This window comes from Flavobacterium granuli (genome assembly GCF_031456055.1).
In the GTDB taxonomy this organism is placed as follows: domain Bacteria; phylum Bacteroidota; class Bacteroidia; order Flavobacteriales; family Flavobacteriaceae; genus Flavobacterium; species Flavobacterium granuli_A.
In genome coordinates this window covers 173,015-230,685 of the sequence record NZ_JAVDTX010000005.1, presented here as the reverse complement: position 1 = coordinate 230,685, position 57,671 = coordinate 173,015, and the positions used below count along the sequence as shown (strand labels likewise).

Genomic DNA, 57,671 nt, shown 5'->3' with positions numbered 1-57,671 from the left:
TTTTTTTTTCAACCTTGTCGATAAGATTACGATGATAGAAATGCTTAAATGATATCAAAAAATACCTTGCAGGAAAATTTATATTTTACAGATAAGTTTTGTATTAATCGAAATCAGATTTTCACATAAAAATTGGTTGTTTTTGTGATTAAAAAAAAGCGCCGTTCGTATTTGTTAAGATACTTACTGCGCTTTTTCAATCAAAAATAACCCCTAACCCCTCCTAAAAAAATTATTGTTTAACGAATTGTAATTCAAAATTTAATTTGATTTCTTCACCAACTAAAACTCCTCCAGTTTCTAGAGCAGAGTTCCAGTTTAATCCCCAATCTTTTCGATTGATTTTTCCAGTGATGGAAAGTCCCGCTTTGGTATTTCCCCAAGGATCTTTTGCCAAACCACCAAATTCAGTGCTCAATTGAACAGGTTTTGTAATTCCGTGAAGTGTTAAATCTCCAGTTAATTCATATTCTCCTTCATTGATTTTTGAAAAACCGGTTGATGCGAAAGTGATTTCAGGAAAAGTAGCTGCGTCAAAGAAATCAGGGCTCAATAAATGGGCATCGCGATCTTTGTTTCCAGTAGTAATCGAATCTGTTACTCCTTTAAAACTGAATTTAGCATTGTCAAAACTGTCTGAATCTGTTTCTACTGCTGCATCAAATTGTGTAAAATTTCCGGATACATTAGTAAACATCATGTGTTTTACTTTGAATCCAATTTCTGAATGTGATGGGTCTAAAGCCCAAGTTGTTTTTGTTGACATTTTATTTGTTTTTTTATTGTTATTATTTGTTTTTATTATTCGTGATATTACATTGACATCGGTACTTCCATCAGTAATATTTCGGTATTATCCTCAGTGGAAGTAATGGTTATTTCTTTGGTATCCCAAACCCCTAAACCATCACGGGGATTTAATTTTTGTCCTGCTATTGTAACCGACCCTTTTATGATGAAGATATAAACTCCGTTGTTCGGTTTTTTTACAGTGTATTCAGTGCTTATATTTTGATCAAATGTTCCTAAATGAAACCAAGCATCCTGATGAATCCAAACACCTTCATCGTTTGGACTTGGAGAAAGAATTTGTTGAAATTTGTTTTTTCTTTCTTCTGTGTTTAATGTGATTTGGTCGTATCGTGGTGTTACATTTTTTTTATTCGGGTACACCCAGATCTGTAAAAATTTCACCAACTGATCATCATTTTTATTGAATTCACTATGGAAAATTCCAGTTCCGGCACTCATCGTTTGGATATCACCTTTTTTGATCACAGTGGTATTTCCCATACTGTCTTTGTGTTCCAAATCGCCTTCTAATGGAATACTGATAATTTCCATATTGTCATGAGGATGTGTTCCAAAACCCTTGCTAGCATCCACGCGATCATCATTTAAAACTCTTAAGACGCCAAAATGCATTCGCTCTGGATTATAATAATTAGCAAAACTAAACGTCTGATGACTTTCTAACCAACCATGATTTGCCAATCCTCTTGTCTCAGCTTTATGCAAAATGGTGTTTTCCATTAGCAGTGACTCAGAATTTGGTAAATGATTGAATCCTAATATTTCAAGAGGCTGAATTTCATCAATATCATTTTGCATAATATTTCCAAATGCTGCAGTTGCTGCAAACATTCCTGTTCCAAATATTCCTTTCTTAATAAAGTCTTTTCTATCCATGGCTGTTAGTATTTAGTTTTATGGTACAAATTTCGGTCGGTTTCAATTCCTATGCATTGAACTAGGACAAGAAATGATTGTTTTGATTTTTCTAAATAAAAAAATGCTTTACAATAATTCCGATACAAAATTAGATCGGAAAGTATTGTAAAGCATTGAACTAGGACAAGAAATGAAACTTACTGCTTGGCGAGTTTCGTTCGGACTTTGCTTAAAAATTCTGCTGAAATGCCAAGGTAGGAAGCGATGTAATGCTGTGCTACGCGTTGAGGTATTGTTGGGTAAAGTTTTATAAATTCTAGATATTTTTCCTGTGCCGATTTGGCAATGGTATCAATCAGCCTATTCTGCATTGCCGAAAGGTTTCGTTGTATCAATAACCTGAAAATGCGTTCAAATTTTGGAACAGTACTCAAAAGCATCTCTTTGGTTTCAGGAGTCAAGATCAATAGTTGGCAATCTTCGAGTGTTTCTATGAATAATTTGCTTGGTTTTTTTTCATGAAAACTTGCGATATCGCTTATCCACCAATCTTCTACTGCAAATTGCACAATTACTTCGAACCCATTTTCATTGATGTAATATTTGCGAATGCAGCCTTTTAGAATATAAGCTTCAAAGTTACAAATATCGCCTTCCTGTAGTAACAAAGTTTTTTTTGGTACTTCTTTATACTGTAATATCGTATTGAAATACTCAATTTCCTCGGATGTAAATTCATTTTTTTTGCAAACATTCGTATTGATTGATTCGAACATATCGGGGGAATTAAAGGATTAAAACTTAAGCTTGTTTTTCAGATAATTTTCTTTTTCTTCGGCGTTCCAAAGCTTCCAAAATTTCACATTTCAGCAATCCGCTTCCACCACCGTAATGTTCTATAATTTCAATTTCGGGTTGCTCCGCCTTAAAAAAGTATTGTATATCTTTTTCAGATTCTGCTTCAATGCCAGAACTTAATAGAACAATATCTAGAAGGTTTTGTTTAAAATAATCTTTAGCAGTTTCTTCGTCACTAAAACCAACTGCATGCCAATCTTCGTCTGCATTCACAAGACGAAGTAGAATCTCAAGAATGGGTTCATTTTTGCCGAGTATTAAAAATTCTAGTTTTTTCATGATTTCTTAGTTTTAATGCAAATTTAAAACACAAATATTTAGCGAATCATAATCTAGGACAAGAAAGGTTTTGTTAAACTATTGTTTTAGAATTGATTATGTTTTTTTTGTTTTTCTTGTGTAAAATAATTTTTTCAAAAGATAATTGTAACAACGTACCATTATTGTTTTCGATGGAAAAAGTTCCTTCTAAATCATCACTTAATCCTTTGATTAAACTCATCCCAAATGAATTTGTTTTCTCTTTAAATTTAGATGGAATTCCAATTCCATTGTCTTGAATACTTAGTAAATGTTTGTTCGTATCAGTGGCAATTAATGTAATGGAAATGATTCCGTCTTGATCATTTGGGAATGCATATTTTATAGAGTTGGTAACGGCTTCGTTTATAATTAATCCCAATGGAACGGCCTGTACAACATCTAATTCCAGTTGTTCTATTTCTATTTCGAAACGGATGCGTTGTTTTAGATTAAAAGAATCTTTTAAATATTCAACCAATTCCTTGACGTAAACAGGCATATTAATAGTTGAAATATTCTCGGACATGTACAGCTTTTGATGAATCAGTGACATAGAATGAATTCGGTGCTGACTGCTTTTTATGGTAGAAAGCGCCATATCATTGTCAACATAAGCAGATTGGGAGTTAAGTAGACTAATTACCGTTTGCAGATTGTTTTTCACCCTATGATGGATTTCTTTCATCAGCCATTCTTTTTCATCAAGTAGATGCTGCAGATTAGTGTTTTTCAGGATGATTTCTTTTTCTTTTATCTCCAGCTTTTTATTGTTTCTTTGTTTCACTCGATACAGATTGTACAGTAATCCAATGATTATAAGCAATGACAACACTGAAGCGATAGATAATTTGATTAAGAGATTGGATTCATCCAGTTTACTTTGTTGTAGTTTTGCTTGTGTTTGTAATGATTTGATGTTTTGCTCTTTTTGTGACGTTTCATATTCAAATCGCAGTCTTTCAATTTCTTTGCGCTTGGAATAGTTTGTTACCGAATCACTACTCTTTTTAAATTTTTGATAATGTGCAATTGCTGATAAATATTTTCCTGAAAGCGAATCAATTTTAAATAAAGTAAGGTCTAAAAGGTCGAAATTATATTTAATTTTATATTTGCTTTTAATAGACAATACTTGATCTAAACAATATTTTGCTTTAGCTGTCTGACCCATTTTGGCATAAAATAAAGACATTTCGGTGTAAATTATATAACTATCAAAAGCTGTTTGCGGACTAAGTATTTGAGGTATGTATTTTTCAATAAGAACATAATTTTTTTCGGCAAGTTTATCATTACCTATTTTATTATAGGATATAGCCGCAGTACGAGCAATAAGTAATTTGTCAAATGTATTGTCGGGAGGATATTGTTCTGTTGTTTTTTTTAAATAATCAATTGCTTCTTTGTCTCTGCCTAAATGGGATAAAGCTCCTATGTAGCTAATGAAATTTTTATACCAGCTTCGGCTGTTTAGATTTTTTTGTCCAATTTCTATGCTTTTTTTAAACAATTGCGCTGCCTCTTGAATATTCCCCATTTGATGGTAAATACTTCCTAACCGCATATAAAAGTTATCGGCGACAACCAAATCCTGTGTAGCTTCCATCGTTTTTACTCCATCAATTGCATAATAAAGCGCTTCTTGCTGGTCTTTTAGAGCAAAGTCAATATACGCAATGGTTGCGGCGTTGTAATGAGTATATGGAAAGCCTATCTTTTTTAGAAAATTATGTGCTTGAATGGATTCTTTTTTGGCAAGAGGCAGATTGCCAGTCCAGAAATGTACTGAAACAAGTTTCATTAATGTTTCTGCTTCCTTTATTTTGTTTCCAGTTTCTTTGTATAAAAGCATTGCCTCGTTCAATATTTTTTCTTTATCAGGATTGTTGTCCAAAAGAAAAGTTCCTTGGTTTTCCAATGCATCGGCCAAAGCTTTTTTGTCATTCAGTTCTCGACATTTTTTTGTAACTGCCGAAAAAAGGGATTGACTTTCTGCCATATTTCCTGCTTGAAAATAGTACTTGCCTAAGAGTATATTGCTCTGCTGTATCCATTTTTGTATTTTCAGTTGATTGCTCAGATTGACTGCTTGTTTTATATAAAGAAATGCATTTTGAAGATCTTCTTTTTTGTTTCCTGGTTTAAAAAGATAATGGCTCCCTAATTGCAATAATAACTTGATGCGGTCGGTCTTTTGTGATTTGGCAAGTATTTTTGATGCAGCCGTTATATTATTGTCATCCACCATTTCACTTCCAGGTAAATAGTTTCCATCGTTATACCCCTCGTCATAGGATAATGAAACAGGTACTTTATTTGCATTACAGGCAATAACCATAGCGCTGTCAAGATCTATATTTCCTTGATTAATGGAGTATATGTAGACGCCTGTTATTTTGACTAACAAACGTTTTTTTTTGATATCATAGCTTTTGAATTGGGGAGCTTGACAAAAACTACCAATGGATATGCTCAAAAACAAATAAAGAAGTAATGATTTTATCATAAAAAAGTCTTTAGTTATTATGTAATTATCTGTATAGTAAATATATACATAAAATTAAGTTTTTATTTTAAATTTTTATCAGTAAAATGGCTTCATTTTTAAATTGCTTAAAAAAATAATATAATTATTACTTATTTCTGGATTTAGTGTATTTAGTTTGATTTTAAATAACTAATTTTATATCAAGTATTTATGTTTATATATTTGATTTTTAAGTGATTAATTGATTCTATTAAACCAATTTCAGATGAGAATAATGTCCAATGACGAAAATCCAACACAAAAAAAGAAAATACTAATAGTGGAGGATCAATTTATCGAAGCGCATGATTTGCAATTGATTCTTGAGAAGGCTGATTATGAAGTGATGGGACTAATGCGTTCGGTTGCCCAAGCATTGGAATTTATTGAAAAACAAACCCCAGATTTAGTTTTTGTTGATATTTTTCTCAAAGGAAAAGAAACGGGGATTGATTTGGCCAAAATACTGAAAGAAAAAAATATTGGATTCATATATCTGTCGGCAAATTCAAGTAAAAGCATATTGGATGAAGCCAAAAAAACTCAGCCTTATGGATTTATTGTTAAGCCATTTCGAGAGCAGGATATATTGATAACTTTAGACATTGCCTGTTATCGCCATAAACATGGTGTTGAAACACAATTGCTGCAAGAGGAAATTTTAGAGAAAAATATTAATGAAATTACCTTTTCTTCCCTAAAATGGGAGCAGGCTTTATTACAATTGGGAAAAGCGATTCAAACCTATATTCCCTTTGATTATATGGGAGCTAGTTTTATTAATGAGTTTTCTAATGCTGTTGGCTTGTTTAGAAGAAATTTTGATGTTTACGAAATAATTAACATTGATAAATTTTCTAAAATAACAAATTTCAAAAAAGAAGAGTTAATCGATCTATATTCCAAATCTTTAAAATTGGAAAGTCCTCGAATATATCAGGATGCGGATTTTGCAAAAGTGAGTCAGGATTTCCCAGTTAAGAGATTGGTGTTGGATACTTTTGGAATCAAATCTTTTATCGTGATTCCTTTGATTATTGATGGCAGGACTTTTAATTTTTCATTCTACAGTAGACATTTTGAAATGTATTTAGAAGAGCATTTAAGTTTGTTAACGAATCTCCAAAACGTATTGACCAAGTTTGTCAGTGAAATGTATATTACGGAAAAAAAACTAAATGGTAAGGAAAAAGTAATTTTGAACATTTCAAGAAATTCCCGCCAAGGCTTTGAATCCATGATAGGAAACAGCAAAAAAATGATAACCGTTTTTGATGCTATAAAGAAAGTGGCTCCTTTTGAAACCTCAGTATTAGTGTTGGGAGAAAGCGGAACCGGAAAAGAAAAAGTGGCGCAAAGCATTCACAATCTTTCCAATAGAAAAGATAAACCACTGATTATTATCAATTGCGGGGCTATCCCAGATAATTTAGCAGAATCCTTGTTTTTTGGCCATGAAAAAGGAGCTTTTACCGGAGCTGCGGACAAACGCATAGGAAAATTTGAAATGGCTGACGGAGGTACTATTTTTCTGGATGAAATAGGGGAAATGCCCATAGATCTTCAAGTGAAATTATTGAGAGTGTTGCAAGAAAAAGAAATTGAAAGGGTAGGAGGTCGTTCACCAATAAAAATTGATGTTCGGATTATTGCCGCAACAAATCGGAATTTGGAGGAAGAAGTAGCAGCGGGACGATTCCGTTTAGATCTATATTACAGGCTTTATGTTTTTCCAATACTCGTGCCTACCTTGAGAGAAAGAGCGGAGGATATTCCTATTTTAGCAGCTCATTTTATTACTTTATTCAGCGAAAAAACGGGGTTGAAAGCACCTTTGCTCCAGGAAAATGTGCTTCAGCAATTACTCTCGTATGAGTGGCCTGGGAATATTCGGGAATTGGAACATGTCATTGAACGCAGTATTTTGATGAGCGATGGAAATACAATTAAAGAAATACAGCTTCCTTTTGCAAAAAAACATGACGAGGAAAAACAACAGGAGTTCTCAATCAAAACCATTCATGACAATGAGCGTGATTATATTATTTATATCCTAAAAAGATGCAAGGGAAAAGTTTCGGGTCTAGGCGGAGCTGCCGAAATTTTAAATATTCCATCTTCAACACTCAATTCTAAAATTAAAAAACTGGGTATAAAACACAGCCATTTTTCGTAAAGAAAATCATCGTGTTAGTTCAGAGTGACAAAAATTGAAGACCTAACGGCCTCTTTCAAGTTTCGGGTACGGTGTCCTTTTCCAAAAGTATCTTCCACTAGCAAAACATTTCCGGCTTCAAAAGTTCTTTTTTCACCCAAAGAGGTTTCAATTTCAATAGCGCCATCCTGCAAAATGATGTATTGCCGAGCTGGAGCGTGATGAAAATCATAGTCATACTGTGGTTTTACTTTCCTGAAAATGATTCCTGAAACCCCTTGTATTTCGGAAAGAAACCCAATTTCGCCACTTTCTTTAAGTGGAATTTTAATATCTTCAAAATGGCTTTCTCCAGCATCATCAGAAAATATTCGTGTTATTGCATAGTATTCCATCTTATCGAATTGTTTGGATTTATTATTTATGATTTTGAGAGTTTTTTTTAACCGCAAAGTTCGCAAGAGTAAGCGCTATACACGCAAAGCTTTGCGAACTTTTCGGTTAACTTTCAAAACTTTTAAAAGTTCTTTTTGAACCAATCAACAGACAGTTTTAAATCTTCTTGAGTTAAATTATGTCCCGTATTTATTTCATAAAAAGTAACATCCAAGTTGTTGTCGTTTAATGTTTTGAGATATTTATTGGTGTCTTCAATATTTACGGTTGGGTCATTTTTTCCTGAAGAAAAAAACAAGGGTGTATGGCTATTACTTTTGCCATCCAAAATGTTTTTGAAAGGTTGCATCGGGCGGTATAATATTGCTCCGGCCAAAAAATCAGGATGAAGAAATATAGTGGCACCAGCAATATTTGCCCCGTTTGAATAGCCCAAAGCAATTATTTTTGTACTGTCAAAACCTTCTTTTTTAGCAATTTCTTTTAGGAAATGAACCATTTCATGGGTTCTAAATTCTAAATCTTTTTCATCAAAAATGCCCATTCCCAGTCTTCTGAAAAATCGTGGCATTCCGTTTTCATTTACGTTTCCGCGAAGGCTCAAAATATTGATGTCATTACCAAAGTTTTTTGCCAATGGTACTAAATCATTTTCATCTCCGCCAGTTCCATGCAAGAGCAAAAGTGTTTTTGCGCTTGTATTTCCTGTGCCTTTAAAAATATAGTGCAAGGGTTGAAAATCCATAATGTAAATTAATTAATTTTTGCTAAATGGTTTTCTATTTCTCCTCTGCGGCTTTCGTATTGAGGAGGCAATTTTAAACCTTTTCCTAAATCTTCCAGAGTTTCATCGATTGTAAATCCAGGATTATCTGTGGCTATTTCAAAAAGAACACCTCCTGGTTCTCTGAAGTAAAGTGAATGAAAATATTGTCGGTCAATTTGAGGTGTAATTCCTATTCCCAATGCCTCAATTTTTTCACGAAAGTGCATTAGAATTTCATCATTTTTTACGCGGAAAGCCACGTGATGTACGGAACCGTTGGCTACATGACCTTTCTTTTCTTCTGGTAATTCTACTAAATCTACTATGGCAGCATTTTCAACAGCTGTAGTAGCATAACGATAACGATTCACATTTTGGTCGATTAATTCGTATCCAAATACATTGGTCAAAATTGCTGCTGTAGCTTTGATATCTGTAAGAGTTAAAGTAATGTTATGAAAGCCTTTTAGAGCGTTTTCTGATTTTATTTCATCAGTTTCCCAAGGTTTTCGATTGTCCTCTGTTTTGGATTCTATCAGTTCCAGTTTCAATCCGTCTGGATCCAAAAAGGAAACATATCTCTCTCCAAATTTTTCTGAAGGTTTGTTGTAAATTACATTGTTTTGATCCAAACGGTTTACCCAGAAATCCAAACTTCCTTTTGGTACAGAATAACCAATTTCTGTAGCCATTCCAGATCCTTTTCTTCCTTGTTGTATTCCTTCACCCCAAGGAAAAAAAGTTAATATGGTTCCGGCGCTTCCAACTTCATCTCCAAAATAAAAATGATAAGTTCCAGGATCGTCAAAATTCACTGTTTTTTTTATAAATCGTAATCCTAAAATTTTTGAATAAAAATTGAAATTGCGTTGGGCATCCCCTGCGATTGCTGTGATATGATGAATGCCTAAAATTTTATTTTCCATGATATAAGTTTTAAATATTTATATAGCAAATTTATGTCGTTTAAAAAGCCAAGTCATTGAACTAGAACAAGAAATGAATGCTACAAATCACTTCAAAGTAATTCATGATTTAAAAATTGGAAATGGGTGGGCTGGATGGGTTATTAGATTTTTAATAAACAATTTTATAAGAAACAGATGAAACCCTTTGTTAGGAAACAGGTTCCTGATTAATCTGATATCTTCTTTTTTTCGGCCTTTAGGCACTAAACCCAAAGTGAGGTCAATTAAATCGGCCTCCCTGAAAATTTCTGCTAATGTGGATGATTCAACAGTACTTAATTTGTGATGGTTGTTTATCATCATTTCAACTTCATTTGTATCAGAATAACTTATATTTTGTTTTCTGCAATATTTTCTTGCTAACTCAGCAGAGGGTTCTAAATAGTTGAATGTTTTATGAGTCCAAATGCCAATGTCGTGAAAAGCGGTTGCTATGGATAGTTTTTCCAATTCTTCATATGGTCCCAGTTGTGTTAGTGCAAAATTATAGACTCTATAAACATGATTTCTGTAAGGGGCATAGTTTTCCCCCAATTCGGATCGATAGGTATTTAGTATGCTGTCAATCGTATCGTTTGTGATAATTGGTACCATGTGAAAAAGATTTACACTTCTCTACTATATTATTCAAAGGCGAATAGCGTGCCAATTTGTAATTTCTAAGTTTATATGGGTTTTTGAAATTTTTGAAAAACATAATTTGCGATATATGGTAAATCTTCAAACTCCATTTACGAAATATAGTATATGAGAAGTTGTTGATTGTAATTCTTGAAATTAGATTTATATATAGAACTATAATCGGGGAATTTATTACTGTATTGGTTATCAATGTGTAGACTGGAAAAAATATAAGATGCAAACTTAGTGTTGACATGAAAAAGCCTAACTTTATAGGTGAAAAAAAATCAAGAAAATCTGATTGATAAAGAGCTTTATTGTAAAACTTGTCAACCTATTTCAGGGCGATTCATTTAAAAATTCAATAGTATGATAACGAAAAGACTTTTAATTATTTTATTCAGTGGGGTAACAGTGTTGTCTTGCTGTTCCAAGAATAATTCAAACGGTAATAATGATCCCAATCCTTCTGTTGCAGGTAACCCGGTAGAAACTAATCAACCTAATGCTAAATACAAACCTGCATTTGCAGGACAAACCCGTATCAATGGTGTAAAAACGGTCACTCCATATAAGGCAACTGTTATAACGGATGCTTTATCGAGACCTTGGGGAATTACCAATCTTCCTGATGGGCGTTTACTGATAACAGAAAAAGAAGGAAATATGCGCATTGTTACCAATACAGGTGCCACAAGAAAACCCATTACGGGTATTCCTTCTGTCAATTCAGATGGACAAGGAGGTTTGTTGGGCTTATGCATTGATCCTCAATTTTTATCTAACCGGATGGTGTATTGGGTTTTCTCTGAAAATGTAACTGGAGGCACTTTAACGGCAGTTGCTAAAGGAAGGCTTTCTGATAACGAGACAAGTATAGAAAATGCAATTGTAATTTACAGAGCTAATCCTGCAGCCAATAGTACTTTGCATTATGGAGGACGCATACTTTTTGACTCTTCAGGAAATTTATTAGTAAGTACAGGCGAACGGTCAGATGAATCTACACGACCATTTGCCCAATCGGTAACGGCAGCTATCGGTAAAATAGTAAGAATCACTACAGGTGGTTTACCGGCAACAGGTAATCCAGCATTTACAGGTACAGGTGCATTGCCAGAATTATATAGTATTGGACACAGAAATCCTCAAGGTTTGGCTTTGCATCCAACAACAGGTGATTTATGGCAAAGCGAACATGGACCTCGCGGAGGTGATGAAATCAACCGGGTTCAGCCAGGTGCCAATTATGGCTGGCCAACTATTACTTATGGTATTGAATATAGCGGAGAAGCTGTAAGTGACATTCAGCAGCAAAACGGAATGGAGCAACCAGTGTATTATTGGGATCCTGTTGTATCTCCAAGTGGGATGACATTCTATAAAGGCAATCAAATTCCTGAATGGCAAAACAATTTGTTTATAGGCACTTTAAGTGGCATGCATATTTTGAGATTGGTAATTGAAAACAACCGTGTTGTTGGTGAAGAAAGATTGCTTTCCAGCGAAAATCAACGTTTCAGGGATATTACCCAAGGAGTGGATAATGCCTTGTATGCAATTACTGATGGCGGCAGACTGTATCGCATCAGCAGAAAATAAGATTAATACATTAGCTTTATTCTTTCGATAGCTATATTCGGTTACTGTAAATTTCTTGTTTTAGTTTACTCACGTTGCAAACGCTATAATTTACTTTCTAAGTTTAAGTAGGTACTCGGATGCAGACGGGCATCAGAGAGTATGGACAAACGCGAGCCAGAAGGCGATGACTACGGACTTGTAGTGAAAAGCCTGTTTTGGCATCCTAATTTTGGTCTTCATTTTTTGACTGTATTATTAATAAATTAGGATCTCCACTAAATAATTAGTTAAAATATTAATCAATTAGTTTTGCTACTAATTAATTAGTAGTTATATTTGTCGAAATATTTCTGACTATGATAAAACTAGCTAAGCGAGAAGAACAGATTATGCAGGTCTTTTGGGATTTGAACAAAGCCTTTATTAGGGATATAATTCCATTGCTGCCAGATCCAAAACCCCATTATAACAGTGTGGCGACGATTGTAAAAATTCTTGAGGAAAAAGGGTTTCTGAATCATGAAACGACTGGGAACATGCATTGCTTTTTTCCGGTTATCAGTAGGGAAGAGTATCAGCAATTTGCACTGAAGGATATCGTTAGCCAGTATTTTGATAATTCGTACCCTAGAATGCTTGCTTTTTTTGCAAAAGAGCAAAAGCTTACCGAAAATGAACTTGACGAAATAGTGAACATCATTAAAAATGATAAAGTATGATACCTTATATTTTGTACACAGCCCTTATTCTTTCTGCTTGTCTGGCGTTTTATAAATTGCTTTTGCAGAAAGAAACTTTCTTTCGATTGAACAGGTTTGTCTTGCTTGGTTGCATGGTTTTGGCTTTTATTTTGCCATTGCTTCCGGTTCCACAACAATTATCATTGAGGAAAGACACTGCTGAAAAGCATATTGTTGTAGCGAAAGCAACTGCCGACAAAAGTCAGGTGATGGAGGTGAAATCACCGCCAGTTCAGGAAGTTTTTGTTGAGCAAACGAAACAAACATTTGATGTTGACTTGTTGTTGCAATGGATGGTTTATTTGTATTGGTTTGGCGTATTTATATTTGCGCTTAACTTTTTGATGCAGGCTTGTGTGCTGTTGTATAGAGCGTATTCGTTGTCGGCAATTCAGGATGGGAAATTCCGCATTGTAGAAATAACAGGTGACAAAGCTCCTTGTTCTTTTGCCAACAATATTTTTATCAATCCAGAGAAATACGAATGGGAAACGTATACTCAAATTTTGCAGCATGAAAAAATTCATATTGAGCAAAAACATACCATTGATCTTTTACTTTCGGAGGTTGTTCTTATTTTTCAATGGTTTAATCCTTTTGCATGGCAATGGCGAAAAGCATTGGAGAGCAATCTTGAATTTTTGACTGATAATGAAATGCTGCAGCAGGACACTGTTGAAAAAGAGAGTTATCAGTTCAGTCTGCTCAAAGTGGCGGCACCCCATTTTCCGTTGAGTCTTACAACTAATTATAATCAATCATTAATCAAAAAACGAATCATTATGATGAATTCAAAAAAATCAAGCGTTCACACAACTTGGAAATATTTTTTCTTGTTGCCTTTATTGGTTTTGTTTGCCTGCCTTTTTAATCAACCGGTGGCACAAGGTCAAAACTTAAATTTAAAAGACGAGTCCAAAGAGGCTAATGAACATTCAACCATACAAAATGGGTTGGAAACAGAAGGCAGCTGGTTTGCTGTTATCAAAGGGAATACAGTAAATATTCAATTTAGAAATGGTGAGGAAAATAATTCGTCAAGTACTTTTCAGTTGAGTGAATTGAAAGGACTGACAAAGGACATGAAAGGTGAGTTTACATTGACACGTGAAGCGGGAACTATGAACTTTCAAGGAAAATTTGAAGGAAACAACGGAATGGGAACTTATAAATTTATTGCTGACAAAAACTTCACTAAAGAAATGGCTCAAGAAGGTGTTACTGTTGCCAATGACAGTGATATCATGGTTTTCTTTATGGTAAATGTGAAAGTTTCGTATGTAAAAATGCTAAAGAAAAACGGTTACAAGAATATTGATAAGGATCAATTGATTCCGTTGGCGGCTTTAGATGCTAATGAAGAGTATATTAATTCTATCAAGCAGGCTAATATTCCTGATTTTGATTTGGATGATTTGATTCCTTTTAGATCTTTGGGAATAGACAAAGCCTACATTGATGAGATACGCCAAGCTGGCTATAAAAATATTACTGCGGATAATATTATTGCATTAAAATCTCAAAACGTTAATGGTAAATTTATTACTGATTTTCATAATTCTACTAAAGGCAAAGACGATGATGAATCTGGGGACAATATTATAGCATTTAAATCGATGAATATCGATGCGGCATTTATTGATTCTTTTAAAAAATTGGGGTATAATGATCTTTCAAACGATGATCTTTTGGCTTTGAAATCTTTAAATATTACTCCAGCATATATCCATGAGTTTGAAAAGGTAGGTTATAAAAATCTCAAACCTGATGATTTGTTTGCTTTAAAATCTTTAAATATTACTCCAAAATATATAGGTGAATTTGAAAAGATAGGTTATAAAGACCTCAAACCAGATGATTTGTTTGCTCTGAAATCACAGAATATAACTCCAGATTTAATAAGTGAATACAAAACTTTAGGTTTTAATGACTTGAATGTGGATAATATTGTGGGCGCTAAAACAATGGGAGTTTCACCTGATTTTATTAAATCCATGAAAGATAAGGGACATAATTTTAAAACTCTTGAAAAGTATGTTGAATTGAAAGCTGTTGTTGGCGTTAATTAAAAGAATAAAAAAAAAAAGAGCTGTAAGACTAAAATTGAAGCAAGAAGCCCAAACCGAAAGGAATGGGCTTTGTTTTTTAAAAATATCACTGATACAAAAAATGATAAGATATTATAAGTTATTTTTGTGCCTATTCAAGATATCTATGAAAAATTCTATTTCTATTGTAATCGCTTTCATTTTATTAGCTTGTCAAAATAGTTCCGAGACACTAACAAAACTTTATGGCTTACCAAAAAAGTTAAAAGAAGTTTCGGGGATTGTTTATGCCGATAAGAGTAATTTATTTTGGGCTTTAGAAGACAGTGGTAATGATAATAAAATCTATGGATTGAATGCCAAAAACGGTGTAATTGAGAAGTCGATAACCATAGAAAATGCCTCAAATATAGATTGGGAAGACATCACAAAAGATCAGGCTGGAAATCTGTACATAGGTGATTTTGGCAACAATGATAATGATCGAAAAGATTTATGCATTTATAAAATAGATAAAAATTCATTGAATAAAGAAAATGCTGACCCATCGTACAAAATTTCATTTTCCTATCCCGAACAAAAAGAGTTTCCACCCAAAAAAACAAAATTATTCTTTGATGTAGAAGGTTTTTTTGAACACAAAAATAACTTTTACCTTTTTACCAAAAACCGAAGTAAAGGATTTGATGGAACCGTTTTAGTTTATAAAATTCCAAATAAAGCGGGTTTTCATCAAGCAGTTTTAATTGGAAAATTAAATAGTGGCGATAACTATAATCATTGTGCGATTACCAGTGCCACGATTAGCCCAGATGCTTCGAAAGTAGTTCTTTTAACCCACGATAAAATCATATTGTTGGACAATTTTAAAAGAGATAATTTTCTGAAAGGAAAACAGTCGCTATTGAAATTAAATCATTTTTCCCAAAAAGAAGCGGTTTGTTTTACAAACAGTGAAACTCTCATTATTGCTGACGAAAAGACCAATAAAATTGGCGGAAATGTTTACGAAGTGAGTCTTTCAAAACTAAAATCCGTACCCTAAACCAAAAGCGACTCTGGCTTTATCGTCACCGCTTTTAAAATAAGTAATTCGTCCAGTAATCACATTGAGGCCGTTTATCCATATTCCTCCACCAATGGATTGATGCCATTTATGGGACTCCTCACCATCCAGCCAAACTCTTCCGTAGTCGTAACCGCCTAAAATTCCGTAGGACATTGGTATGACACTTTTTTTGATTTTGCCAATATTCCAGCGTAGATCTGTGCTTTGGTAGAAAGAGGATTTTCCTAAGAATCGTTCGTTTCTGAAACCTCTCAAATCATAATCACCGCCTAACGTAGCTCCTTGATAAAATTCGAAATTGTTATTGAACAGTACTTTTGATTTCAAAATAGTGGCTAAAACTAGCTGACCTTTTGGATCAATTTTATGATTGAAATTAATTTTTGCATCTAATGCTGGAAAATTAGTCTGTGTCTGGTCAATATTCATTTTCCAACTGCCTGCCACCGAAAATCCAAATCCCATTGTAGGCAACGATGGAACATCATAGTTCTCAAAACTATATTTGATTGAGGCTCCCACATACTGTTGGTTATCAAAAACATTTGGGTTTACGGCACCAGGAATGTTGATGTAACGACCGGTAGTTTCTTCTACTCTTAATTTTTCGAACGTTGTGGCAAACTTAATTTCGCTTCCATAACGTCCCACTTTTTTAATGGAAGGCGCAGCTTTTAGCGTTCTCAATCGAACTCGATTGTAATCCATTCCATAAATATCATCATCATTTACGGTTTCATTTCCATAACCAAAATAATTAATGGTAAAGTTTGGACTTGTAAATTTTGCTTCTATATCGAAATCCCATTTACCAAAAGTTCTTGGCAAAGTGCCATTATAAATAAATTCATAACCGCTAGTGGCAAATAAATAATTGGCAACTAATGTGTGTCTTTGAGTGTATGGATATTGATGAAATTTGTTTACCGTGTAGCTTGCCACGAAGCCAAATTTTACTCCATCATCTGGATTGTACCCTCCAAAAGGGAATCCTGCAATAGCATTGTATTTTACTTTTTCGTAGTTATAGAAATTTGGTTCGTAATCATCCGTCAAGAAGGTTTTGGCTTTTGAGTCCAAAGTGTAGGTGTTTGGTTTGGATTTAAAATCGTATATCTTTATTTTTTCTCCGTTTTCAACAATATAGCTGTCATTATTTTGCCCACCAATCAACCGAATTTTTATACCCGATTTAAAGTCTCCTTTTACTTCAAATACATCATCGTCATCCAAACCATAAACCCAAATATTTTTGGTTTTATCAGTATTGAAACTCTTGGTATAAAGTAATTCATCACCATCTTTTTTGAGTCTGTAAACTGATATTTCAGTAATGTTTTTTGAGGTGTGTGTAACGGTAAATTTGTCTTTTTTGTCTGTTCCGACAATCAGAACCGTTTTTTGTAAAATGCTGTAATATTCTTTGGCGTACTGCTGTAGTTTGGTTTTTCTTATTTTTAATTTGTGTTTGATATCTTCAATTGTTTCGTCCTGAACTTCTTTGGGTAAATTAAAAAAAGCATTGTCAATGTCAGCATCAGAAAGATTTTCTTGAATGTATATAGCCTGAGCGATCCATTCTTTTTCAGTAGCTGTTTTTAGGAACTTAATATCTTGCGGATAGGGTTCACGATTTTGCCATTTTACGTTGCGAATATCTTCCTTAAAGCTTTGCATATGGCGCAATGCCGGCATCTTCATTAAAAACCATAAGAGCGCCCCGTCATATTTTGTAAAGGCTTGATCACGATCTCTGGGAATGGGTTTGTACACTATTTTTCCATCTTCATTGTATTCGCCCCAGCGCCATTGATCGCTGTGTCTGTCCCAATCACCAATAAGCATATCAAATAATCGGGCTTTGATGTAGGCAGGTTCATCGATGGTGTATTTTTCATCTTTATGCAAATTTTTCATCAAATCATCAGTGCTGATAATGTCCAATGGTTTGCCTAAACTTTTAGCATCTTTTTGATTGTCTGTTAAATGCTCTTCTACCAAGTACAGTTCATCTCCAAAATTATAATTGAAGCCTTTCAAGATTGGTTCTTTCGGGATATAATATAAATGAGGATTGGTATGGGCAACACCAATTTTGTCAGCAAGATTTCCAACGGCCAATGGTGTGTAAGGGTGGGAGGTAGTGTAAAAATCAAATAAAAAACCTTCGGCATAAGTGTCATCAAACTGATTCGAAACAAACTGATCTTTAAATACTGCTGATTGTAAAAAACGGGAGGTACTTTTTTTAAGGGCACGCATCACATATTCTTTTCCATTTGCATCAGCCAGTCGCAATGATCTTGATTGGTGTCCTCCACCTTCTCTTGTGGGTTTGACTCCACCAAAAAGCGTGTCCAAAGTTGCCGTTTTTGCTTCAATCGGCAGACTGTAATACTTCCGGTAATGTAGGCCAAAAAGGAATTTATGAAAGATAGTTTTTTGGGTCATTTCCTTAGAATAAATCGATGTTGTGGTTGTTGATGCAAATTTTGTAGGCAGATTAGTTGGAGCAACCGTATCCCGAACTTTTATAATAGTTTGTTCGAAAAGTAGTTTTTCTTGTTGGTTTTCATTGCCATAAAAAGACACTTTAGTTTCTCCATTTTTATAAAGTGTTAATGCTGTATAACCGTTGTCGCCGTATGAAAAATCATTCGGATTGACCGCTTTTGCCGCCTCTGATTTTGAACCGGCACCACTAATGATTTGTCGAATATTGCTTTTGTTTATGTATTGTAAATTATGATCGTGACCCGAAACGACAATGACATTTCTTTGATTTTGCAGCAGTGTTTTTACCCGTTTTGTAAAATTGAGATATACTTTATTTTGGATATCCTCTGGGTTGATTCCCGATGTTTTTCGAGTTAAATTGATAGCTGAACCAATAATAGGCAGCGGAATTTTTTGTTCCAAAGGGAAAAGTTCTTTTTCTGGAGAAAATTGTCCACCGTGTGTGCCATTGCTCATCAGCGGGTGGTGAAGCGCAAGAATTACTGTTTTGTCTTGGTTTTTATTTAAAATACTTGCCAGCTCGTCAAAAAAATCTTCACGGGTTTTGATGGTACAATCGTCGTTTATAGTTGGATATTTATCCCAATCTTGTAAAAACCATTGGCTGTCAATGGTGATTAAAGTGATGTTTTTGTCAATTTTCAATTCTTCGATACCACAGTTATTTTGAGGTAGAAAAGCTTTTTTATCATTTAAATAATTGGTTATAAATTTCGATTGACGTTCTAAGCCCGAAGTACCGCTATACCAATCATGATTTCCGGGTATAAAAATGGTTTTTCCTTTGAAGTTCTTGGATAATTCTAACTGTTTTGTGAGTTTGTTTTGAGCTAAAGCATGTTCTTCTGGGAATTTTCCGCTTGGGAATCCTTTGGGATAAATATTGTCGCCAAGAAATAATAGTGTACTTTTTTTATTGGAGTTTTCTAATCTTTTTTCAAGTAATGAAAGTGTTTTTTGGGCTTTGTCTTCATTGGCATTTCCAGCATCTCCAACCAAGAAAAACGTATGGGAAATTTTTGAGGAATCTGTTTCATTTTGAATCGTATGATTTTCTATGTTTTTGCCATATTGGGCGTGGTGTGTAGCGCAAGATTGTAGTATCAAGACCAAAACAATGAAGGCAAAATTGATTAGACTCCCTTTTATGAAACATTTTTTTGAAAATAATCTCATGTTTTGCACTTTAAATTGGTTAGTTTTTAGATTGGCTATTGGTCAAAGATAAGCCCTCTTTTTTATATAAATACAACAATCATACCTTTGATGGATTATGCCTATTAGCAACTGATTGAAGATTTAGTCATTCTGATTTTAGCGAAATGACGAGTTTCGCAATAATTTTTCAACGATATTAAGTAAAGGTAAGTGATTAATCGATTTTACTTTTAAATATTTTAAAATATTGATATACAGAAAGATATTAATGTTTATTTATTCTTCAGTATAAAATGATTTTAAAAAACAATTTCATAATTTAGACGGATAAAATTTTTATATGAGTCTCGTAAATCAAGTTCAGGATTTTGTTTCCAATTTAATGGAAAGTAAACTCTCCCGTGTATATACGTATCATAATTTGGATCATACGACTGGTGTTGTCATTGCCGTGAACAAATTATGTGATGAGGAGAAAGTATCTTCTTCTGATAAAGAAATTTTGCTTGTTGCTGCTTGGTTTCACGATATTGGATATACAAATGGCTGTAAAAATCACGAAGATTCTAGTGTTGAAATCGCAGCTCAATTTTTAAAAGAAAAAGGAAAATCTGAGGAATATATTGATAAAGTTTCCAGTTTAATTAAAACTACAGCTAAGGAATACGTACCTCAAACACTTTTGGAGAAAATAATAAAAGATGCAGATTATTATCACATTCTAGATGATGATTATGTTTCCAATTGTGAAGGCTTGCGGAAAGAATGGGAAAATGTTGAAGGCAAGTTGTTCACAGAACTAGAATGGGCCAAAGAAAATGAATTCTTTTTGTCAAAAATTCACCAGTTTTATACTTCGTATGCGATTGAACATTGGAATTCTTTGAAAGAAAAAAACATAAAACGACTTCAAAAAAAAATAAAGAAAATGAATGAAGAATTGCCTAAAGGGAAAAAAGGAAAAGAGAAAGAAGAAAAACCGGAACGCGGTATAGACACTTTATTCAGAGTTACTTTAGGTAATCATACCCGTTTGAGTGGTATTGCCGACAGTAAAGCAAATATTTTACTTTCCGTAAATGCGATTATTATTTCCATAGCGCTTTCTACATTGATTCCGAAATTAGACAGCCCAAGCAATGCACATTTGATTATTCCAACTTTTATTATGCTGATGTCCAGTGTAATTACCATTATTTTTGCCATTCTTTCGACACGACCAAAAGTGACCAAAGGAATTTTTACAAAAAAAGACATTGAAGACAAGAAAGTGAACCTTCTTTTCTTTGGTAATTTTTACAAAATGCCTTTGGAGGATTATAAGTGGGCGATGAATGAAATGATGAAAGACAGGGAATATCTATACAATTCAATGATTAAGGATTTGTATTATTTGGGAATCGTTTTGGAGAAAAAGTATCGATTACTGCGAATTGCCTACAATGTTTTTATGATTGGAATCGTATTGTCGGTAATCGCTTTTGTATTGGCTTTTAAAGCGCTTGGAGGTTAATTTTGTTCGTTTAATATATCTTGATAGGTAATGTTTTGAGCATAATTTTCAAGATTATTGTTGATTACTTTTACCCTAAAAGCTCTTAATCCTGACACGCCTTGAAGTTCTTCAACTTCAAATTGTTCGATGTTGGGTTCCAGTAATTTTTTGAATTGCAGGTATTTGATGTATTTCAAATATTCGTTTTCTTCAGAATTGTGAGAGTAAACAATAGTGATTTTCTCTTTTTGAGTAATTCGCTCTTTGGTTCCTTTAATATTGGCTTTATCGATGCGTTTTTTGACCACTTCGTAGCGGGCATTGTAGGTTCCATCTACATCAAATCGTTTTTCGTCCATTCTAAAACGGATGGAAATAGGGGAGCTGAACACCAAAATCAACGAAGTAACATCTAATTCATAGGGTAAAGTAGCTTTGAGCAGGTGGTGTTCCATCTCCATTTCGCATAAAGTTTGAAGTTGCCACAATCTTAAATTTTGCAAATAAAGTATGTTGAATGGTTTTGTGGGAGCAATTGATGCGCCAATATAGAGATTGTGTTCTACGCCATCAGTTTTAAATCGTTCGTAATAATGGGGATAAATCAGTTGGGCTTCCACTTGTTTTTTATCCAATACTGCCGCTAGTTTTTTATTGATTACAGACATAGCATTATCAAACTGCTTTCGGGCTTCATAGAACATTCCTGTTTTTTCGTCCAAACTTTCAAAATAATTTTTCGTTGCCGTTTCACTATCAACATCCATTTTGGTGTTTCTCAGGATAGGATGAATTTCAGTTTCAATATAATTCTGGATTTGTTGCTCGGTATCTGCTTTTAATGACGAATCAAGCTCTTTGTCAAAAGACTGCAATTCAAATATTCGTTGTTCCAATAAAACAAGGCTTTCATTTGATTTTTGCTTTTCAAGGAGTTGTATAAGCGTTGTTAATTGGTTTTTTAAATCCTCTTTTACCGTTTCATTTCGATGTTCGGAGGAGCCTTTAATGTCGATTTGACCATAAAGTGGATAGACTTCCTTGAATATGATTTCTTTAAAAATATAGTCTTTATTGGGGCTGTTCGTTTGGTAATATTTGAGTGCTTCTCGTTTAAATTTCCAATACACACTGGAGTGAATGGCGGTATATTCTCTTTGAATAATAGCTTCAATCTGGTGTTGCATATCGATTTTATAGCGTTCCAATGTATCAACGAGATAGGGTAAAACCAAATCCAAATTTGTTGCATTGATGCTGTTGAGTTCCTTTGGCTTTGCCGAAACCAATTCTATGATTCCGAGGATGGTGTCATTTTTTATAACAGGTGCAAAAATACAGCTCTGAATGTCTTGGTTGGTTAAATAAGCTGCTAGTTTTTCATTTCCTGGAATTTTAGAAAATTCCTTTATATCTGAGATTATGATTGATTTTTTGTCTTGTAAAATTGCATCAAGTGAACAACCGTAAATGGTGTTTTTACAATCAGTTTCCTCTAAGTTGTTTAAGATAAAACTATTCATTTCTTTCTCATCGTGAGATGGATTTATGAATTTTTGTTCTTCTTCATTGTAAATGGTAAAACCAATTTTTAAATCGGAAATTTTAAAAATTGATCTAAAAATTGACTCAAAACTTAAACTAGATTTTGTTTTTGATGATTCTGGTTTTAAAAGATTGCTCTTTAAGTTTGATATGGCATTTTCTCTGGTAACATCAATAAGGTTTATTATTCCAAAACCTTTTAAAATCCAACTTTCAATTGGAAATTTTTCTTTCCAAAGGTTAATGTTGTCGTAGTTATTCATCAAAAGATCGATGTCGTCTTGAGAAAGTTTAGGTGCATCTTGAGTTGGAATAATTTCTATAAAATCTGCATTATACAAAATGCGGTAATGGTTCATGATGCCATTTTTGTTGGGAATATCATAGAATAATGGTTTATTAAAGTCAAAATGCTGACCATAATGAGCGTTTAAAATTAAGATACTATTAAAGATGTAAAATTGATCATCCTCAAAATCGCGTATCTCCATATCAAAAGTCATTCCTGCATTTTGAAGAATTTCTTTGAATCTTTCCGTATAATTAAAAGTTATATTCTGAAATGGGATGCTAATAGCTTTAATCTCATTGTGTGTTAATGCGGTAGGGAATAGGTCTGCAAGTAAATTATGGATTAGTTTTTCATGCTGTTTAATGAAGTTTAAATCTTCAATCCCATCCCTAAATTCTGGGAAAGGAGCGATTTCTTTCAGTAGTGCTTTCGCATAATTAGAGCGATAATCTACATTGGTTGCAGCAATTTCCTCTAAATTTTCGATCAATTTATGAAAGGAAATTAGGGTTTTGAATGGGCTTTCTGTAAATGTAGTTTTACTCATAATCGATTGGTAATAATGAATGTAAAATTACGAATAAAGTGATTTGTTTTATTAGATGAATAGATAAAAACTGCAAATTAAGTTAACCAGTATTTTAATTATCTAATAAGTTTACTTCTTCGAAAATAGTTGTCTCTTTTATATTGCTTTATTCTTTTGTTTTTTGTCTCATTGAGGCTTTCTGATTATGAGATATTTTTAATTTTGTTCAACTAACTAAGTGTAATTGATTGATTTTAGAATCCGATGACTTGATTATTAATCATTCAGAAAAAGGTACTCAGAAATGGGGGCTTTTTTAAAATATGGAGATATGACTCAAACAAATCTTTGGATTGTAAATAATTAAAGACATATTAAAGGAAGTTTGTTTTTTATTACAATATAATTATTAAGATAATTATTGCAGTTTTGCGTGTTTTTTATTATATTGGTATTCTCTAAGAGATCATTTTTGTATAAAGTTTTTATTTTCCACAGAGTCTTTTTTTAATGAAACTATTGTGATGGTATGATTTGTGATTGGTTTTAATAGTTTTTAATTCAGTTTTTAGTTATGATAAAAAAAATTCTTATAGTTGATGATCATTTTATTGTAAGATCAGGTATGTCACTTTTATTAGAAAATGAAATTGACGAAGTTCAGATTTTTGGTGCCAATGATTTTCAGGAAGCACTTGCTGAATGTGGGAAGGCTAGCTTTGACTTAGTGATATTAGATATCAATTTGCCTGGCGGAAAAAAATGCTATATGGTAGACGATCTGCGAGAGTTGCAAAAGGATGTGAAAATATTAATATTTTCTGCCCATGACGAGGAAATTTATGCTTTTCGATATATCCAAGCAGGAGCTAATGGGTATTTAAACAAGTTGAGCGATAGTGATACCATTGTAAAAGCTGTAAAAACAGTTTTAGAAGGTGGAAAATATATTTCAACTGATATTTTGGATAAATTTATTGCATTTTCTCAAAACAAAAGAGAAAGTAATAATCCGTTGAACGATCTTACTCATCGCGAATTTGAAATTGCTGAATTTCTTGTAAAAGGATATGGTAATCTTGAGATTGCCAACGAATTGGATATAAAAATGACGACGGTAAGCACCCACAAATTAAATATTTTTAAAAAAACACATATCACCAATATTATTGAATTATCTGAATTGTTTAAAAAATTCAAGGTTGATTAGTTTAAATCTGTTATTATTTCAATTTTAGAGCCTTTACCGTCTTCGCTATAAAATTTTAGATCGCCGTTGAGTATATGAATTAATTCAATAATCATATGTATCCCGATTCCACTGTTTCTCAGCATTAATTTCTCGGTTGACTGTTGATTGCTCAATTGGTTGTAATATAGTAAGTCTTCTTCTTTAAACCCTTTTCCTGTGTCTTCCACAATCAGATATAGTTTTTTGTTTTTAATGTGGCTATATACTTTAATTACTCCATTTTCAGTATTTTTTATAGCATTGTCAAGGATGTTATGAAGAATAACGGATAATATGTCCTTATTTATTTTTGTGGTAACATTATTATCGATTTCATTTATTAAAATGTTATTCGAAGCTTCGGCAATTTCATGGAATAAATTGCATTTTGTTTGCACCAGTTCTTTTAGAAAATAGCTGGAATTTTCAGAAGAGTTTCCTTCAAAGAAAATTTTGGAATAAGTTAATAGGCTATCGATAAAATTGAATAATTGAAGAGTTGAAGAATAGACAGATTTTGTCATTTTTTTAAACTTTTCATCATCATAGACTTTAGATTCTTCATAGATATATTTATTGGTCATTGCCAAATATTTAAGAGGGCTTTTTATATCATGGCTTATGGTTCCTATCAGTTTTTTATGTTGAACAATTTCTGTGGATAATTCGATTTTAGTTTTTTCTAAATCAGTTATAATGTTGTGTAATTGCTCTTTTTTTGTTTTTAGGTCTTTTTCTGAAGCAATTATTTTTTTCAAAGTGATAACATAATAAACGCTTACACTACTAATTATTATTAATATGAAGAAAATATTGATGATGATTAAATTGTCTTTGATTTCTCGGGTTCCATCACCAACAATATTAGAGAATCTATCTGCAGCTGCACCTAGCCTTTCACATATCAAACTAATTTCGGATGAAAGTTTAAGTTTAGTTTGTTTATCTAATTTACCTGTTTTTATTTTTTTATGAACTTCAATGCCTATTTCATGAAGCTGATTTACTGATTGATCAGCATTAGACCACTCTAAGATTGCTTTTTTAAGAAATGGTACAGAATTGAAGTTTTTAAAAACCCAGATTAAATCATCAAAATCTTCTTCTTTGTTTCTCCCGGCCCTAAATCCTCTTTCAGCGATACTATCGTTAAGGTTTTGAGTCAAAGCTTCTCTTGCTATTTGGTCTCCTAGAGGAACACTTATTTCTTCATTAAATGATTTCCAACTTTTATCATTCTCTGTAAATAAATAGGTGATCAAATGGCGAGATGCCTTATTTTGACCTTTAGAGTAATGGGATTCCCCATTTACATATGCTCTTGATGCCGATAAAATTCTAATTGTGATATAATTTATAACAATTAATGAGTTGCATGAAAGAAACAGTATTACATAAAGGATGATTATGTTGTGATTTTTTGATTTTGGAATATTTGTTCTTTCGGCCATTTTTTTGTGTTGTTTGGAGTGTAATTTAGGAAATTTAGTTAATGTTTTTGGTTTTAATTAGCAAGAATTTGCTGTTTTTTATTTTATATTAATTCTTACAAAAAAGCTTAGTACTAATTTGATTTTTCTCTAGAATTAATTCTATACGATTCTAGGTTTTTGTTTGTTTAAATTTTGCTTTTGTCTTTTTGTAAAAGGATAGATTTACATAAGTGTTAGTTTTTTTACATCATTTTAAACTTTGGATAATGTTTTTTAATGGATATTGTGTTAATTTTTAATGTATAGTATTGATTTTTAACTATTAACTCTTTTTTATTGGTTTTTCGAAAATAATAAATAAAACCTTGAATCCTGTTTTGTTTCTAATGTTTAATACATAAGGTCTATGAGAAAAAATTACCCTAATTTTTCGATTAATCAATTTAATCAGATTGCTATACTAGAAACATTGATTCAAGGAATCTTCAGAAGAAAATTGTTTTTTTTTATATTTTATTTGAGAGCGTCAATAGCAATTTTAACACAATTCAATGCGGGAATTTTGCTTGAAATCAGAATTTATCTGAATGGTGTCAATAGAATCTACAAGCCCTCTTTTGTGAAAAGTATAATTTTTTAGACTTAAAATAAAAAAATATGTCCCAACTCATTTTTTTTAGAAAACTACGGTCTTCCAATCTTTTCATTCTTTTGATAGTTGTATTTCTATCCTGTGCATTGTTGATTATAATTAATTTTTTTACAATTAAAACTTTATCAGCAAGCAGAGCGTATGTTAATGGAGAATCTCATTATTCAAAAGCACAGAAAGATGCTGTTCGGCACCTTATAGTCTATATATACACACGAGATAATAGAGAATTGGAATTATATAAAGAAGAATTGAAAGTTCCTCAAGGTGACGGTATTGCCAGGGTTGGACTTTTGAATCATAAATCTGATGCAGTTATTAGAAATGGATTTTTGGATGGTCGAAATAAAGAAGAAGATTTGGATGACCTAATTTGGATGTTCAGAAATTTTAAAAACGTTTCTTTTATGGCAAAAGCCATTAAGGAATGGGAGCAAGCTGATATATACATTAATCAGTTATCAGTGATTGGTATTGATGCCGAAAGGAAGATTAAAACCTCGAAGTTCGATTCTGTAACTAAACAAAAAATGCTTTCTGAGATTGGTCTTCTCAGTAATGAATTAACAATAAATGAACGCAATTTTTCCAATACACTCGGAGACGGAACACTTATCATAAAAGGCTTATTAATCAATATAAACATCTTTTTTATTCTGATTATCATAAGTAGCGTGAGTTTTTATTATTCCATAATGATTAAAAGGCTTATTGCTTCAAAAAAAGAAATTGAGGTTAAAAACGAAAATTTGATTATCCTTAATGGCGAGCTCGATAATTTTGTTTACAGTGTTTCCCATGATTTGAGATCTCCTATTACTTCACTCAAAGGCTTAATTGAAGTAGCGAAACTAGAAGATGATTTAGAACAAATTAATTACTATTTGATGCTAATGAGTCAAAGTCTTAATAAGCAAGACCAGTTTATAAGAGATATTGTTGATTATTCAAAAAACAAAAGAATAGGAATAATTGTAAAGACAGTAAGTTTAAACAAACTAATAGAGGACGCTATCATTCTTCATAACCACAATTTGAATGAGGATAAAATTATTATCACTAAAAATTTGTTTGTTGATGAAGTTCGAAGTGATAGTTTAAGGTTGAAAATTATTTTAAACAATTTACTTTCTAATGCTATAAAATATCTTGATGAGAGCAAAAAAGAAATGACAATATCCATCAGAACGTATAATTCAGGAGTGTTTCATAAAATCGAAATTGAAGATAACGGGATTGGAATTCAAGACGAATATAAGGATCATATTTTTGATATGTTTTTTGCGATTAATAAGAATAAAGGTTCTGGTTTAGGTCTTTATATAGTTAAAGAAACTTTAGAAAAACTTAATGGAACGATTGCTGTGTTTTCTGAAAGTAATGTAGGAAGTAAGTTTACAATAACAATACCTAATTTATATCTATATGGAAACTAATTATGCCTTTTTGGTAATAGAAGACAATCAAATTGATCAGTTTATTACAAAACAATTATTTAAGAAAATACTAGATATCTCCGAAATAAATATTGTAAACAATGGTAAAGAAGGAATCAAATGGGTGTGTGAAAATAGGAAAATAATTAACGAGTCACTAATTATTCTATTGGACATTCAGATGCCAATTATGAATGGATCTCAATTTTTGCTTGAGTATGAGAAATTAGAAGATGAACTAAAAAGAAGAACTCAAATTTTTATGCTTTCCTCTTCATTAGATACTGATGAAATTGAAAATCTCAAAAGTAATGTTTATGTCACGGATTTTTTAAATAAACCAATTTGCGTTAAGGAATTTGGTAAAAGGATATATTCTAATTTATAGAAATAGCTTTTTACTTTTTATAGGTTAGAATGTTTGTGTAGTTATAGATTTTGAATTGGCTTAAGAGGTCGTTTGTGGAGGCATTCTTTTCTCAGGGATAATACAGGAGATGAAGATGCTGTATGAATGGAAAATGCTTGAATCCTTGCCTTGTATTATGATATATAAATATAAGTTATAGAGGGCGGTGTAATGTGGGAGTTGTTGATTATTAGTTAATTAATGAGTTGTTTAAATTTTTGATTTTGAAGAAAATGAAAAGAAACAAGTTTTGTCGTTAATTTTTCAGCATATTTTATCTGTTTTATTTGCTGTATGTTGATTTTGATTTATAAATGTTAATTTTTTTAATTTTTCAACCAAAAACCAATCAAATTATGAAAAGAAAATTATTTCTTGGCTTGTGGCTTTCATTACTATTCGTTGCAATTTCAGCTTTATTTTGGAAGAATGAATACAAATACAGCTTGCCAACACCCATTCCTAAAAATCACCATGATGTTGCTATGGGGACACATATTGATTTAGGAAAAAGGGATGTTAAAAAGGACAAACCTGTTTTTATTCATTTTTTTAATCCTGATTGCCCATGTTCGAGATTCAATGTGCCACACGTAAGTGAATTAATTAAAAAATATGGTGACAAAATAGATTTTAAAATTGTAGTTCTTAATAAAGAAAAGGACTTTACTGTGGCTGAAATCCAAAATAAATTTGGTGCCACCGTACCTGTGTTTTTTGATGAAGAAATTGCTAAAAAATGCGGTGTTTTCTCTACTCCGCAAGCCGTTCTTATTGATGCCACCCAAAATTTATATTATCGTGGGAACTACAACAAAACAAGATATTGTACTGATGCAAAAAGTAATTATGCACAAATGGCAATAGATTCTTTACTAAGCCAAAATATTACTCCTTCGTTTGATGCTTTAGCATTAAGATCTTACGGATGTTCTTTACCCAAATGTATCAAATAAACCTTAACCTTAACCATTAATTAGTTACTATGAAAACAAAAGCAAGTTTGAATGAACAAGATTACCTCCACAGTTTTATGTCAACAATGACACGAAAATCAGATACTATTATTAATTATGTTCTTGTAATCTATTTTCTTCTCGGAATAGTATTGTCTTATAAATATGATACCTGGGAAATTGGTATTGGCGTTGGAAGTCTAAATTTAATCGCTTATTATTCTGCAAAATGGATTCTAAAAAAATCAAAACTATATCAATATGTACTATCTATAATCTTAGCGGTATTTATGGCACAGTATATTTATCAAATGCACGGTATGTTTGAAATGCACTTCACAGTGTTTATTGCCAGTACAATTTTGATTATTTATCAAAATTGGAAATTGCAAATTCCGCTAACGCTTTTGGTGGTTCTGCATCATGGTGGAATGGCTTATTTACAGAATTTTGTTTACACTGATAGGAATGGGCCACAAATATATTTTTCTCAAGTTAATTTTGATGTTGAAACATTTCTTGTCCATGTTGTGTTGGCAGCTGTTGTTTTCTTTATGAATGGATACTGGTCTTATTATTTTAAAGAGCATAGTGAAGTTCATATTTCTAAGATTTCTGATGAATATGAATTGGAGAATATCAAGTTGGCATCAGAGAAATATAGTTCTTTAGCAGCTACAAATGAGTTTAATACTTTTATTCATAAAACAGCGCAGGACTTGAAATCACCATTAAACTCCGTATTGGACCTTATTGATGTATCAAAAGAACATACTGACAATGAAGTGCTTTTGAGTTATTTTGATTTGATTAAAGAAAATACCCAAAAAATTGATGTTTTAGTAAATGATATTCGCGGTAAATCAGTTAGTAGGGTCGTTGGGTTTCGTGATTAATCATTCTATGATTTATTGAAGAAATACTCGGAATCACATTCAAAGGAAAACAGTTATTAGGTCTTTTTCGGCCAACATGCTTTATAAAAAGCAATTCATTTTATATACAAAAAACAATATTTATGGAAATAAGAACTACACGCCCAACTCCATCTGACAGGGAAGTCGATTGGAACAAAAGTAAAGTACTGTTAAGTAAAACAGATCCCAAAGGAACAATTTTATATGCCAATGAAGATTTTATTGACGTGTCAGGTTATGATGAGTTTGAACTGATTGGTCAACCGCATAATATTATTAGACACCCTGATATGCCAAAAGTGATTTTTAAATTTCTGTGGGATAGTATTCAAGCCAATAAAAACATTCATGCCATTATCAAAAACATGTCAAAAACAGGCAGATATTATTGGGTGATTACCGATTTTAAAATTATTACAGATTCTGATGGTTCCATTGCTGGATTCTTTGGAACTAGAAAATCAGTTTCTGAAGATATTATAGTGAAGTTTATTGAACCTCTATATAAAAAGCTGATACATATAGAAGAAGCTAGTGGACTTAAAGCTTCTGAGGAATATTTGATTGGTTTTTTAGAAGAACGAAAAAAGACTTATATGGAATATATAGATCATCTTATAGCAACTGGAAAAGATGATAAGGATAAAATCAAAAAAGGAATTTTTACAGGAGTTTTTTCTAAAAAGAAATAGATAGAATAAATTTTGAGTTTTAAGTCTTTCCAATTTGATTTAACTAATTATAATAAATCTATTTCGAGACATTTATTAAGGCGACAAACAATCAGACGTTTGTCGCTTTTTTTGTTAATGTTGGAATTTGAGAGTTTGGACAGTATTTCGTCAAAGTCTAATTCTAAAATCAGGTATACACTAGTTCGCTGAACTCTTAATCATGAAGTTTTGTCTAAAATTATTGTAGCCTGAACCAAGTTTTGGTAGGTGTAACGTCACTTTTCGTATCCTAACTGGGAAACAACAGATTCCTTCTTTTCGGCAGTAGTACTGAGCATTATCATGAGTTTATATTTCCTGTATTGCCTTTTTTGGAGCCACTTTCATAAGGATGTTTTTTGCGTATTACTATTTCAAGATCAAGTAAGTAAGGGTGGTCTGTATTTGTAATATTAATCAATTCTCTTAAAAATATAGTACTAATTTAATTTTCCTCTAGTATTAATTCTATGCAGCTATCGGTTTTTGTTTGCAGTAATTTTTCAGCTACTCTTTTATAATACAATAAATTTACTTTGCTAATAAGTTCTTTGAGTCACTATTCAACGTTATTTATAAAAATTACTTCTGTAATAAATATTTCGTTAAATGTTTTTTTTATGACCTAATGTCGATTTGTTGTTAAAATGAAAAGAGTTAGGAATCAGGTCTTGTCTAAAAAGTTTAATCCTTTATTTTATGAGAAAAAAATACCCAAACCTTTCGATTAATCAATTAGATCAATCTACTGTATTAGAAATATTGATTAAAGGAGTGTTCAAAAGAATATTGTTTTCTATGATATTTTGTGTGTTTGCTACGACGACTATTTCGGCTCAATGCAATACTGAAACTCCACTTCCTTTTATTAACTCCACTTTTGGGAATTTGTCGGCAACAAGTAGTCTTGGTGGTGTGTGTTTACTTTGCTCAGCTTTTAATGAATCTAGACTTATTGATGCAGATTTAAATAATTTTGCAACTGCTACTGTTACTATTGGCGTTGCTGGTTCTGCAAATTATAGAGTCACAGATAACGATACAGATTATCTCGCTGGTACTTATGCGGGTTATAGGATTGATACTGGTGGTTTATTGAGTGTGAATTTGTTGAGTTCTATTATAATCAGAACTTATCTGAATGGTGTCCTGAGAGAAACATCTACGGGTTCTTCGCTTTTGGGTGTGGGATTACTCAATGGTTCTGGCAATAATTATGTAGTAGGTTTCAATACGAAAAAAAGTTTTGATGCTATTGAAATTTCAGTAGGAAGCTTAGTTGGTTTGTTGAATATGGTTAATGTTTATTATCCAGTAATAAGAAATTATTGTACAGGTCCAGCTTTGAGCTGTAATACGGCAACCGCAATGAATCTCCCAATATATCCTGTTAGTTTAGAAGCATCTCACACAGGCGTTTCGGGAATTACTGTTGGGAATATTTATAATGCTGAAAATGTGATTAGCTCCAATACAGGGGATTATGCTACAATATCTTTAACTGCAGGTATTGCAAGTTCAGGAAGTATTTCAGTAAAAGACCAACTTACAGATTACCCATCAGGAACTTATGCTGGTTTTGAAATAGAAAATTCTAATTTGCTAAGTGTTTCCGCTTTGGGGAATGTACGTATAACAACCTATTTAAATGGTGCACCACAAGATCAGTTTTTTGGAAATAATTTAGTTGTAAATGGTACTTTGTTAAATAATTCAGGTCGATATAAACTAGGTTTTGTGTCAACAAAATCCTTTGATGAAGTTCAAATTTCGATTAATCAAACGGTGGCATTGAATTTGGGTTCAACAAGAGTTTACAGTGCTGTTTTCGAAAATTTCTGTGCTGGACCTGATTTAGTTTGTAACACACAAACAGGAATGATTGCTCCAACTTATCCGGTTTATATTAATGGTGTAAATACAGGTATTGACGGTTTGGTTTGTGCACTTTGTTCTATAAATAATTCGGAGAATTTAATTGACCAAAACACATCCAATTTTGCTCAAATCAATTTAACAGCAAGTGTTGGAAACAGTGGTAGTATTTCGGTAAAAGATCAGATAACGGATTATCCGATAGGTTCTTTTGTTGGTTTTACGGTTGAAAATCCTTCATTGTTGAATGTGAATGCCCTTGATGCTATTACTATAAGAACGTATCTTAATGGAGTACTTCAGGAAATTAAATTTGGAAATTCTGCATTGGCTACAGTTGGCACTAATCTTTTGGTAGGAAGCAGTAAACATACAATTGGTTTTGTATCAACTAAAGCTTTTGATGAAGCTCGAATTACTATAACAAATACAGCAACGGTAAGTTTGGGTGTAGTGAATGTATATAATGCAGTTTTTCAAAAATTATGTCCGGTAACTTTAGAATGTAACAAAACGTACGCGTTGACAAATCCAACATTTCCTGTAGTCATTGATAGTGGTAAAACAGGTGTTGATGGATTGGCCTGTGTAGCTTGTGCTGTGAATAACACAAATAATGTTATAACAGCAAGCACTACCGATTTTGCCACAATTTTGGTGACAGCAGGCGTGATTTCACCAGCTTCTATAGCTGTTTTGGATCAATTATCTACATATCCTGTAGGTACTTATGCCGGATTTACCATAAAGGATTTAAATAGCTTAATTCAGTTGGATCTATTCAGCTCTTTAACAATTTCTACTTATTTGGATGGAGTATTAAGAGAGTCAAAAAGTGCTTCGCAGTTACTAAATCTATCTTTATTGACACCTTTTGGTTCTGGTTCTGGTGTCTATAATGTAGGTTTCAAGTCCACTCAAACTTTTGACGAAATCAGAATTAGTGTTGGTGCACTTGCAAGTGTAATAAATGACATTAATGTATATGGAGCATTTGTTAACACAGCAAATACAAGTGGAGGGACATTATATTGTGCCGTCATTGATGCTGTTGATGATGTTCTTTCTCCTACTGTTGGTGCTGTTGGCAACACTAATGCAGGTAATGTATTGGCTAATGATACTTTAAACGGAAATCCAGCCACCGTTAATGAAATTAACTTGTCAGTAATTACTCCAGCAACACCAATGGCAGTTGGGGCATCTGTACCTTTTATAGATCCTTTGACAGGAGTTATAAATATTCCTCCAGGAACTCCAAGTGGTAATTATTCAATTACTTACCAAATTTGCTACAAATTGAATTCATTGACTTGTGATTCGGCGACAGTGACGGTTTTGGTTACGTCAGCGGTTATCGATGCAACAAATGACAGTAATAGCACAACAATTTATGGAGCGACTGGAGGTAATACAGGAATTAATGTTTATGCCAATGATACTTTAAATGGTATTCCTGTAGTTCCATCAGATGTTATCTTGACTTCTTTACCTAACGGACCACTTACTGTAAATACAGATGGCAGCGTATTAGTAGCTCCAAATACTCCAGGTGGGACTTATACAATAGATTATACTATTTGCGAAAAATTAAATTCTTCAAATTGTGATACTGCTACGGTTACAGTTTTTGTCTCTTCTCCAAGCATAGCCTTGGTGAAAGTTGGAGCTGTAGGGGGCACTGGAGCAGTAACCGATTTGGTTAGTTATACTTTCACAGTTACTAATACAGGAAATACTACCTTGACCAATATCATTATCAATGACCCATTAACTGGCAGTACAAACTTAGCGGTAACTCCAAGTACATTGGCACCAAACGAAATTGGCACTGCGACCGCAACTTATACAATTCAGCAAGCTGATGTGAATGCTGGACAGGTAACAAACAGTGCAACAGTGACAGGAACTACGCCAACGAACGGAACAGTGACAGATACTTCAGGAACAACAATTACTACTGATGACCCCACAGTTACTACTTTGACCTCAACTCCAAGCATTGCTTTGGTAAAAACTGGAGCGGTTGGTGGAACTGGGACAGTAGGAAATATGGTTACCTATACTTTCACTGTAACAAACACTGGGAATACCACTTTAACTAATGTCATTATCAATGATGCTTTGACCAATAGTGTGAATTTAACTGTAACTCCAAATACACTGGCACCAAATGCAGTAGGAACCGCAACTGCAACTTATACAATCCAACAAGTTAATGTAAATGCAGGGCAAGTAACCAACAGCGCTACAGTGACTGGAACTACACCAACGAACGGAACAGTGACTGATACTTCAGGAACAACAATTACTACTGATGACCCCACAGTTACTACTTTGACCCCAAGTCCAAGCATTGCTGTGGTGAAAACGGGAGTAATAGGTGGAACTGGTGAAGTAGGGTATATGATTACTTACACTTTTACAGTTACGAATACTGGAAATACTACTTTGAACAATATTGTTATAAATGATGCCTTAACCAACAGTGTGAATTTAGCAGTAAGTCCAAGTACATTGGCTCCAAATGCCACAGGAACGGCAACGGCCAGTTATACTATTCAACAATCGGATATGGATGCAGGGCAAGTAACCAATAGTGCTACTGTAACGGGAACTACACCAACGGGCGGAACAGTTACTGATATTTCAGGTACAACGATTACTACCGATGACGACACTGTAAATATTTTGATTCAAAAACCTAGTATTGCTTTGGTAAAAACAGGAGCGGTAGGCGGAACAGGAGCGGTGGGTGATTTGATTACTTATACTTTCGCCATAACTAATACAGGAAATACCACTTTGAGCAATATTATAATCGATGATGCTTTAACTAATAGTGTGGATTTAGTGATAACTAACTCATTAGCTCCAAATGCAACAGAAACTACGACTGTAACTTATACAATTCAGCAATCAGATATTGATGCTGGAAAAGTGACCAATACTGCTACCGTAACAGGAACTACACCATTAGGCGGAACTGTAACTGACATTTCAGGAACAACAATTACTACTGACGACCCTACAGAAACTGTGCTTGCTCCAAGTTCGAGTGTTGCTTTGGTAAAAGTAGGTGTAGTAGGAGGAACGGTTGCAGTAGGTGATGTAATCACTTATGGTTTCACGGTGACTAACACAGGAAATACCACATTGAATAATATCATCATAAATGATGCCTTGACTAATAGCGTGAATCTAGTCGTAACTCCAAGTATATTGGTACCAAACGGAATAGGAACTGCGACTACAACTTATACGATTACCCAATCAGATATTGATGCTGGAAAAGTGACCAATACTGCTACCGTAACAGCCATAACCCCAACTAACGGAACAGTGACTGATACTTCAGGAACAACAATTATTACTGATGACCCCACTGTTACTACTTTGACTCCAAGTCCAAGCATTGCTGTGGTGAAAACGGGAGTAATAGGTGGAACTGGTGAAGTAGGGTATATGATTACTTACACTTTTACAGTTACGAATACTGGAAATATGACTTTAAATAATATTGTTATCAATGATGCTTTGACTAATAGCGTGAATTTAGCAGTAAGTCCAAGCACATTGGCTCCAAATGCCACAGGAACGGCAACGGCCAGTTACACTATTCAACAATCGGACATGGATGCAGGGCAAGTAACCAATAGTGCCACTGTAACGGGAACTACACCAACGGGCGGAACAGTTACTGATATTTCAGGTACAACTATTACTACCGATGACGATACTGTAAAAATTTTGATTCAAAAACCTAGTATTGCTTTGGTAAAAACAGGAGCGGTAGGCGGAACAGGAGCGGTGGGTGATTTGATAACTTATACTTTCGCTATAACTAATACAGGAAATACCACTTTGAGCAATATTATAATCGATGATGTTTTAACTAATAGTGTGGATTTGTTGATAACTAATATATTAGCTCCAAATGCAACAGAAACTGTGACTGTAACTTATACAATTCAGCAAGCTGATGTGAATGCTGGGCAGGTAACAAACAGTGCTACAGTGACTGGAACTACGCCAACGAACGGAACAGTGACAGATACTTCAGGAACAACAATTACTACTGATGACCCCACAGTTACTACTTTGACCTCAACTCCAAGCATTGCTTTGGTAAAAACTGGAGCGGTTGGTGGAACTGGGACAGTAGGAAATATGGTTACCTATACTTTCACTGTAACCAATACAGGGAATACCACTTTAACTAATGTCATTATCAATGATGCTTTGACCAATAGTGTGAATTTAACTGTAACTCCAAATACACTGGCACCAAATGCAGTAGGAACCGCAACCGCAACTTATACAATCCAACAAGTTAATGTAAATGCAGGGCAAGTAACCAACAGCGCTACAGTGACTGGAACTACACCAACGAACGGAACAGTGACTGATACTTCAGGAACAACAATTACTACTGATGACCCCACAGTTACTACTTTGACCCCAAGTCCAAGCATTGCTGTGGTGAAAACGGGAGTAATAGGTGGAACTGGTGAAGTAGGGTATATGATTACTTACACTTTTACAGTTACGAATACTGGAAATACTACTTTGAACAATATTGTTATAAATGATGCCTTAACCAACAGTGTGAATTTAGCAGTAAGTCCAAGTACATTGGCTCCAAATGCCACAGGAACGGCAACAGCCAGTTATACTATTCAACAATCGGATATGGATGCAGGGCAAGTAACCAATAGTGCCACTGCGACGGGAACAACTCCAACGGGCGGAACAGTTACCGATATTTCAGGTACAACGATTACTACCGATGACGACACTGTAAATATTTTGATTCAAAAACCTAGTATTGCTTTGGTAAAAACAGGAGCGGTAGGCGGAACAGGAGCGGTGGGTGATTTGATTACTTATACTTTCGCTATAACTAATACAGGAAATACCACTTTGAGCAATATTATAATCGATGATGCTTTAACTAATAGTGTGGATTTGTTGATAACTAACATATTAGCTCCAAATGCAACAGAAACTGCGACTGTAACTTATACAATTCAGCAATCAGATATTGATGCTGGAAAAGTGACAAATACTGCTACAGTGACTGGAACTACGCCAACTAACGGAACAGTGACTGATACTTCAGGAACAACAATTACTACTGATGACCCTACAGAAACTGTGCTTACTCCAAGTTCGAGTGTTGCTTTGGTAAAAGTAGGTGTAGTAGGAGGAACGGTTGCAGTAGGTGATGTAATCACTTATGGTTTCACGGTGACCAACACAGGAAATACGACTTTAAGTAATATCATCATAAATGATGCTTTGACTAATAGCGTGAATTTGGCGATAAACCCAAGTTCATTGTCACCAAATGAAATAGGAACTGCAACAGTAACCTATACAATTTCGCAATCAGATATTGACAAAGGGTTTGTGACCAATAGTGCCACGGTATCAGCAACAACTCCAACGAACGGAACTGTGACTGATACATCAGGAACAACAATTACTACTGATGACCCTACGGAAACTGTGCTTACTCCAAGTTCGAGTGTTGCTTTGGTAAAAGTAGGTGTAGTAGGAGGAACGGTTGCAGTAGGTGATGTAATCACTTATGGTTTCACGGTGACCAACACAGGAAATACCACATTAAAGGATATTGTCATCAATGATGCTTTGACTAATAGCGTGAATTTGGCGATAAGCCCAAGTTCATTGTCACCAAATGAAATAGGAACTGCAACAGTAACCTATACAATTTCGCAATCAGATATTGACAAAGGGTTTGTGACCAATAGTGCCACCGTAACAGCAATAACTCCAACGAATGGAACGGTGACTGATACATCAGGGACAACAATTACGAACGACAACGATACAGTAACGATACTGACTCAAAGCCCAAGTATTGCAGTTGTGAAAACTGGAATAGTGAGTGGAATTGGAAAGCAAGGAGATTTAATCACCTATACTTTCACGGTGACAAACACAGGGAATACCACCTTGAGTAATATCGTTGTCAATGATGCTTTGACTAATAGTGTGAATCTGGTGGTAAGCCCAAGTATATTGGCGCCAAACGGAATTGGAACTGCGACTGCAACTTATACAATCAAAGAATCCGATTTGAATACGGGTACAGTAACCAACAGTGCTACGGTAACGGGAACTACCCCAACAAACGGAACAGTGACTGATATTTCGGGAACTACAATTACTGACGACATCCCAACAGTAACTACACTGAATTCACAGATTAGTATTAAAATCATGAAAGAGGGTGTTTATGAAGACAAAAATAACGATGGTATAGCGAATATAGGAGATGTTGTAAATTATACGTTTACGATAACGAACACAGGTAATGGTGTTTTGGGAGATATTAAAATAAAGGATGATAATGTTCCAGCAGTTAGAGGAGTTTTGAGTGCTTTGGCCGCAGGTGCCTCCGATGGTATCACTTTCACAGCTGTGTATCCAATTACCGATGCGGATATAGCATTAGGATATGTTTATAATTCAGCTTTAGCATCAGCAATTTCTTCTGCAAACGCAACAGTTACAGCTTTATCTGAAGATCCTACTCCATGTGTTTTATGTCCAACAAATTCTAATTGCTTGACTTGTACAATTACAGCTATCCCTCAAGTATCCTCAATCGCAATTGTAAAAAAAGCAGTATTTGATGATAATAATGGAGATGGGTATGCAGTAATTGGAGAAACAATAAGTTATACTTTCACGGTTATGAATACTGGTAATTTACCACTTACAAATGTTATAGTTACTGATGCTTTACCAGGAATTGTGATTACAGGTGGTCCAATAAACTTAGCCGCAGGAGCAACTGATGGTACATCGTTTCATGGTATTTATCATTTAACTCAGCAAGATATTATTAGGGGAACTGTAAGCAATCAAGCTATAGTGAAAGGAATAACTCCATCTGGAACAGAAGTTGTCGATATGTCAGATGATGATAGTATTTTACAGGATGAACCCACAGTTTTGGGTATTGAGGGTTGTAGTCTGGAAGTTTTTAATGCAGTATCTCCTGATGGTGATGGTTTAAATGATTTCTTCCGTATTCGAGGTATAGAATGTTACCCAAAAAACACAGCGCAAATCTTTAATCGTTGGGGAGTTAAGGTATATGAGGCCGACGGGTATAATAATGATACCGTAATTTTTAACGGTATTTCTGAAGGAAGGGTAACGGTCAATAAATCTGAAGGGTTACCAAGCGGGACGTATTTTTATATTGTAAAGTACGAAGATTTTAGTGGTAACGGAATTGAAAAATCGGGTTATCTGAATTTAAGCAGAGATTAATTTGAAAATTTTCGAGTCATCATTATTATTTCTTCAGATAAAAAAAACAATAAATACCTACATATGAAAAACCTAGTAATTATTTTATTGTTAGTGAATATATCGATATATGCACAACAAGACGCACAATATACAAACTACATGTATAATACAATTAACATCAATCCGGCATACGCAGGTAGCCGTGGAGTAACGAGCATTTTTGGTTTGCATAGAACCCAGTGGGTGGGACTTGATGGAGCCCCGGTAACTAATACGCTTTCCGTAAATACTCCAATCCAAAATTCAAATGTAGGCATTGGTTTGTCTTTTGTAAATGATAGAATTGGGGCATCAGATGAGTCTTCAATTTCTGCCGATGTATCTTATACCATTCAAACTTCTAGTGATTATAAATTGTCAGTAGGATTGAAAGGAACTGCTAATTTATTGAATGTTGATTATTCAAAACTAAATCGATATGATTTGAATGACCCTAGATTTCAAAATAATGTTGATAATGAATTTTCACCCAATATAGGTGCGGGAATCTATTTTTATTCAGATAAACTTTATTTAGGATTATCTGTTCCTAATTTCTTGGAAACCGATAGTTATAACGATAATGCAACTGCTACTTCCTTAGAGCGTATGCATACCTATTTAATAGGAGGATATGTTTTTGATTTAAGTTCCAGTATTCAATTTAAACCAGCCTTTATGTGTAAGACAACCCAAGGGGCTCCATTGCAGGTTGATTTATCTGCAAATTTTTTATTCAATGAAAAATTTGTTTTGGGTGCGGCTTGGAGATGGGATGCTGCCATGAGCTTTTTGGCCGGTTTTCAAATCAATCAAGGCCTATACATTGGGTATGGTTATGATTTAGAAACTACCAAATTGGCCAATTATAATTCGGGTTCGCACGAAATATTTTTGCGTTTTGAGTTGTTCAAAAAACAGGAGAGAGTTGTATCACCAAGATTTTTCTAAAAAACGAGACAATTATGAAAAAAATAACTACCTATTTTATAGTGTTTATCATTGGTGTGATGAATGTATATTCGCAAAAGTCAAGTTTAGCCAAAGGAGATAAAGAGTACGGTCAATTTGCTTATGTTGATGCCATAAATACTTATGAAAGATTATTTGAGAAAGGATACAAATCTCCAGAAATGCTCGAAAAATTAGGGAATTCCTATTATTTCAAAGCAGATTTACAAAATGCAGCCAAATGGTACGGTGAATTATATTCATTGGCACCTGATTTAACACCAGAATATTATTATCGTTATGCACAATCTTTAAAGGCGATTAAAGAATACGATACCGCGGATAAAATGATGGCAAAATTTAGCCAAATGAATATTAATGATAGGAGAGCAAAATTGGCAGTTGAACAAAAAGACTATTTGGCCATAATCAAGAAAAATTCTGGGAGATATGCTATTGAAGACGCTGGAATCAATACTGAAAATTCTGATTTTGGAAGTTCTTTTTTTGGAGATAAGATCGTTTTTACTTCAGGCAGACCCAGTGGAAAAGTATATGAGAAAAAGGATTCCTGGACAGGCGAAGGTTTCACAAATCTATATATAGCCACTAAAAGTGATAATGGAGCACTTTCTGCAGCCGAACGTGTTTCTGGAAACATTAACTCCAAATACAATGAGTCAACGGCTGTTTTTACCAGAGATGGAGAAACCGTTTATTTTACCAGAAACAATTATTTGGAAAAAAAAGGAAAAGATAAAAACGGAACAATAAATTTGAAAATATATCGAGCAACATTGAAAAAAGGAGCTTGGGAAAATATAACCGAATTGCCTTTTAATAGTGATAATTACAGCGTAGCCCATCCTGCTCTAAGTCCTGATGAGAAATATTTATATTTTGCATCTGATATGCCTGGAACATTAGGACAATCTGATATTTATAAAGTTGCCATTAATTTAGATGGGACTTTTGGAACTCCAGAGAACTTAGGCGATATTATTAATACTGAGGGAAGAGAAACATTTCCATTTGTTACAGAAGATAATGAACTTTATTTTTCTTCAGATGGACATCCGGGATTGGGGGGACTGGATGTATTTGTTTATAAAGTAGAAAATGCAAAATGGTATAAAAAAGTATTGAATGTGGGCGAAACATTGAATAGTTCAAAAGATGATTTTGGTTTCTTGATTAACACGGTCACAAAGCTGGGCTATTTCACATCCAATAGAGATGGAGGAGTGGGGAATGATGATATCTATAAGTTTAAAGAGCTTAAAAAAATCCAATATCCCTGCGAACAATTTTTAGCTGGTAAAGTAACGGATAAAACAACGGGAATAGCATTGGATGGATCAAAAGTGACTTTGTTTGACAGTGAGTACAAAATGCTAAAAGTAGTTATGGCAGATAACAAAGGGGAGTTTGATTTTGGACCAATTGAGTGCAATGCCAAATATTACATCAGAGCAGATAAAGTAGCTTACAGCACAATTGAAGTACCAGTGGTTATCGCTAATGAATCCGGAACAACATTCGTTCCGTTGATGTTAGACAAAGCCATTAAAGAATTGAAACTTGGTGACGATTTAGCAATAGTTTTAGAATTGAAAACGATCTTATTTGATTTGAATAAGTCCAATATTCGCCCCGATGCTGCCATAGAGTTGGCTAAAATTTTGGATGTTATGCAACAAAATCCAAATATAAAAGTGGATATTCGGTCTCATACTGATAGCAGAAACACTGCAGAATATAATAGAAAACTGTCTGATAGAAGAGCCAAATCGACTATGGCATGGCTAGTAAAAAATGGAATTGATAAAACCCGTTTGACAGCCAAAGGTTATGGTGAATCTCAGTTATTGAATAAATGTTCAGATGGCGCAAAATGTTCGGAAGCTGAACATCAAGCCAACAGAAGAAGCGAATTTATTATTGTTAAGTAATTAGGGATACTATAATTAAGAGGTGAAATGTTTTAATTAAATTATATGATAAAAGGCGTTAATTCATAATGTAATTAACGCCTTTTATGATGTTTTTAATGAATTACTTCCCGATGCAGAAAATAGTAGTCCCATGTTTACTGGGCTTAACAGATTTAGAGGTACAAATGAGGTACAAATCTGAACAAAATATCGCAAAATAAAACAAACAAACCTTATTCATTTTTTCAATTGGAATGCAGAATTTTGTTAAACTGTAATAACATCTTTTTTAAGAACACATTAATCCAGTGGTTGAAGCAAAGTTATAAAATTTTGTTATACATTTTTATATTTTTATGGATCCCACTTAAGTCGTTTACTTTTATAAAAGTTATGGTTCTAACTTCTTATTACCTTCGAAATTGTAGACACTTACATATAGAAATTAATTCTGGATATACCTATCCATCAATCTCGCCGACCCAATTCCATGGAGAATCTATGAAAAAGAAAAGAGCTATAAAGAAAGGGTAATATTTTAATTATATTTGAATACTAATTAGCAAATGAAAAAGAGTAGCATTTAATAAAATATGAAAGTGTTTATTTTACTATGGAATTAGGTGGTCACTTTAAATTGTAATTTGCAGAGTGTCAAAAAAAAGATAAAAATTTGATGATATCTTAAAGTTTTATTTTGAATAGAAAATAAGACCTTATGTAATTTTAAAAGTAAATACTATGGAGAAAAGCAAGATCATTAATTGTCACGCTCATGTTTTTACAGGCGATCATGTTCCGTCGTATTTGGCTAAAACTTTTCTTCCATGGCCTTTCTATTACTTTTTACCTCTTACACCCTTAGTCAAGTTATTCAGGTTTTGGTATAATGGCCCCTACAGGCTGCAGTTTAAACCATTATATAAAAAATGTAGTGCCAATTTATATAAAGCAAAAATTTTTATAATACGCAACACTATTCTATCAACACTGCGCACCATTGTAGGTTTATGGCTGACAATAGATGTGTTTTTTATTATTTTCAATTCCTTCGAAAGTGCTAGAAACCCAAGCAAAAATTGTGTTGATAGTCTTTATAAAGATTTAGAGGGGCTGCTGATAATTCCGGATTCTTTTTTAGGCAAAACTTTTGTTGTAGTGTGTCTGATAGTTTTTTATAAGCCTGGAAGAAATTTTTTATTTTTTCTGTTTTCAAAAATATGGTCTTTTCTTGGAGTATTCATGGGCAGTGAAAGCAAGAAACTGGCCAAAAGATATCTAAACCTTGTACGATTTGCTCTGTATGATAATCAGTTTAATATTTTTGGCAGACTTAAAGGACAATACCCGCAAGGCACTGGTTTTGTGCTACTTCCTATGGATATGGAATATATGGAAGCCGGAAGTCTTAAGAGTGGGAAGCGTTATGCAGATCAGATGGAACAGCTCGCTGAGATAAAAGAGAATAATAAAGATACAGCTTTTCCATTTGTATTTGCGGAACCAAGACGTATGAGGGAGGAAGGTATCAGTCATTTTGATTTCGAAGTAAATCATGACAAAATAGTACTTAAGGAATGTTTTATAAAAGAATATATTGAGCAAAAAGGTTTCAGTGGTTTTAAGATTTATCCAGCTTTAGGTTACTATCCATTTGATGAAACACTACTGCCATTGTGGAAATATGCCGCAGATGCTGGTCTGCCTATTTTAACCCATTGCATACGTGGAACTATCTTTTATCGCGGGTCAAAGAAAAAGGACTGGGATTATCATCCTTTGTTTGTAGAATCTTTTGGTGAAGGCATCTATAAAAGTATGCTGCTGCCTGAGATAAAAAACAGTGACTTCATCAATAACTTTACTCATCCACTAAATTACCTATGTCTTTTGGATTGTGAGTTATTAAAGGCACTGGTAATTAACGCTAAAGATGATCGTATTAGAGAAGTTTTCGGTTATGATAAAGAATCAAATACTATTAAATATGACCTTTCTCATTTGAAATTATGCTTCGGGCATTACGGAGGAGACGATGAATGGTTGAAATACTTGGAATCAGACCGTTATGATCACAATAATCAACTGGCAAAACATCCTTCGGCAGGTATAATTTTCAATAAGACAATAGATGGAGCACCTTCAATAGGTAAGATAGAGCAATTGTGGAAACATGCGGACTGGTATTCAATTATAAGTAGTATGATGCTTCAGTATGAGAATGTATATGCAGATTTGAGTTACATCATTCATAGTCAGGAAATACAACCTCTTTTAAAACAAACATTACTCAATGAAGGTCTTAGAAAAAAAGTACTTTTTGGAACTGATTTTTATGTTGTTCGAAATCACCGCTCTGAAAAAGATATGTTGGCAGGAATACTTAAAAATTTGACTGAAGAAGATTTTGATCAGATTGCACGAATTAACCCGGAATTATTCCTTAAGAAAAACGTTTAATAAATGATAAAGCTAGAGAGGGGACCGGTTCCAAGTTTTTTTGAGAGCCCACAGTTTATGGATGCCATAAATAAACTTGAGAAAGATTTTAATGATAGTGAAAGACAACAGCGACTGAGATTTAATGTTAGTTTTATTCCACGGATTAAAGCATATCTAATGGAAAATTTTCATCGGAAATGTATGTACTGTGAAACAAAGCTTGGCGTTTCCGATGAAGGGACGATGGATCCGTTTCGCCCCAGAAGCGGAGCCAGGGGCCTTGATCAAAAAAAGTACGCGTCAACACATTACTGGTGGCTTTATTATGAATGGGACAACATGATGCTGAGTTGCAGTACCTGCAATTTGAAGTATAAAAGAGATTTTTTTCCTTTGGAAGATGAAATTTTGAGAGCACCAGTTGGAACCAAAGGGATGGAATTATTAAATGAAAAACCATTGCTGATTGATCCTTGTTTAGAAAATCCTGAAGAGCATCTGTCTTTTAGTGAAGACGGGCTTGTTTCTGCTCTCACTCCTAAAGGACAGGTAACCATAGAGGTTCTGGGTTTAAACCGTCAACCATTAATATATGAAAGAAAAGAGTGTGCAATTGATCTTCGTTTGAAGCTCAGAACCCTTGAAAAAAAGGCTATTGATTATTCAGTGGCCGAATCTCTTATTTTTCATATAAACAAACTATTATCAGGAACCGAATTAGAATATTCTGCTGTTCAAAAGGCAGTATTCTCAAAATGGTATGAAAAAAATATTTTTAATTGGGAACGTTTAAAGAATAATACAAAAAATATCTCATTTACTGTACCCAGATTTGGACAGCAAAAAGCTGTCAGCGATGAAAATCTGTCAGCGATCAGCGAAACATTTAGGGAATTTAAAAGATTTTCCATAAAATCTTTTAAGATTGTAAATTTTAAATCGATAAAAAAACTTGAAATCAATATACTGCCCACCAATAACACAACTGAAGAGCAGCATAGGGAATCCTGGCTCTTAATACTGGGAGATAATGGTATCGGAAAGAGTTCAATATTACAGGCACTAACTTTGGCATTGTGTGGTGAAAAACAGTTGATAAAGCTTGATCTTGAGGTTATGGATTTTTTAAAAAGAGGAGAAGATAATGGAAGCGTTACTGTACATAGTTATGAAAGTGAGATTCCGGTTGAGCTCAGTTTTGATAAAACAGGATTTAAAACCAGTATTTCTGACCCTTTAACTTATATCATGTCTTATGGTTCAACAAGACTGCTTCCTAAAAAGCTTATTGTACCTGACCCTGACAAGGAACCCTTTACAAACGTAAGAAATTTGTTTGATTACACTATTTCACTAGAAGACCCAAATATTTGGCTTAGCAGTCTTAATGATGATGAATTCACAAACAGGGTTGTGCCAGCTTTTTATGATGTACTTGCCTTGCGTGGTGATGATAGACTTCATAGAACTGGTGGACGAATTAATATAAGTCACTGTAATATAGATAATGAACTTGAAGATACCAGTGATGGCTATAAGACGGTAGTCGCCCTAGTTTCGGATATTATGCAGACCCTCTCTGGTGATCTTGCAGGATATCATAATACTAATGGTATAGTCTTCATCGATGAGATAGGGAATCATCTGCATCCCAGATGGCGTGCTAAAATTGTTGGAGCTCTCAGAAATGCATTTCCTGAGCTGCAGTTTATTGTAACTACACATGAACCCTTATGCTTGCGGGGACTTTCTCATGGTGAGGTGGCTGTAATGGTCAGAGATAAAATACATGAAGTTAGATGCCTGGGTAAGGAACTTCTTCCTGATCATAGCGCTATGAGTATAGAACAATTGCTGACTTCAGATTTATTTGGACTCATAGATGTCATGGACAGCGACGTGGAAAAAAATTTTGAAGAGTATTATGAGCTTTTAAGCAGAGGAAAGGATTCTTTAAATGATGATGAGAAGTTAAAAATTGAAGGCCTCAAAGGCGAATTACAGGCAAAGGAACTTCTGGGAAATACGCTCAGAGAACAGGTACTCTTCGAAGCCATTGATACTACTATTGCCCAAAAAATAAGAGAAGACGGATTCAAAGTTCAGGAGACCCTTAAAAAAGAAACAGTAGATTATGTAAAGGGACTAATACAAGATAATTACAAAGATATTTTATGATTAAAATAGAAAGAACCCCAGCTCCGGAATTTTTGAAAGATCCGGCCGGCAGGTGGTGTCAGGAAACCGACAGGGCTATTGAACACTATCGCAGTGGTGCTGAGGGATCATTTGAATTCAAGCTGTACAATGATGTCAGGGTAAAAGACGCATTAAAGGAAATATTTGTAAAATGCGCTTACTGCGAAAGTTCTTACGGAGCAGTATATGATGGTGATGTTGAGCATTTCAGACCTAAAGGTCGTGTCAAAGAAAAAATTCCTGCGACTCCAGGGTATTACTGGTTAGCCAATAGTTGGGAAAATCTTTTTCTTGCATGCCAGCATTGCAATCAGAGAAGAAGACATATACTTTATGGCGACACCCAAGAGAATGGCTACGGTAAGCTGGACCAATTTCCTTTGGATCCAGAAGAGCTTCGTCTTCAGAATCCTCACTCAGTATTAGAGGATGAAGAAGAAGCCAGACTTCTGATTGATCCCTGCACGGATGATCCAAGGGAGCATTTCGAATACGAAAATACGGAAGCAGTAATAATTCCACTAACTCCTAAAGGCAGAACTTCTATGCAAGTTTATGTGCTGCAGCGACCTTATCTGGTGAAAGAGCGAAAAATCCAGATGCTCCGACTTTTTGGACAAATGGAATGCGTATCACGTGAGCTTGGAAGACTTAATAGAGACAGTACTGATAACGGTCAGCAGGATATCTTCGAAAAAGAATTCCAAAGGTTAATGGAATATGCAGATGCGAAAGCTGTTTATGCAGGTATGTGTCGCTTTTTTATTGGCAAGTTTTTAAAGGATAACGATTTGTTATGATATGAATATTATAGATATTGTAAAAGTCGAAGCTTTTGTATTAATTTAGTATGTCATGAGCCCAATATTGTTTTCTGTTTATATATTACTTTAAATAATTTCTATTAAAAGGTGCTGTAAAAATTATTTGATGCCTTACTAAAATTCCTCAAGTATTTTTTCTGATATATTTCTGTATTTGTAATCTTTAAGCATTAAGTTAAACGATTCTAATAACACGTGGCGCATTTGCTTACTTTTAGAATCATTTCCTTTGATGACGGTAAATGCTACTGCAATAAACTTTATTACATCATCACTTCGTCGGAATATTTTTAGATTATTGATCTTACTTTCTTTTTTTTGCAGAGCCCTGTTAAAAAGTTTGGTGCTTTGGAAAGGAAAACTACTGCACTGCATTGTAAGATATAGGACTAATCCATCAGATAGTTCAAAATTATCTTTTTCAACGTATGACTCTAAAAATGGATATATATCACGAAGTTTTATAAGATCCATATAATGGTAGTTAATATTGATTTTGTCTGTCTCAAGTACATAATCAAGTACCTGCATGAGTAAAGACTGTGATTTTAGCTGTGAATTTTGATTGTAATAATAATGTTTAGAAATTTGATTAACAGCAAAAGCTCGGCTGTATGGATTAAATTTTAGTAATTCGTGCAATAATACTTCAGCATCCTGACGGTCGAATAAATATGAAAAATATAATATTGAGAAAAGCCATTGTGAATCAAGATCGCCAAGTTCAGTGATTTGTATGAGTTTAGTAAATACGGGTTTTAATTTTTCAAAATTGATACCTGTCATAAATTGCAGTGACCAAATAGATGAGGCTAGTACATGAATATCATTTTCACTTAATAATGTTTTGACAAATAATTTAAAGGCACGATCTTTATTAAGATTATTAAGGAAAGCAAAATGGTAAAGGACGAATCCTCGGACTTCTAGGGGGCCAGTCTGAAGTATTTTTTCCAGAGTTTCAAATATAGTATTTTCCAATTCAGGAATTCCTGTATGGATCAACGCTGAAACTGCTGTGCCAGATATGCTGTTTATTCCTTTGGTCAGAATGCCTTCGATGCCAGTACCTTTATTTGTATCTATATAATATTTCTTTACAGAGTTAAAATCTAAAGCTCCGTTGATGAGTAACTGAAGGGTGTTTTGATCGTAGGAGCCTTTTTTTATAAGAGTCGCTGCAATCTTAATGATATATTCTCTATGAATTTCATTTTCAATTTCTGTTATAATTTGCCTAAAAACAGTTAATATATCTGTCGGATCGCAAGATGATTCGGCAAGTGAATAAAGTCCCAGAATAGGATAAATTTTGTCGATTTCCGAATCATATAATGCTGTTTGAATAACAGATAGCTTTAATTGATAAGGTTCAGTTTTACAAAATTCCTGAAATGCCCTTGAATGTTCGTAAATTCCACCTTTTGCTGACTCAAAGTTGGACCTGTCTCTGGGGTTTGCGTATTTTTTAAAGGAACTTATCCAATGATCACTAGTCATTTTATCAAAATTTTCTTTGGATATGGGAGGAACTGATCCTGAGGATAATATGTTTCTTGAATGATGTTCTTCCTCGATATTTCCAAATTTGCGCATAAGTGCCGTGTAGTTGCGGTACATTATTGGGTCTTTGAAAATTTCTTTCTTTTGAATCCTCTGAAGTAAAAGTTGCTGACATGTCCCTAAGTAGGGCAATTTATATTTTAACTTTTCTTTATTAAAAAACATAACTTCATTTTTAAGTTTTATTGCTTTTATTATGGAAAAAACTTTTTCCTTTTTCCTTGAGTCAAAATGAGGAAATGCCACTTCAAAAATTTCTCTGTACTCCAGGCCAAGATCACTTGAAGTAATAAATAATAAATGGTCACTAAAATGTTGGAACAAATTGAAGATTGTGTCTTTATACTCTTTTTCTTTTGATTTTAAGGCATATATAATTAGTCTAAGCAGGGGATCACTGGTTGAATACCTGTGTGTTTGTATAAAATCCAAAAGGACTGAAGATTTTTCTTCATTACAGTTTCTAAGACAGACAGCCAATATCCTGTAATATAATTCTATTCCCCGTAGCGTATCTTGGTCATCCAAATCAACATTTTGCAGTGACACCATGCTGTAATGGTTAGTTTCTTCACCAGAATCTGTCAAATAATTTAATACAGCTTTTTGCAGTAATGGAACCATTTTCTCAGGTATCTCAATTGATAGTGTTTTTAAGATGGATTGTACCTGAAAATCAATATCATCATTATCAAGATAATCAGTAGATAAAAGGTACTGTTCCATTTTTTCCAAACAGTACAGAGGATCAAAAGCGGCAATGCTCTGAAGTACCTGCAGGTATTTCCAGGACTTCATGTCATTGAAAGAAGTGCAGCGGTCCAGTATTCTGAAAGCGGCCGGATTATTCCACTTTTCAATGTGATAAATTACTTCGGCTAGAATTTTTTCATCTTTTAATCCTTCGAGGAATTCCCAGACTATAGAATTGTCTTTTCTGGTATATGAGGCAAGAAAGTATTCACAGCATCTTCTTTGGTAATGATAATGATCGCGATCTGAAGTACTAGATTTTTTATGATGTTCTATGGTTTTATTTTGTCCATTTTCATTTATAATAAAATCTAAAAGATTTGATTCCAGCGCAATTTTCAGCCACTGGTCTGATTTGGCATGCTCTAAAAAAAGAATATTAAAATCAATATTTCCCAAAGAGATATTTACCACAAGTTCAGCTTCCTGGTCTGATGGATTTTCAATAATGGTGAGCCAGCAGAAAATCATGTGCCGAATATGATGCATTATTTCATTATCGGAAAAGAGCTCAATTAATGTCGCATGATACAAAGTAGGATTGTATTCCCTAAGATAGTGAAAGATCATTTTTGCAGCAGATCTTATAAGGATGGACTGTTCCTGGCTTTTAATATAATCGACTAGTTTTTGTTTTTTTTCCACAAACCTTTTTGAGAAAGTAAAGTCATAGAAAGTCTGATGAAAAAATTGAATATGGTTTTCTTCCCTTTTTATTAATCGTTCACTTTCAAGGTAACTCAGCTCTTTTGCATACTTGTCAAAGTGTGTTTCAATAATAGAAATTCTCTGAAATTCGAACATTCTTTCTGCTATCTTGTATAAAAGCTTTTTTACATTTTTGTGATCAGCAGGATGTTTATGTGCAATACCTGTAATTTTGATTCGCCAAAGTTCATTATATAAATCTTGGAGCGAATTAACAGATAGAATGTTTTTTGTGGACTTAGCAATTCTCGAGAAGATATTAAGATGATTTGGAGTTCTTAGTAATAAAAGAAGTTTTGCATTTACCTGTTTTTTTTGAATGCCTAATTTTTCGAGTTGATCCAGAACATCTTCTTCTTCAAGAGGAGTTACAGTAACTGTTTTTAAATTTTTATAGACCCTTAATGAAGTGTCGTAATGAAGGTCAAATATTCGTAACGATATAATAATCCTTACATTGGGATCATATGTAAACTTTTCAATAAGGGATTTAAATACATCGAGAAAATGTCGGTCAGCAGACATAGATTGTGACAACGCATCAATCTGGTCGATAAGAATTACTACCTTTTCATATTTTTCTTTACAGATATCAACAAACTCTACTACTGGTAAGAAAAGTCCAATTTTATGCTGCAAGTCTTGCAGATTTAAGGATTGGAGCTTATCGGCTTTCAATCCAAGCACCGGAACTCCTTGTATAGTTAATTTGTCATAAAGATCTTTAAGAATGACCGTTTTTCCTTGTCCTGCATTTCCTGCAAGAAGGCATATGTTTTGCTGTCGATCCGAGTTGTCTGTTTGTGCCGGTTGTGAGATCCAATCATAAAGTAACTGGGTTTCTATACGTTCTATGTGAGAATCAGGAATATCATCAAATTCATTTTTTTCGATTTTCAAACTTGATGATCCTTTTTGGAGTTCGTTTTTAATCCTTTCAAGATCCAATTCAGGATCTAAAACAGTACTTAGTTGCTTTTGTAATTTTATTAATTCAGCATTATCTACAACTGTAAGTACATTAAAAAATAAGCTGATTAAACTCACGTCCTGAGGCTGCGAAAGCATAATGTCCAGATCTTGCGGGATTATTTTTTGAACCTTTATTCTTGAGAAAATTTCACTAACCAGTGGATTTACATTTTGTATTCCCAGGCTTGCAATGGTAGGATTTTTAATGTTTTTGGCAACCCATTTATGAAGATCGGTATCAATGGGGGCCAGACGGTTAAAATCATCTATAAAATTACTGCATTCCAAGGAAAATCCAGATGATACAGCAATATAATAGCAGAAGTTATCAGCATCAGGCAATAGTTCCTTTTCTATGAGGCTGTAAAGAATATATTTGGTTATTTCCTCTGCGAACTGGTGTTTCTTTAACGGGGAAGCGTATTTTTTACATTGTATGAGCCCTGTGTTTATTCCGTCTTTCGTCAAAGAGCAGTCTCTGCCTTTGTCTCTGACACCAGACATGAGACTTATATTATCAAATGAAAAGTCTGTACTGTTTAGTTTTGGCCTGTATATGCTATAGAGGAGCTCTTCGAACCTTCTGTCACCCAGATCATTATATGGAAATGATTTGCCAGACAGAGGCTGGGGCTTATCATATTCGTTTTTCGGGTCATCGAGATTCGGAATTTCGTAAGTTACAAGGGACATTTAAGTGCTGTGTTGGAATGAGAAATATCAAAAGTGATTAAGGTAAAAGTACGTAATTATTAATCAATTCAAAATTGAGAATTTCATCCTTAAATGAAAATTTATACAAAAAGCGTACATTGTGATCACTGTAAAATAAAATAAGATAAAGATGTCAAATGAGCGGGAATATATTAATTTTACGTGTAAAATTTTAATAAATGCCTAGACAGCAGGAAGAAATCAGGGAGATTAACAGTTACATAAAGTCATGGCTGCTGGAGATTGAAATTTCCACCGCACTAAGTTATACGGACATTAACAAGGTATCTGAGGGCACCTGTCTGAAGCTACTCAACCTAATTTATGGCTATGAACTGGAGGATCTTGAGAAGGAGAAGAAAAATTTCCCTGCCGTTGATCTGGGCAACAGTAGTTCATCAAAAATTGCTTTTCAGATAACTTCTAATACTACAAAAAACAAGATAAGGCAATCTCTTAAAAAATTTAAGGAGTATAATCTTGATAAGCGATTTACAGGTGGCATAAAATTTTTACTGTTGCATAGCAAAAAGAAAAGCAGAACTTCTATCGAGGGTTATGAGGATATTTTTGAAACGGGCAGGGATATTCTTTACTTATCTGACCTTATCAGGGAGATTGATGCAATTTATTTGAATGATCAAAAGCGTTTTTTTGAGATAAAAGAATTTTTAAAATTCGAATTTGGAAATTCCAGTAAAGAAGCACCAGCCCTTATTTTTGCCGATGAGCTTGATAAGGTAAAGTATTATTTGGAAGTTGCACAAAAAAGCAATGCAGCTGAAGTGAATAATATGGTTCATTTTGATGTAGGCAGAGATAATTCTCTGATTAATACTAAGATGTTATTTGAGGAATCCTTTGCTGGGAGGGGGACAGTAATTATCGGAGAGTCAGGAGACGGGAAATCAATATTGATCAGAAGCTGGGCTATGAGTCTGTGTAATAAAGATGTTGTACCGATAATATTGGAGGCTAAATATTGCGGCTCGGGGCTTACGGCCTCTGTAGAGAAGATAGCTTTAGAATATGGCTTTACTTCTGGATTATCTTTAATAAATGCCTGCAGGACTTCAGGGAAGCAAATACTACTTGTACTTGATGGGCTTAATGAATGCATCGGTGAGTCTGCGGAAAGAATTGTTGCAGAGCTTACGCAGCTTTCTTGTCAATATGAAATTCTTTTTTTGATAAGTACTCAGCAGCTCACAGAAAGTTTAAAAGCACTGGAAGTCCAAACCATAAAAGTGTATAAGCCTGATTCTAAATTGAAGGCTGCTATTGCTGGAAAATATTCAAATTCGGTAAATAAGCTTAAACCCATTTTGGATATGGTATTCACATGCATGGAAGCCAGAATGGTCGGTGAGATTGGAATTTTTGGTGTTGAGAGAATTAGCAGATACAGCCTATTTGAACTCTATGTGCGCAGAAAACTTGGACCTATGGAGAAAGATGGCATTTATTTACTCTCTGCCATTGCCAGAAAAATGTCTCAGGAAATTTGTTTTAGTATTTCCTTAAAGCAGGCTGAGAGCATTTTGAATGACAGAAAATTTGAAACAGCTGTTCTTGAGAGTTGCATAGGTGCGAAACTTTTGGTTAAGGATTTTGCCAGGGTAAGTTTCAGTCACGAAATGCTTTTGAATTTTTTTACTGCAGAAGGCATCGCCAGATTTAATGAAGACTCTCTTGCGATAATCGAAGAGTTTAACGCTCCTAAGAACGATGAGAAAAGATTGCTAATATTAGGTTCCATAGAAGACAATGTACTTAAGGAAAAAATACTTGAAAGTATTGAAGATACAGATCTGCTTCTTTTAATATTGGAGGGTGAAGCTGGCGAATTCTGTCGACTCTGGGCAACTGAAAAGATAAAAGTGATTCTTCTGAAGATACGTAAAGATATAGATACTATAGAATTTGTAATTGAAGCTGAGCAGCATCCTCAGGTTATGATTAAAAAAGGTTCCATACCTGAGTGGAGAAACGATGAACTTGCCTTTGTTGAGATAATAATTCATCAAATTTTTGGTGGAAAAATGTTAGAGGAAATGTTTTCAATTGTGTGGGATATGGATATCCATCTGGAGCAGGTGTTTACCAAAATGAAGAGCGAGGCAAGTGAAAAGAAAATAGGTTTAAGAAGCGGTTTGTTTGAGTCGATTTACAGTCCTCTCAGTGGAAAATCAATTACCGTGTCTGGCATGTCTTATTTTTTTTCCTGCCTGGCGTCGGGATTTATGTCAATTAAAAGTGAAAACAAAATAAAATCTAGTGCAATAGCGCAAATGACTCAGCGCAGTAATATAAAGACAGGGCAATTGTACCTGTTGCTTCTTTTATCTCGTTTTGATGAAAGGTCGCAGGCTTTATTTAAGATCATTTTGCATTGTATAACAAATCAATGGGAATATTTGCCACGGAGACTTAAAATCGAAATTACGGAAGCTGCTCCATATTGCCATAGTACTGAGCGAGAACGCGAGTCACTGATTGAAGCAATTACGGAGATTAAATCAAAAACAACATTAACTGACCCATGGCTGTCTAGCAACCTTTTTGAAACACTAAGTACTTTAGGAGCATTTGAATCTAATGCTGAAAGTTATGAGCAAACAGTGCTGGCAGAAATCCATGAAGTATTAGCAGAACCTAACAATGAAGATTCCTGGAAGCAGGCCGCTTATATCTTTAATGCACAGTTTGACCACCCCTACAGTTCCGCCTTTTATAATGCTATAGAAAGTCTTGATCAAACTGAACAGAAAGCTTTTTATTCAATTGCAATAAAACATGAAGAAGAATTTGATCTTTTTTTATCCTTACTAATTTTATCAGCTGAAAAATTACTTGGAGCGCAATGCTGTGATGATCTGCTTAGAATTCTAGATAAGCCAATCCTTGAGGCAACAATGTCACAGGAAAGAATGAAAAATCATATTGTAGTGTGCATAATATTGGCAAAATATAAATATGATTTTGTCAGCTTAATTGAAACCAGAAAAGATGGTGAAAAGCTTTTGGTATCTCTTTCGGAGGTTCTTTACTGGATCAATAGAAAGGATTTGGACAATAAGTACATAATGGAAAAATGTGCCCCTGCAATAAGTATTCTTTTCGAGAATTCTTCGCTTTATCTAGTTGATAGTATCAAAGTGTTTAGTAACGGATTAAGACAGGTATCCTTACGGGAATATTTCAATGAAGATACAATTACGGTTGAATCTGTTTTTGCTGACCGTATTTTATCAGCCTGCCGCTCCTGTTTAAAATCAAGGGATGCTCTGTCTATTTATAAATTTAACAATGATTCAACGGGTATTTACAGATATGCGGTAGATCAGATTGGTTTCTATGGCACAATTAATGATCTTATTGCACTTAAAGCAATAGTAAATGATGCTTCCCTGGGAAGAAATGCTATTGGGGCCATAAAAAATATTGAGAAAAGGTCTTCGCAATAAAAATATATAAAAACTATTTGAGATTTAAATTTATAAAAGATAAAGCGCCAATTTTCATATGAAAATAGGCGCTTTATGATATTTATCTGCCAATTAGCATTCAAGGGGATGTGAGCAAAATGTTTTTAGATTATGAAAAAATCCGCGTGCTTTGTGATACCCTCATAAAAATGTTTCCATAAAAGAATCTCTCTTTTTTAAATATCCATAAGTAAAAACGCAGTGTTTTAAGCTGTCTCCCTCTTCGATAAATTAGGTTATATTTCTGATGCAGAAATTTGCAGGCCAGTTTTTAATGGAGGAGTACAGATCTAGAGGTACAAATAAGGTACCAATCTGATTAAGACAATAATAAAAACAAACAAACAAACAAACTTTTATCCATTATTTCAATTGAAGAATAGCATTTTGTTGATCTGTGGGAATATTTTTTTTAGTTTACTTGATAACGACCCTTTTTTATGATTTAGTTTTTAATTCAGTTATTTTATCTTGAATTACTTTTTTAAAGAGCTATACTTCTTTACCGTATTCCTGGAAAGGGATATGTAGCTACTTATAAATAACTTACTCTTTTCATCACAATAGAATTTAATTACTTTTCTAATTTTACTCATGTCTGTTATTTTGTTTGCCATAATCCGTATTTTTTTAATGAAGGTATGGTTCTAATAACATGAAAAAGGCAGTAGTTTTTAATAATCGATTTACCTCGAAATTAGGTGGTCAGTTTGCTCCGGGACTGGTGGTCAATTTACATTGGAAAGAGGTGGTCAATTTGACCGGTTTTTCCAGGCAGCGGCTTTTTTAAACTTTTTTGTTGTTTTGAGAGTGCCTTAAGTTTTTGTAGCAAAAAAGGTAGGAACTCCAATATTTGGATTATTTAGAATGGACATCAAAAGCTTTTAATCTTTCTTTAAGCACTGCATTTTCATTTTTTAAGAATTC

Annotated in this window: 33 protein-coding genes (1 of these 33 cut by a window edge); 19 read left to right on the top strand and 14 right to left on the bottom strand. The window is 33.8% G+C overall.

Annotation, left to right across the window (positions count from 1 at the left end; genetic code table 11):
- Nucleotides 1-232: 232 nt before the first annotated feature.
- The 5 genes from J2W95_RS11900 to J2W95_RS11880 form a co-directional block, all read right to left on the bottom strand.
- Nucleotides 233-766 carry a YceI family protein gene (locus J2W95_RS11900; protein WP_310007245.1) on the bottom strand — a complete coding sequence of 178 codons (534 nt, stop codon included), beginning with the start codon at nucleotides 764-766 and terminating at the stop codon, nucleotides 233-235.
- Between the two features lie 47 nt (nucleotides 767-813).
- Complete coding sequence (locus tag J2W95_RS11895; RefSeq protein ID WP_310007665.1) at nucleotides 814-1,533, bottom strand: pirin family protein; 720 nt, start codon at nucleotides 1,531-1,533, stop codon at nucleotides 814-816.
- A gap of 335 nt (nucleotides 1,534-1,868) precedes the next feature.
- Entirely contained in the window at nucleotides 1,869-2,447 is a 579-nt protein-coding gene (locus J2W95_RS11890; protein ID WP_310007243.1) for a Crp/Fnr family transcriptional regulator, read from the bottom strand.
- A 25-nt stretch (nucleotides 2,448-2,472) separates the two neighbouring features.
- Nucleotides 2,473-2,808 (bottom strand): hypothetical protein, encoded by a 336-nt coding sequence (locus tag J2W95_RS11885; protein WP_310007241.1) that lies wholly within the window; start codon nucleotides 2,806-2,808, stop codon nucleotides 2,473-2,475.
- 73 nt (nucleotides 2,809-2,881) lie between these two features.
- Nucleotides 2,882-5,338, bottom strand: a complete 2,457-nt coding sequence (locus J2W95_RS11880) for a histidine kinase dimerization/phosphoacceptor domain -containing protein (protein WP_310007239.1) — start codon at nucleotides 5,336-5,338, stop codon at nucleotides 2,882-2,884.
- A gap of 247 nt (nucleotides 5,339-5,585) precedes the next feature.
- On the opposite strand from J2W95_RS11880, the gene J2W95_RS11875 reads away from it, so the two are divergent.
- Nucleotides 5,586-7,535 carry a sigma 54-interacting transcriptional regulator gene (locus tag J2W95_RS11875; RefSeq protein WP_310007237.1) on the top strand — a complete coding sequence of 650 codons (1,950 nt, stop codon included), beginning with the start codon at nucleotides 5,586-5,588 and terminating at the stop codon, nucleotides 7,533-7,535.
- Between the two features lie 14 nt (nucleotides 7,536-7,549).
- On the opposite strand, the gene J2W95_RS11870 is transcribed toward J2W95_RS11875, so the two are convergent.
- From J2W95_RS11870 to J2W95_RS11855, 4 genes are all read right to left on the bottom strand, one after another.
- Complete coding sequence (locus J2W95_RS11870; protein WP_310007235.1) at nucleotides 7,550-7,909, bottom strand: cupin domain-containing protein; 360 nt, start codon at nucleotides 7,907-7,909, stop codon at nucleotides 7,550-7,552.
- 122 nt (nucleotides 7,910-8,031) lie between these two features.
- A complete protein-coding gene (locus J2W95_RS11865) occupies nucleotides 8,032-8,655 on the bottom strand; it encodes an alpha/beta hydrolase (RefSeq protein WP_310007233.1) in 624 nt (207 codons plus the stop codon).
- An 8-nt stretch (nucleotides 8,656-8,663) separates the two neighbouring features.
- Nucleotides 8,664-9,602, bottom strand: a complete 939-nt coding sequence (locus J2W95_RS11860) for a ring-cleaving dioxygenase (RefSeq protein WP_310007231.1) — start codon at nucleotides 9,600-9,602, stop codon at nucleotides 8,664-8,666.
- A 102-nt stretch (nucleotides 9,603-9,704) separates the two neighbouring features.
- Nucleotides 9,705-10,238 (bottom strand): HD domain-containing protein, encoded by a 534-nt coding sequence (locus J2W95_RS11855; protein ID WP_310007229.1) that lies wholly within the window; start codon nucleotides 10,236-10,238, stop codon nucleotides 9,705-9,707.
- A gap of 396 nt (nucleotides 10,239-10,634) precedes the next feature.
- Here J2W95_RS11855 and J2W95_RS11850 point away from each other — a divergent pair, with 396 nt between their 5' ends.
- The 4 genes from J2W95_RS11850 to J2W95_RS11835 all read left to right on the top strand — a co-directional run bounded on the left by J2W95_RS11850 (nucleotide 10,635) and on the right by J2W95_RS11835 (nucleotide 15,682).
- The gene (locus J2W95_RS11850; RefSeq protein WP_310007227.1) at nucleotides 10,635-11,867 is read left to right on the top strand and encodes a PQQ-dependent sugar dehydrogenase; all 1,233 of its coding nucleotides are present in this window, start codon (nucleotides 10,635-10,637) and stop codon (nucleotides 11,865-11,867) included.
- Nucleotides 11,868-12,205: 338 nt separating this feature from the next.
- A complete protein-coding gene (locus J2W95_RS11845; protein ID WP_310007225.1) occupies nucleotides 12,206-12,568 on the top strand; it encodes a BlaI/MecI/CopY family transcriptional regulator in 363 nt (120 codons plus the stop codon).
- Nucleotides 12,565-14,658 (top strand): M56 family metallopeptidase, encoded by a 2,094-nt coding sequence (locus J2W95_RS11840; RefSeq protein WP_310007223.1) that lies wholly within the window; start codon nucleotides 12,565-12,567, stop codon nucleotides 14,656-14,658. The genes J2W95_RS11845 and J2W95_RS11840 overlap by 4 nt, the downstream gene beginning before the upstream one ends.
- A gap of 145 nt (nucleotides 14,659-14,803) precedes the next feature.
- Nucleotides 14,804-15,682: a hypothetical protein gene (locus J2W95_RS11835; RefSeq protein ID WP_310007222.1), complete on the top strand. Its 879-nt coding sequence runs from the start codon at nucleotides 14,804-14,806 to the stop codon at nucleotides 15,680-15,682.
- Here the strand turns inward: J2W95_RS11835 and J2W95_RS11830 are convergent.
- Nucleotides 15,665-19,399, bottom strand: coding sequence for a metallophosphoesterase (locus J2W95_RS11830; RefSeq protein ID WP_310007220.1), 3,735 nt, complete (start codon nucleotides 19,397-19,399; stop codon nucleotides 15,665-15,667). The two genes, J2W95_RS11835 and J2W95_RS11830, sit on opposite strands and share 18 nt — an antisense overlap.
- A 322-nt stretch (nucleotides 19,400-19,721) precedes the next feature.
- On the opposite strand from J2W95_RS11830, the gene J2W95_RS11825 reads away from it, so the two are divergent.
- Nucleotides 19,722-20,894 (top strand): Pycsar system effector family protein, encoded by a 1,173-nt coding sequence (locus J2W95_RS11825; RefSeq protein WP_310007218.1) that lies wholly within the window; start codon nucleotides 19,722-19,724, stop codon nucleotides 20,892-20,894.
- On the opposite strand, the gene J2W95_RS11820 is transcribed toward J2W95_RS11825, so the two are convergent.
- On the bottom strand, nucleotides 20,891-23,260 hold the full coding sequence (locus J2W95_RS11820) for a GAF domain-containing protein (RefSeq protein WP_310007216.1): 2,370 nt from the start codon (nucleotides 23,258-23,260) through the stop codon (nucleotides 20,891-20,893). The genes J2W95_RS11825 and J2W95_RS11820 overlap by 4 nt on opposite strands.
- 556 nt (nucleotides 23,261-23,816) lie before the next feature.
- Between J2W95_RS11820 and J2W95_RS11815 the strand changes: the two genes are divergently transcribed.
- Nucleotides 23,817-24,452 carry a response regulator gene (locus tag J2W95_RS11815; protein WP_310007214.1) on the top strand — a complete coding sequence of 212 codons (636 nt, stop codon included), beginning with the start codon at nucleotides 23,817-23,819 and terminating at the stop codon, nucleotides 24,450-24,452.
- Here the strand turns inward: J2W95_RS11815 and J2W95_RS11810 are convergent.
- Entirely contained in the window at nucleotides 24,449-25,924 is a 1,476-nt protein-coding gene (locus J2W95_RS11810; protein WP_310007212.1) for a sensor histidine kinase, read from the bottom strand. The two genes, J2W95_RS11815 and J2W95_RS11810, sit on opposite strands and share 4 nt — an antisense overlap.
- A 639-nt stretch (nucleotides 25,925-26,563) precedes the next feature.
- On the opposite strand from J2W95_RS11810, the gene J2W95_RS11805 reads away from it, so the two are divergent.
- From J2W95_RS11805 to J2W95_RS11755, 11 genes are all read left to right on the top strand, one after another.
- Nucleotides 26,564-27,994, top strand: coding sequence for a sensor histidine kinase (locus J2W95_RS11805; RefSeq protein WP_310007210.1), 1,431 nt, complete (start codon nucleotides 26,564-26,566; stop codon nucleotides 27,992-27,994).
- A complete protein-coding gene (locus J2W95_RS11800; RefSeq protein WP_310007208.1) occupies nucleotides 27,984-28,382 on the top strand; it encodes a response regulator in 399 nt (132 codons plus the stop codon). Before J2W95_RS11805 ends, J2W95_RS11800 begins: the two co-directional genes overlap by 11 nt.
- A 377-nt stretch (nucleotides 28,383-28,759) precedes the next feature.
- Nucleotides 28,760-29,359, top strand: coding sequence for a TlpA family protein disulfide reductase (locus J2W95_RS11795; protein WP_310007206.1), 600 nt, complete (start codon nucleotides 28,760-28,762; stop codon nucleotides 29,357-29,359).
- Nucleotides 29,360-29,388: 29 nt separating this feature from the next.
- Nucleotides 29,389-30,255: a hypothetical protein gene (locus tag J2W95_RS11790; protein WP_310007205.1), complete on the top strand. Its 867-nt coding sequence runs from the start codon at nucleotides 29,389-29,391 to the stop codon at nucleotides 30,253-30,255.
- A 122-nt stretch (nucleotides 30,256-30,377) separates the two neighbouring features.
- A complete protein-coding gene (locus tag J2W95_RS11785) occupies nucleotides 30,378-30,968 on the top strand; it encodes a PAS domain-containing protein (protein WP_310007203.1) in 591 nt (196 codons plus the stop codon).
- Nucleotides 30,969-31,688: 720 nt separating this feature from the next.
- The gene (locus tag J2W95_RS11780) at nucleotides 31,689-40,175 is read left to right on the top strand and encodes a DUF7507 domain-containing protein (RefSeq protein WP_310007201.1); all 8,487 of its coding nucleotides are present in this window, start codon (nucleotides 31,689-31,691) and stop codon (nucleotides 40,173-40,175) included.
- Between the two features lie 63 nt (nucleotides 40,176-40,238).
- The gene (locus tag J2W95_RS11775; RefSeq protein WP_310007199.1) at nucleotides 40,239-41,147 is read left to right on the top strand and encodes a PorP/SprF family type IX secretion system membrane protein; all 909 of its coding nucleotides are present in this window, start codon (nucleotides 40,239-40,241) and stop codon (nucleotides 41,145-41,147) included.
- 14 nt (nucleotides 41,148-41,161) lie between these two features.
- On the top strand, nucleotides 41,162-43,099 hold the full coding sequence (locus tag J2W95_RS11770; RefSeq protein ID WP_310007197.1) for an OmpA family protein: 1,938 nt from the start codon (nucleotides 41,162-41,164) through the stop codon (nucleotides 43,097-43,099).
- A gap of 723 nt (nucleotides 43,100-43,822) precedes the next feature.
- Complete coding sequence (locus tag J2W95_RS11765) at nucleotides 43,823-45,541, top strand: amidohydrolase family protein (protein ID WP_310007195.1); 1,719 nt, start codon at nucleotides 43,823-43,825, stop codon at nucleotides 45,539-45,541.
- Between the two features lie 3 nt (nucleotides 45,542-45,544).
- A complete protein-coding gene (locus tag J2W95_RS11760) occupies nucleotides 45,545-47,701 on the top strand; it encodes an AAA family ATPase (protein WP_310007193.1) in 2,157 nt (718 codons plus the stop codon).
- Nucleotides 47,698-48,522 carry an HNH endonuclease family protein gene (locus J2W95_RS11755; RefSeq protein WP_310007191.1) on the top strand — a complete coding sequence of 275 codons (825 nt, stop codon included), beginning with the start codon at nucleotides 47,698-47,700 and terminating at the stop codon, nucleotides 48,520-48,522. The genes J2W95_RS11760 and J2W95_RS11755 overlap by 4 nt, the downstream gene beginning before the upstream one ends.
- A gap of 138 nt (nucleotides 48,523-48,660) precedes the next feature.
- Here the strand turns inward: J2W95_RS11755 and J2W95_RS11750 are convergent, their stop codons facing one another.
- Nucleotides 48,661-53,235, bottom strand: coding sequence for an AAA family ATPase (locus tag J2W95_RS11750; protein ID WP_310007189.1), 4,575 nt, complete (start codon nucleotides 53,233-53,235; stop codon nucleotides 48,661-48,663).
- Between the two features lie 200 nt (nucleotides 53,236-53,435).
- Between J2W95_RS11750 and J2W95_RS11745 the strand changes: the two genes are divergently transcribed.
- On the top strand, nucleotides 53,436-56,723 hold the full coding sequence (locus J2W95_RS11745) for an SMEK domain-containing protein (RefSeq protein WP_310007187.1): 3,288 nt from the start codon (nucleotides 53,436-53,438) through the stop codon (nucleotides 56,721-56,723).
- Between the two features lie 879 nt (nucleotides 56,724-57,602).
- Here J2W95_RS11745 and J2W95_RS11740 read toward each other — a convergent pair.
- Nucleotides 57,603-57,671 carry the 3' portion of a helix-turn-helix transcriptional regulator gene (locus J2W95_RS11740; protein ID WP_310007185.1) on the bottom strand. 267 nt of this gene lie beyond the right edge of the window, so 69 of the gene's 336 nt are visible here — the last part of the coding sequence; its start codon lies beyond the right edge, outside the window — the gene reads right to left on this strand; the stop codon is at nucleotides 57,603-57,605.

Bases quoted from the DNA above. Each gene is read 5' to 3' on its own strand.
- J2W95_RS11900 (WP_310007245.1), bottom strand. From the start codon at position 766: ATGTCAACAAAAACAACTTGGGCTTTAGACCCATCACATTCAGAAATT.
- J2W95_RS11895 (WP_310007665.1), bottom strand. From the start codon at position 1,533: ATGGAAAACACCATTTTGCATAAAGCTGAGACAAGAGGATTGGCAAAT.
- J2W95_RS11890 (WP_310007243.1), bottom strand. From the start codon at position 2,447: ATGTTCGAATCAATCAATACGAATGTTTGCAAAAAAAATGAATTTACA.
- J2W95_RS11885 (WP_310007241.1), bottom strand. From the start codon at position 2,808: ATGAAAAAACTAGAATTTTTAATACTCGGCAAAAATGAACCCATTCTT.
- J2W95_RS11880 (WP_310007239.1), bottom strand. From the start codon at position 5,338: ATGATAAAATCATTACTTCTTTATTTGTTTTTGAGCATATCCATTGGT.
- J2W95_RS11875 (WP_310007237.1), top strand. From the start codon at position 5,586: ATGAGAATAATGTCCAATGACGAAAATCCAACACAAAAAAAGAAAATA.
- J2W95_RS11870 (WP_310007235.1), bottom strand. From the start codon at position 7,909: ATGGAATACTATGCAATAACACGAATATTTTCTGATGATGCTGGAGAA.
- J2W95_RS11865 (WP_310007233.1), bottom strand. From the start codon at position 8,655: ATGGATTTTCAACCCTTGCACTATATTTTTAAAGGCACAGGAAATACA.
- J2W95_RS11860 (WP_310007231.1), bottom strand. From the start codon at position 9,602: ATGGAAAATAAAATTTTAGGCATTCATCATATCACAGCAATCGCAGGG.
- J2W95_RS11855 (WP_310007229.1), bottom strand. From the start codon at position 10,238: ATGGTACCAATTATCACAAACGATACGATTGACAGCATACTAAATACC.
- J2W95_RS11850 (WP_310007227.1), top strand. From the start codon at position 10,635: ATGATAACGAAAAGACTTTTAATTATTTTATTCAGTGGGGTAACAGTG.
- J2W95_RS11845 (WP_310007225.1), top strand. From the start codon at position 12,206: ATGATAAAACTAGCTAAGCGAGAAGAACAGATTATGCAGGTCTTTTGG.
- J2W95_RS11840 (WP_310007223.1), top strand. From the start codon at position 12,565: ATGATACCTTATATTTTGTACACAGCCCTTATTCTTTCTGCTTGTCTG.
- J2W95_RS11835 (WP_310007222.1), top strand. From the start codon at position 14,804: ATGAAAAATTCTATTTCTATTGTAATCGCTTTCATTTTATTAGCTTGT.
- J2W95_RS11830 (WP_310007220.1), bottom strand. From the start codon at position 19,399: ATGAGATTATTTTCAAAAAAATGTTTCATAAAAGGGAGTCTAATCAAT.
- J2W95_RS11825 (WP_310007218.1), top strand. From the start codon at position 19,722: ATGAGTCTCGTAAATCAAGTTCAGGATTTTGTTTCCAATTTAATGGAA.
- J2W95_RS11820 (WP_310007216.1), bottom strand. From the start codon at position 23,260: ATGAGTAAAACTACATTTACAGAAAGCCCATTCAAAACCCTAATTTCC.
- J2W95_RS11815 (WP_310007214.1), top strand. From the start codon at position 23,817: ATGATAAAAAAAATTCTTATAGTTGATGATCATTTTATTGTAAGATCA.
- J2W95_RS11810 (WP_310007212.1), bottom strand. From the start codon at position 25,924: ATGGCCGAAAGAACAAATATTCCAAAATCAAAAAATCACAACATAATC.
- J2W95_RS11805 (WP_310007210.1), top strand. From the start codon at position 26,564: ATGTCCCAACTCATTTTTTTTAGAAAACTACGGTCTTCCAATCTTTTC.
- J2W95_RS11800 (WP_310007208.1), top strand. From the start codon at position 27,984: ATGGAAACTAATTATGCCTTTTTGGTAATAGAAGACAATCAAATTGAT.
- J2W95_RS11795 (WP_310007206.1), top strand. From the start codon at position 28,760: ATGAAAAGAAAATTATTTCTTGGCTTGTGGCTTTCATTACTATTCGTT.
- J2W95_RS11790 (WP_310007205.1), top strand. From the start codon at position 29,389: ATGAAAACAAAAGCAAGTTTGAATGAACAAGATTACCTCCACAGTTTT.
- J2W95_RS11785 (WP_310007203.1), top strand. From the start codon at position 30,378: ATGGAAATAAGAACTACACGCCCAACTCCATCTGACAGGGAAGTCGAT.
- J2W95_RS11780 (WP_310007201.1), top strand. From the start codon at position 31,689: ATGAGAAAAAAATACCCAAACCTTTCGATTAATCAATTAGATCAATCT.
- J2W95_RS11775 (WP_310007199.1), top strand. From the start codon at position 40,239: ATGAAAAACCTAGTAATTATTTTATTGTTAGTGAATATATCGATATAT.
- J2W95_RS11770 (WP_310007197.1), top strand. From the start codon at position 41,162: ATGAAAAAAATAACTACCTATTTTATAGTGTTTATCATTGGTGTGATG.
- J2W95_RS11765 (WP_310007195.1), top strand. From the start codon at position 43,823: ATGGAGAAAAGCAAGATCATTAATTGTCACGCTCATGTTTTTACAGGC.
- J2W95_RS11760 (WP_310007193.1), top strand. From the start codon at position 45,545: ATGATAAAGCTAGAGAGGGGACCGGTTCCAAGTTTTTTTGAGAGCCCA.
- J2W95_RS11755 (WP_310007191.1), top strand. From the start codon at position 47,698: ATGATTAAAATAGAAAGAACCCCAGCTCCGGAATTTTTGAAAGATCCG.
- J2W95_RS11750 (WP_310007189.1), bottom strand. From the start codon at position 53,235: ATGTCCCTTGTAACTTACGAAATTCCGAATCTCGATGACCCGAAAAAC.
- J2W95_RS11745 (WP_310007187.1), top strand. From the start codon at position 53,436: ATGCCTAGACAGCAGGAAGAAATCAGGGAGATTAACAGTTACATAAAG.